This is a genomic window from Nocardioides nitrophenolicus (assembly GCF_016907515.1).
Classification (GTDB): domain Bacteria; phylum Actinomycetota; class Actinomycetes; order Propionibacteriales; family Nocardioidaceae; genus Nocardioides; species Nocardioides nitrophenolicus.
This window is the reverse complement of record NZ_JAFBBY010000001.1, coordinates 225,366-283,036: the sequence shown is the minus strand read 5'-3', so window position 1 is coordinate 283,036 and position 57,671 is coordinate 225,366. Positions and strand designations below refer to the sequence as shown.

The 57,671-nt window shown below is 71.6% G+C and carries 50 protein-coding genes and 1 tRNA gene (2 of these 51 cut by a window edge); 38 read left to right on the top strand and 13 right to left on the bottom strand.

Annotation, left to right across the window (positions count from 1 at the left end; all coding sequences use genetic code 11):
• Window positions 1–409, bottom strand: the 5' end (the start) of a protein-coding gene (locus JOD66_RS01345; RefSeq protein WP_204835162.1) for a DUF6801 domain-containing protein. Its footprint begins 449 nt before the window's first position; only the first 409 of its 858 coding nucleotides appear in the window; it begins with the start codon at window positions 407–409; the stop codon falls past the left edge of the window.
• 176 nt (window positions 410–585) lie between these two features.
• Here JOD66_RS01345 and priA point away from each other — a divergent pair, with 176 nt between their 5' ends.
• From priA to JOD66_RS01290, 11 genes are all read left to right on the top strand, one after another.
• Window positions 586–1,323, top strand: coding sequence for a bifunctional 1-(5-phosphoribosyl)-5-((5-phosphoribosylamino)methylideneamino)imidazole-4-carboxamide isomerase/phosphoribosylanthranilate isomerase PriA (priA, locus tag JOD66_RS01340; protein WP_204835161.1), 738 nt, complete (start codon window positions 586–588; stop codon window positions 1,321–1,323).
• Complete coding sequence (gene hisF, locus JOD66_RS01335) at window positions 1,320–2,090, top strand: imidazole glycerol phosphate synthase subunit HisF (protein WP_204835160.1); 771 nt, start codon at window positions 1,320–1,322, stop codon at window positions 2,088–2,090. Before priA ends, hisF begins: the two co-directional genes overlap by 4 nt.
• Before the next feature lie 17 nt (window positions 2,091–2,107).
• Window positions 2,108–2,467 (top strand): hypothetical protein, encoded by a 360-nt coding sequence (locus JOD66_RS01330; protein WP_204835159.1) that lies wholly within the window; start codon window positions 2,108–2,110, stop codon window positions 2,465–2,467.
• A gap of 64 nt (window positions 2,468–2,531) precedes the next feature.
• Window positions 2,532–3,044 carry a hypothetical protein gene (locus JOD66_RS01325; RefSeq protein WP_204835158.1) on the top strand — a complete coding sequence of 171 codons (513 nt, stop codon included), beginning with the start codon at window positions 2,532–2,534 and terminating at the stop codon, window positions 3,042–3,044.
• A gap of 59 nt (window positions 3,045–3,103) precedes the next feature.
• Entirely contained in the window at window positions 3,104–3,382 is a 279-nt protein-coding gene (locus tag JOD66_RS28885; protein WP_204835157.1) for a helix-turn-helix transcriptional regulator, read from the top strand.
• Between the two features lie 159 nt (window positions 3,383–3,541).
• Window positions 3,542–5,311 (top strand): ABC transporter ATP-binding protein, encoded by a 1,770-nt coding sequence (locus JOD66_RS01315; protein ID WP_307823225.1) that lies wholly within the window; start codon window positions 3,542–3,544, stop codon window positions 5,309–5,311.
• A complete protein-coding gene (locus JOD66_RS01310) occupies window positions 5,308–7,143 on the top strand; it encodes an ABC transporter ATP-binding protein (protein WP_204835155.1) in 1,836 nt (611 codons plus the stop codon). The genes JOD66_RS01315 and JOD66_RS01310 overlap by 4 nt, the downstream gene beginning before the upstream one ends.
• Complete coding sequence (gene hisI / locus JOD66_RS01305; protein WP_204835154.1) at window positions 7,143–7,493, top strand: phosphoribosyl-AMP cyclohydrolase; 351 nt, start codon at window positions 7,143–7,145, stop codon at window positions 7,491–7,493. The genes JOD66_RS01310 and hisI overlap by 1 nt, the downstream gene beginning before the upstream one ends.
• The gene (locus JOD66_RS01300; protein WP_204835153.1) at window positions 7,486–8,094 is read left to right on the top strand and encodes a Trp biosynthesis-associated membrane protein; all 609 of its coding nucleotides are present in this window, start codon (window positions 7,486–7,488) and stop codon (window positions 8,092–8,094) included. Before hisI ends, JOD66_RS01300 begins: the two co-directional genes overlap by 8 nt.
• A 68-nt stretch (window positions 8,095–8,162) precedes the next feature.
• Window positions 8,163–8,363, top strand: a complete 201-nt coding sequence (locus JOD66_RS01295; RefSeq protein WP_204835152.1) for an HGxxPAAW family protein — start codon at window positions 8,163–8,165, stop codon at window positions 8,361–8,363.
• Between the two features lie 23 nt (window positions 8,364–8,386).
• Window positions 8,387–8,770, top strand: a complete 384-nt coding sequence (locus tag JOD66_RS01290) for a DUF2752 domain-containing protein (protein ID WP_204835151.1) — start codon at window positions 8,387–8,389, stop codon at window positions 8,768–8,770.
• Window position 8,771: 1 nt separating this feature from the next.
• On the opposite strand, the gene JOD66_RS01285 is transcribed toward JOD66_RS01290, so the two are convergent.
• Entirely contained in the window at window positions 8,772–9,182 is a 411-nt protein-coding gene (locus tag JOD66_RS01285) for a DUF4190 domain-containing protein (protein WP_204835150.1), read from the bottom strand.
• Between the two features lie 78 nt (window positions 9,183–9,260).
• Entirely contained in the window at window positions 9,261–9,593 is a 333-nt protein-coding gene (locus JOD66_RS29330) for a DUF4190 domain-containing protein (protein ID WP_204835149.1), read from the bottom strand.
• 186 nt (window positions 9,594–9,779) lie between these two features.
• On the opposite strand from JOD66_RS29330, the gene trpC reads away from it, so the two are divergent.
• The 9 genes from trpC to JOD66_RS01235 all read left to right on the top strand — a co-directional run bounded on the left by trpC (window position 9,780) and on the right by JOD66_RS01235 (window position 23,692).
• Entirely contained in the window at window positions 9,780–10,586 is an 807-nt protein-coding gene (gene trpC / locus JOD66_RS01275) for an indole-3-glycerol phosphate synthase TrpC (protein ID WP_204835148.1), read from the top strand.
• Window positions 10,583–11,815: a tryptophan synthase subunit beta gene (gene trpB, locus JOD66_RS01270; RefSeq protein WP_204835147.1), complete on the top strand. Its 1,233-nt coding sequence runs from the start codon at window positions 10,583–10,585 to the stop codon at window positions 11,813–11,815. Before trpC ends, trpB begins: the two co-directional genes overlap by 4 nt.
• Window positions 11,812–12,606, top strand: a complete 795-nt coding sequence (gene trpA, locus JOD66_RS01265) for a tryptophan synthase subunit alpha (RefSeq protein ID WP_204835146.1) — start codon at window positions 11,812–11,814, stop codon at window positions 12,604–12,606. Before trpB ends, trpA begins: the two co-directional genes overlap by 4 nt.
• Window positions 12,599–13,207, top strand: coding sequence for an SCO family protein (locus JOD66_RS01260; RefSeq protein WP_204835145.1), 609 nt, complete (start codon window positions 12,599–12,601; stop codon window positions 13,205–13,207). Before trpA ends, JOD66_RS01260 begins: the two co-directional genes overlap by 8 nt.
• 15 nt (window positions 13,208–13,222) lie before the next feature.
• The gene (gene lgt, locus JOD66_RS01255; protein WP_204835144.1) at window positions 13,223–14,245 is read left to right on the top strand and encodes a prolipoprotein diacylglyceryl transferase; all 1,023 of its coding nucleotides are present in this window, start codon (window positions 13,223–13,225) and stop codon (window positions 14,243–14,245) included.
• A 532-nt stretch (window positions 14,246–14,777) separates the two neighbouring features.
• Window positions 14,778–19,346 (top strand): glutamate synthase large subunit, encoded by a 4,569-nt coding sequence (gene gltB / locus JOD66_RS01250; protein ID WP_204835143.1) that lies wholly within the window; start codon window positions 14,778–14,780, stop codon window positions 19,344–19,346.
• Window positions 19,339–20,808, top strand: a complete 1,470-nt coding sequence (locus JOD66_RS01245; RefSeq protein WP_204835142.1) for a glutamate synthase subunit beta — start codon at window positions 19,339–19,341, stop codon at window positions 20,806–20,808. Before gltB ends, JOD66_RS01245 begins: the two co-directional genes overlap by 8 nt.
• A 90-nt stretch (window positions 20,809–20,898) precedes the next feature.
• Window positions 20,899–22,362 (top strand): pyruvate kinase, encoded by a 1,464-nt coding sequence (gene pyk, locus JOD66_RS01240; RefSeq protein WP_204835141.1) that lies wholly within the window; start codon window positions 20,899–20,901, stop codon window positions 22,360–22,362.
• 85 nt (window positions 22,363–22,447) lie between these two features.
• Window positions 22,448–23,692: an IS30 family transposase gene (locus tag JOD66_RS01235; protein WP_204835140.1), complete on the top strand. Its 1,245-nt coding sequence runs from the start codon at window positions 22,448–22,450 to the stop codon at window positions 23,690–23,692.
• A 69-nt stretch (window positions 23,693–23,761) separates the two neighbouring features.
• On the opposite strand, the gene JOD66_RS01230 is transcribed toward JOD66_RS01235, so the two are convergent.
• Window positions 23,762–23,834, bottom strand: a tRNA-Leu gene (locus JOD66_RS01230).
• Window positions 23,835–23,903: 69 nt separating this feature from the next.
• Between JOD66_RS01230 and JOD66_RS01225 the strand changes: the two genes are divergently transcribed.
• The 6 genes from JOD66_RS01225 to JOD66_RS01200 all read left to right on the top strand — a co-directional run bounded on the left by JOD66_RS01225 (window position 23,904) and on the right by JOD66_RS01200 (window position 29,507).
• Complete coding sequence (locus JOD66_RS01225; RefSeq protein WP_204835139.1) at window positions 23,904–24,521, top strand: ANTAR domain-containing response regulator; 618 nt, start codon at window positions 23,904–23,906, stop codon at window positions 24,519–24,521.
• A 165-nt stretch (window positions 24,522–24,686) separates the two neighbouring features.
• Window positions 24,687–25,826 carry a branched-chain amino acid ABC transporter substrate-binding protein gene (locus tag JOD66_RS01220; protein ID WP_204835138.1) on the top strand — a complete coding sequence of 380 codons (1,140 nt, stop codon included), beginning with the start codon at window positions 24,687–24,689 and terminating at the stop codon, window positions 25,824–25,826.
• A gap of 89 nt (window positions 25,827–25,915) precedes the next feature.
• Window positions 25,916–26,905, top strand: coding sequence for a branched-chain amino acid ABC transporter permease (locus JOD66_RS01215; RefSeq protein WP_239545018.1), 990 nt, complete (start codon window positions 25,916–25,918; stop codon window positions 26,903–26,905).
• Window positions 26,902–28,026 carry a branched-chain amino acid ABC transporter permease gene (locus JOD66_RS01210; RefSeq protein ID WP_204835137.1) on the top strand — a complete coding sequence of 375 codons (1,125 nt, stop codon included), beginning with the start codon at window positions 26,902–26,904 and terminating at the stop codon, window positions 28,024–28,026. The genes JOD66_RS01215 and JOD66_RS01210 overlap by 4 nt, the downstream gene beginning before the upstream one ends.
• Window positions 28,019–28,798 (top strand): ABC transporter ATP-binding protein, encoded by a 780-nt coding sequence (locus JOD66_RS01205; protein WP_204835136.1) that lies wholly within the window; start codon window positions 28,019–28,021, stop codon window positions 28,796–28,798. Before JOD66_RS01210 ends, JOD66_RS01205 begins: the two co-directional genes overlap by 8 nt.
• Window positions 28,788–29,507 carry an ABC transporter ATP-binding protein gene (locus tag JOD66_RS01200; RefSeq protein WP_204835135.1) on the top strand — a complete coding sequence of 240 codons (720 nt, stop codon included), beginning with the start codon at window positions 28,788–28,790 and terminating at the stop codon, window positions 29,505–29,507. The genes JOD66_RS01205 and JOD66_RS01200 overlap by 11 nt, the downstream gene beginning before the upstream one ends.
• A 79-nt stretch (window positions 29,508–29,586) precedes the next feature.
• Here JOD66_RS01200 and JOD66_RS01195 read toward each other — a convergent pair whose 3' ends face one another.
• From JOD66_RS01195 to JOD66_RS01185, 3 genes are read right to left on the bottom strand one after another with little or no spacing between them, the layout of a single operon-like run.
• Window positions 29,587–30,348: an amino acid ABC transporter ATP-binding protein gene (locus JOD66_RS01195; protein ID WP_204835134.1), complete on the bottom strand. Its 762-nt coding sequence runs from the start codon at window positions 30,346–30,348 to the stop codon at window positions 29,587–29,589.
• The gene (locus JOD66_RS01190; RefSeq protein WP_204835133.1) at window positions 30,345–31,151 is read right to left on the bottom strand and encodes an amino acid ABC transporter permease; all 807 of its coding nucleotides are present in this window, start codon (window positions 31,149–31,151) and stop codon (window positions 30,345–30,347) included. Before JOD66_RS01190 ends, JOD66_RS01195 begins: the two co-directional genes overlap by 4 nt.
• 9 nt (window positions 31,152–31,160) lie before the next feature.
• Complete coding sequence (locus JOD66_RS01185; RefSeq protein WP_204835132.1) at window positions 31,161–31,952, bottom strand: ABC transporter substrate-binding protein; 792 nt, start codon at window positions 31,950–31,952, stop codon at window positions 31,161–31,163.
• A gap of 194 nt (window positions 31,953–32,146) precedes the next feature.
• On the opposite strand from JOD66_RS01185, the gene JOD66_RS01180 reads away from it, so the two are divergent.
• Window positions 32,147–32,725: a GNAT family N-acetyltransferase gene (locus JOD66_RS01180; RefSeq protein WP_204835131.1), complete on the top strand. Its 579-nt coding sequence runs from the start codon at window positions 32,147–32,149 to the stop codon at window positions 32,723–32,725.
• Between the two features lie 3 nt (window positions 32,726–32,728).
• Here JOD66_RS01180 and JOD66_RS01175 read toward each other — a convergent pair whose 3' ends face one another.
• Window positions 32,729–33,154, bottom strand: a complete 426-nt coding sequence (locus JOD66_RS01175) for a hotdog fold thioesterase (RefSeq protein WP_204835130.1) — start codon at window positions 33,152–33,154, stop codon at window positions 32,729–32,731.
• A 53-nt stretch (window positions 33,155–33,207) separates the two neighbouring features.
• Between JOD66_RS01175 and polA the strand changes: the two genes are divergently transcribed.
• The gene (polA, locus tag JOD66_RS01170; protein WP_204835129.1) at window positions 33,208–35,892 is read left to right on the top strand and encodes a DNA polymerase I; all 2,685 of its coding nucleotides are present in this window, start codon (window positions 33,208–33,210) and stop codon (window positions 35,890–35,892) included.
• A 126-nt stretch (window positions 35,893–36,018) separates the two neighbouring features.
• Window positions 36,019–37,029, top strand: coding sequence for an IS481 family transposase (locus JOD66_RS01165; RefSeq protein ID WP_204835128.1), 1,011 nt, complete (start codon window positions 36,019–36,021; stop codon window positions 37,027–37,029).
• Between the two features lie 9 nt (window positions 37,030–37,038).
• Here the strand turns inward: JOD66_RS01165 and JOD66_RS01160 are convergent, their stop codons facing one another.
• A complete protein-coding gene (locus JOD66_RS01160; protein WP_204835127.1) occupies window positions 37,039–38,271 on the bottom strand; it encodes an oligosaccharide flippase family protein in 1,233 nt (410 codons plus the stop codon).
• Window positions 38,272–38,346: 75 nt separating this feature from the next.
• Between JOD66_RS01160 and JOD66_RS01155 the strand changes: the two genes are divergently transcribed.
• Together JOD66_RS01155 and JOD66_RS01150 are read left to right on the top strand one after the other, a co-directional pair.
• Window positions 38,347–40,047, top strand: coding sequence for an MmpA family trehalose lipid delivery protein (locus tag JOD66_RS01155; RefSeq protein WP_204835126.1), 1,701 nt, complete (start codon window positions 38,347–38,349; stop codon window positions 40,045–40,047).
• Window positions 40,048–40,079: 32 nt separating this feature from the next.
• Window positions 40,080–40,223, top strand: coding sequence for a hypothetical protein (locus JOD66_RS01150; RefSeq protein WP_204835125.1), 144 nt, complete (start codon window positions 40,080–40,082; stop codon window positions 40,221–40,223).
• 86 nt (window positions 40,224–40,309) lie between these two features.
• Here JOD66_RS01150 and JOD66_RS01145 read toward each other — a convergent pair whose 3' ends face one another.
• A complete protein-coding gene (locus tag JOD66_RS01145; RefSeq protein ID WP_204835124.1) occupies window positions 40,310–41,497 on the bottom strand; it encodes a glycosyltransferase family 4 protein in 1,188 nt (395 codons plus the stop codon).
• 92 nt (window positions 41,498–41,589) lie between these two features.
• Between JOD66_RS01145 and JOD66_RS01140 the strand changes: the two genes are divergently transcribed.
• A complete protein-coding gene (locus tag JOD66_RS01140) occupies window positions 41,590–45,696 on the top strand; it encodes an alpha-(1->3)-arabinofuranosyltransferase domain-containing protein (protein ID WP_204835123.1) in 4,107 nt (1,368 codons plus the stop codon).
• On the opposite strand, the gene JOD66_RS01135 is transcribed toward JOD66_RS01140, so the two are convergent.
• Window positions 45,591–46,796 (bottom strand): acyltransferase family protein, encoded by a 1,206-nt coding sequence (locus tag JOD66_RS01135; protein ID WP_204835122.1) that lies wholly within the window; start codon window positions 46,794–46,796, stop codon window positions 45,591–45,593. The genes JOD66_RS01140 and JOD66_RS01135 overlap by 106 nt on opposite strands.
• On the bottom strand, window positions 46,793–48,601 hold the full coding sequence (locus JOD66_RS01130) for a glycosyltransferase family protein (RefSeq protein ID WP_204835121.1): 1,809 nt from the start codon (window positions 48,599–48,601) through the stop codon (window positions 46,793–46,795). The genes JOD66_RS01135 and JOD66_RS01130 overlap by 4 nt, the downstream gene beginning before the upstream one ends.
• A 156-nt stretch (window positions 48,602–48,757) precedes the next feature.
• On the opposite strand from JOD66_RS01130, the gene pgfA reads away from it, so the two are divergent.
• Window positions 48,758–49,708 carry a cell envelope lipid trafficking protein PgfA gene (gene pgfA / locus JOD66_RS01125; RefSeq protein WP_204835120.1) on the top strand — a complete coding sequence of 317 codons (951 nt, stop codon included), beginning with the start codon at window positions 48,758–48,760 and terminating at the stop codon, window positions 49,706–49,708.
• Window positions 49,709–49,729: 21 nt separating this feature from the next.
• Here pgfA and JOD66_RS01120 read toward each other — a convergent pair whose 3' ends face one another.
• A complete protein-coding gene (locus JOD66_RS01120; RefSeq protein WP_204835119.1) occupies window positions 49,730–50,575 on the bottom strand; it encodes a class I SAM-dependent methyltransferase in 846 nt (281 codons plus the stop codon).
• Between the two features lie 148 nt (window positions 50,576–50,723).
• Here JOD66_RS01120 and rpsA point away from each other — a divergent pair, with 148 nt between their 5' ends.
• From rpsA to JOD66_RS01095, 5 genes are all read left to right on the top strand, one after another.
• Window positions 50,724–52,202 carry a 30S ribosomal protein S1 gene (gene rpsA / locus JOD66_RS01115; RefSeq protein WP_204835118.1) on the top strand — a complete coding sequence of 493 codons (1,479 nt, stop codon included), beginning with the start codon at window positions 50,724–50,726 and terminating at the stop codon, window positions 52,200–52,202.
• 414 nt (window positions 52,203–52,616) lie between these two features.
• Complete coding sequence (locus JOD66_RS01110) at window positions 52,617–53,558, top strand: helix-turn-helix domain-containing protein (RefSeq protein WP_204835117.1); 942 nt, start codon at window positions 52,617–52,619, stop codon at window positions 53,556–53,558.
• Between the two features lie 11 nt (window positions 53,559–53,569).
• Window positions 53,570–54,919, top strand: a complete 1,350-nt coding sequence (locus JOD66_RS01105; protein WP_204835116.1) for a PucR family transcriptional regulator — start codon at window positions 53,570–53,572, stop codon at window positions 54,917–54,919.
• Between the two features lie 126 nt (window positions 54,920–55,045).
• Complete coding sequence (locus JOD66_RS01100; RefSeq protein ID WP_204835115.1) at window positions 55,046–56,488, top strand: purine-cytosine permease family protein; 1,443 nt, start codon at window positions 55,046–55,048, stop codon at window positions 56,486–56,488.
• Window positions 56,485–57,671: the 5' portion of a flavin monoamine oxidase family protein gene (locus JOD66_RS01095; RefSeq protein ID WP_204835114.1), read on the top strand. Its footprint extends 121 nt past the window's final position; the window shows 1,187 of its 1,308 coding nt (coding positions 1–1,187); its start codon is at window positions 56,485–56,487; its stop codon lies beyond the right edge, outside the window. Before JOD66_RS01100 ends, JOD66_RS01095 begins: the two co-directional genes overlap by 4 nt.

Below are 57,671 nucleotides of genomic sequence, written 5' to 3'. Positions count from 1 at the left end.
CCATGGTCCCAGTGCCGCTGACGACGATCGGGCCGGAGGCCGGCACGGCCGTGGGCGGGACGGTGATCGTCGTGGTCCGGGCGACGCCGTCGACCAGCGTGGTGCCCTGGACGGTGCCGCCGACCTGGTCGGGCTGGAAGAGTCGCAGGAGGTCGGCGGTGCCTTCCGGCACGGTGAGCGCGACGTTCAGCATGGGGGTGATCGAGGTGCCGGCGGGGATCGTCGCCGGCGCGTTCGTGGTGATGTCGGCGGTGAAGGTGTCCGTGCCGCCGATGGGCAGGGCGCAGTCGAAGTCGATGGCTGCCGCCGACGCCGGGGTCGACGTACCGAGGACCACGGCGGTGGTGGCCGCGAGGCCGAGAACGGCTCCGGCGGAGACGGAGCGGAGAGTGCGCTGAGGCACGGTCATGTGGGTTTCCCTCCCGAAGGTGACATGAGGACGGCCGCCACCCCTCCCAAGGTGGCGGCCGTTATTGATACCCCATCACAAAAAGAGAACAAGTTCTAGGGCGCGCCCTGGGTGTGGGGTGATCTCGGCGAGATGCGACGCAGGGCGCGGCGATCGGCTCCTCTAGGATCGCGGCCATGACCGGCTACCTGGAGCTGCTGCCCGCCGTCGACATCAAGGGCGGCCAGGCCGTCCAGCTGGTGCAGGGCGTGGACGGCTCCGAGAAGCGCTTCGGCGACCCGATCGAGGCCGCGCTGCGCTGGCAGGAGGCCGGTGCCGAGTGGATCCACCTGGTCGACCTGGACGCCGCGTTCGGCCACGGCAACAACCGCGAGCTGCAGGCGGCGATCGTGGGTCGCCTCGACATCCAGGTCGAGATGAGCGGCGGGATCCGCGACGACGAGTCGCTGGAGGCCGCGATGGCCACCGGCTGCCGGCGCGTCAACATCGGCACCGCCGCCCTCGAGCAGCCGGAGTGGTGTGCCCGTGCCATCGCGACGTACGGAGACCGGGTGGCCGTCGGGCTCGACGTCCGCGGCCGCACCCTGGCCGCCCGTGGCTGGACCAAGGAGGGCGGCGACCTCTACGAGACCCTCGCCCGCCTCGACGCGGAGGGCTGCGCTCGCTACGTCGTCACCGACGTCAACAAGGACGGCATGCTGCAGGGCCCCAACCTGCAGCTGCTCGAGGACGTCTGCGCCGCCACCTCGCGCCCGGTCGTCGCCTCCGGTGGTGTCACCACGCTCGACGACATCCGCGCGCTGATGAAGCTGGTCCCCGTCGGGGTCGAGGGCGCCATCGCCGGGACCGCCCTCTACACCGGGCAGTTCACCCTCGAGGACGCGCTCGCGCTGACCAGGGGCGGGCTCGTATGAGCGTCGCGGTGCGGGTCATCCCGTGCCTCGACGTCGACGCCGGCCGGGTGGTCAAGGGCGTGAACTTCCAGGAGCTCCGCGACGCCGGCGACCCGGTCGAGCTGGCCCGGCTCTACGACGCCGAAGGAGCTGACGAGCTCACCTTCCTCGACATCTCCGCCTCCCACGAGGGCCGCGCGACGACGATGGACATCGTCTCGGCGACCGCCGAGCAGGTCTTCATCCCGCTCACCGTCGGCGGGGGCGTCTCCTCGGTCGACGACGTCGACCGGCTACTGCGTGCCGGCGCCGACAAGATCGCGGTCAACACCGCCGCGATCCGCCGCCCCGAGCTGATCTCCGAGATCGCCGACCGCTTCGGCAACCAGGTGCTGGTGCTCTCCGTCGACGCCCGCCGGGCCGGCGACCAGGCGCCCGGCGACTCGGGCTTCGAGGTCACCACCCACGGCGGACGCCGGTCGGCCGGCATCGACGCCGTCGAGTGGGCCGTGCGCGCCGCCGAGCTGGGCGCCGGCGAGATCCTGCTCAACGCCATGGACGCCGACGGCACCACCGACGGCTTCGACCTGGAGCTGATCCGCAAGGTCCGCGCCGAGGTCTCCATCCCCGTCATCGCCTCCGGTGGGGCGGGCGCGGTCGAGCACTTCCCGCCCGCCGTCGAGGCCGGCGCCGACGCGGTGCTGGCGGCCACCGTGTTCCACTTCGGCACCCTCCGCATCGCCGAGGTGAAGGCATCCCTGGCGGCGGCAGGTGTGCCGGTCCGCTGACGGGGGAGGGTGCGGCCATGAGCTATGACGTCTACCAGCCGGACGGACAGCCTGACGGGCAGCCGGAGCAGGCCGCGGCCGCCGGGACCTGGCGGGTCGCCATCGAGTACTCCAACCAGGGCCAGGCCAAGCCGCCCACGCTGGTCCAGATCGGCCGCACCGAGCACGCCGACCGGGCCACCGCGCTGCGGGCCGCCGAGCGCGCGTCGTACGAGTTCAGCCCGCCGGACCCGTGGTCCGAGCAGAGCCGGCAGGTGTTCCGCGACGGCCCCGACGGCTACCTGGTGATCCTCGAGGGCGCCACCTCCACCTTCCACATGAGCGTGCGGATCGTCAGCGCGCTCGCGCCGCCGGTCACCAGCACGGCCGTCCGCTAGGAGGCTGTCCACAGGCTGCCGGGAGCCGGTTGCGGGACGCCGGGCGCCGTCGTTTGCTGGGCCCATGTCCCGAGCCTTCCGCGACGACCTGGAGTTCCACGGCGCCCTGGTCGTCGAGCCGCCCCTCACTGCTGAGCACGCCGTGCTGCTGCGCCGGCTGACCGACGTCCAGCTCCGCCGGCTGCGCGCCGACCCGAGCGACGAGGAGCCGCCGCCCCTGCCGCCGTTGGCCGGTACGCCGCCCGACGGGGTGTGCGGCTGGACGTCGTGCGGCCACGGCTGCTGCCTGTGGGTCGACGACGCCGGCCAGGCGAGCGTGGCCTCGGTGACCCGGTGGCTGCGCTACCTGATGAGGCACTACCTCGCCGAGCGGCACACCCTCGACGGGGTGGTCGTCGTGCGCGACCGCCACACGTCGCAGACCACCGCGATCCGGGTCCGCGCCAACCAGGTGGGCCGGGTGCTGCTGTGCGGGCCCGATCCGCGCTACCGCGGCCACTGGGACGGCTGGGGCGGCGAGCCGTCCGAGCCGGGCTCCGTGGTCGTCGACCTCGCGAGCCGGCGCCCGGAGGGCTGATCCGCGATTGCCCACTCTGTTGGGCTGACTGCAGTGGGCCCCGCCGCGAGGCTCGCACTGTGCCCGGCCGCGACATCCTCGAGGACTGGGAGGAGATCGCGGCCGACTTCGGCCACCGGGTCCGGGCCCTGCGGCTGGCGCGGGGGATGACTCAGGAGCAGCTCGGCCACGCGGTCTCGTTGAGCCGCAACCAGGTGCAGAACATCGAGAGCTCGCGCAACAACAGCCGCGACGCCGACGGCCGTCGCGTCGGCGGTACGGCGAACCCGCGGCTCGAGACCGTCTACGCCCTTGCCCGGGTGCTCGGGGTCGAGGTCACCGAGCTGATGCGGCACTGAGCCGAGCCGGGCGGGTCCTGCGTTTCCGTCGTACCCGGCATTCGGGGTCGCCCAGAGCCGGAACCACGACAGGGATGCCGGGTGCGACGACACCACCCGGCGGCCACGCCCCGCGCGAGCCGAGGAATAGGCTCACCCGGTGTCGGGTTGCGGGGTGAAGTGAGCACAGGAAGCCGTACGACGTCCGCCGGCTTCGGCGTGCTCTGGGTGGCGATCAAGCGGGAGCCGTGGATCTTCGCGGTGTCGACGGTCGGCAGCGTCCTGTTCGGTGCGCTGACGGTGGCGGACGCCTGGGTGCTGGGCTGGTCGACGGACCACGTGGTGCTGCCCGCGTTCCGCGACGGCGAGATCGGCGCGGGCCTGCTGTGGGCGGTGCTCGGGCTGTTCGTCGGGGTCGCGATCCTGCGCGCGGTGGGCATCGTGGCGCGCCGGCTCGGGGCGGGCGTCATGCAGTACCGGATGCAGGCCCACAGCCGCCGCGCGGTCACCCGCCAGTACCTCCGCCTGCCCATGGAGTGGCACCAGCGCCATCCCACCGGTGAGCTGCTGTCCAACGCGAACGCCGACGTCGAGGCGGCCTGGGGACCGATCGCGCCACTGCCGATGGCGGTCGGAACCGTCGCGATGATGGTGATCGCGGTCGTGCAGATGCTGCTGACCGACCTGGTCCTCGCGGCCGTCGGGCTGCTGGTGTTCCCGCTCGTCATCGGCGTCAACGTCGTCTACCAACGCCTCGCGCAGGGCTGGGCAACCCGCGCCCAGGAGCTGCGCGCCGAGCTGTCCGAGATCGCCCACGAGTCCTTCGACGGCGCGCTCGTGGTCAAGACGCTCGGCCGTGAGCCCGAGGAGACCCAGCGGTTCCGGGCCAAGGCCGAGGAGCTGCGCGAGGCCAACATCAGGGTCGGCCGGATCAGGGCGGCCTTCGATCCCACCCTGGCCGCGCTGCCCAATCTCGCGGTCCTGGTCGTGCTGGTCATCGGCGTGCACCGCGTGGTGTCCGGCGCGACCGTGGCCGGCGACGTGGTGACCGTCGCCTACCTGCTCACCGTCGTCGCCTTCCCGATCCGCTCGATCGGCTGGCTGCTGGGCGACTTCCCGCGCAGCGTGGTCGGCTACCGCCGGGTCGCCGCGGTGATCGCCGCCACCGGCGCGATGGAGTACGGCGACCGCCCGGCCCCGGCGAGCCCCGGCGGCGCCCGCCTCGAGGTCGACGGCGCCGCCTTCGGCTACACCCCCGAACGGCCGCTGCTGCGCGAGCTCACCTTCGACGTCGAGCCGGGCCGCACGGTCGCCCTGGTCGGCGCGACCGCGTCCGGCAAGAGCACGCTGACCGGACTGCTGGCGCGGCTGGTCGACGTCGACGCCGGCGCGATCCGGGTCGACGGCACCGACCTGCGCGAGCTGCGCCGGGGCGGGCTCGCGGAGCTGCTGGCCGTCGTACCGCAGAGCGCCTTCCTGTTCGACGACACGGTGCGCGGCAATGTCACCCTCGGCCTCGACGTCCCCGACGAGGACGTGTGGGCCGCGCTGCGCACCGCCCAGGCCGACGGCTTCGTGGCTGCCCTGCCCGAGGGACTCGACACCCGGCTGGGGGAGCGCGGCACCTCCCTGTCGGGCGGCCAGCGACAGCGGCTCTCGCTCGCGCGGGCACTGGTGCGGCGTCCGCGCCTGCTGGTCCTCGACGACGCCACCTCGGCGGTCGACCCGGAGGTGGAGGCGCGGATCCTGGCCGGCCTCGGCGACACCGACACCACCCTGGTCGTCGTCGCCTACCGCAAGGCCACCATCGGCCTGGCCGACGAGGTGCTCTACCTCGTCGACGGCCGGATCGCCGACCGCGGCCCCCACGAGGAGCTGGTCGCGCGCAACGCCGACTACGCCCGCCTGGTCAACGCCTACGAGACCGAGCACGAGGAGGTGACGGCGTGAGCAGCACCCTGTCCCCGGAGCGGGGCGCCGCGCACACCCGGCTCGCCACGGGCGAGGAGATCGGCGCCTGGGAGACCATCCGCCGCGGCATCCGCCACTCGCCCGAGCTGACCGAGGGCATCGGCTGGACCCTGACCCTCGCCGTGATCGCGTCCGTCGGCCAGGTCGTCGTCCCGATCGCGGTCCAGCAGACCATCGACAAGGGCCTGCACGGCGCCGGCGGTCCCGACGTCTCGTTCACGACCTGGCTCGCACTGGCGGCCGGGCTCGCGATCGTGGTGACCAGCTGGGCGTCGTACGCCATGACGGCGCGGCTGTTCTCCACCGCCGAGCGCGGCCTGGCGACGCTGCGGGTCAAGGCGTTCCGCCACGTCCACGACCTGCCGCTGCTCACCCAGAACACCGAGCGCCGGGGCGCCCTCGTCTCGCGGGTCACCAGCGATGTCGACCAGGTCAGCCAGTTCCTGGTGTTCGGCGGCCTGATCTTCGTGGTGAGCGTCGGGCAGATGCTCATCGCGACCGTGGTGATGGTGTTCTACAGCTGGCAGCTCGCGATCGTGGTGTGGGTCTGCTTCGCCCCGCTGTTCTTGAGCCTGCGCTACTTCCAGCGCAAGCTGGCCGCCGCCTACGGCACCGTACGACGCCAGGTCGGCGTGCTGCTGTCCGCCGTCTCCGAGCCGGTGGTCGGGGCGGCGGTCGTCAAGTCCTACGCGATCGAGGCTCGCACCCAGGAGCGGATCGACACCGCGATCGAGGCCCACAAGTCCGCCAGCACCCGCGCCCAGGGCTTCACGGCCTTCTCCTTCAGCCTCGGCGGGATCTCGGCCGGGATCGCCAACGCCGGCGTGCTGATCGTCGGGATCTGGCTGGGCCAGGGCTTCGCCTGGGGTGAGGGGATCACGGCGGGCGAGGTGCTCGCGTTCGCGTTCCTGGTGACGCTGTTCGTCGGCCCGGTGCAGATGGGCACCCAGATCCTCACCGACGCCCAGAACGCGATCGCCGGCTGGCGGCGCGTGATCGGCATCCTGGACACCCCGGCCGACCTCGTCGACCCGGGTGCCGACGGCCGGAGCCTGCCGAAGGGAGCGATCGACGTCCGCTTCGAGGAGGTGTCCTTCGCCTATCCCGGCGGCGTCGAGGTGCTCTCCGGCATCGACCTGGTGATCCCCGCGGGTCAGCGGGTCGCGGTGGTCGGCGAGACCGGCTCCGGCAAGTCCACCATCGCCAAGCTGCTCACCCGGCTGATGGACCCCAGCCGGGGCCGGGTCCTGCTCGACGGCGTCGACCTGCGCGAGGTGGCCGAGAGCGCGCTGCGCCGCAGCGTCGTCCTCGTCCCGCAGGAGGGCTTCCTCTTCGACGACACCTTGGCCGCGAACGTCCGCTACGGCCGGCTCGGCGCCACCGAGGCCGAGATCCGCGAGGCGGCCGACACCATCGGCCTCGGCGACTGGCTCGCCGGCCTGCCCGACGGCGTCGACACCCGGGTCGGGCAGCGCGGGGAGTCGCTGTCGGCGGGCGAGCGCCAGCTCGTCGCGCTGCTCCGCGCCCAGCTCGCCGACCCCGACCTGCTCGTCCTCGACGAGGCCACCAGCGCGGTCGACCCCGAGCTGGAGACCCGGATCGGCCGGGCCCTGGAGCGGCTGATGAGCGGGCGGACCTCGGTCACCATCGCCCACCGGCTCTCGACGGCCGAGGCCGCCGACGTCGTCGTTGTCGTCGACCGGGGCCGGGTCGTGCAGCACGGCCCGCATGCCGAGCTGGTGCGGCAGCCCGACACCCCCTACGCGAGGCTGCACGCCTCGTGGGTGGCGCAGCACGGCCGACCGGGATAATGGAGCTCGTGACCTCTCTCGACCCCGCGATCGCCGACCGCCTCAAGCGCACCCCCGACGGGCTGGTGCCGGCGGTGGTGCAGCAGCACGACACCGGTGAGGTGCTGATGCTGGCGTGGATGGACGACGAGGCCCTGCACCGCACCCTGACGACGGGACGGGCCACCTACTGGAGCCGCTCGCGTGGGGAGTACTGGGTCAAGGGCGAGACCTCCGGCAACCCGCAGGCCGTCAAGGAGGTCCGGCTCGACTGCGACGGCGACACGCTGCTGGTCAAGGTCGACCAGGTCGGCGTGGCCTGCCACACCGGCGCCCGCACCTGCTTCGACGACGGGCTGCTCGGTGGCTGAGCCCCGCAGCACCTTCGGCCCGGTCGTCCTGCTCGGCCTCGCCGGCAGCGGCTTCGCGGCGCTCGCCGGTCACAAGGCGATGCTGGCGATCCCGGAGGCGACGCTCACCGCGGCCGGCGGCATCGCCCCGACCGTCGGCGACCGGTCGGTCGAGTTCCCGCTCGCCGGAGCCCTCGCGCTGGTGGCGCTGGCCGCCTGGGGCGTGCTGCTGGTCACCCGCGGCATCGTGCGCCGCGGCGCCGCGGTCCTGGCGCTGCTCGGCGCGGCCGGCGTCCTGGTCGTCGTGGTGGTCGGCGGCTTCGTGCAGGACGACGACGCCGCGGCCGACCTCGCCACCCGGCTCGGCCTCAACCTGGCCGCGGTCGACGTCGAGCGCAGTGGCTGGCTGTGGGTCGCCATCGGCTGCTCCCTCGTCGCCCTGGTCGCCGCGGCCGCGGCCGTGCGCCTGGTGCCGTCGTGGCCCGAGATGGGCAGCCGGTACGACGCCCCGACGGGCGCCGCGTCCAGCAGCGCCCCGGTCGCCGGCCAGGACCCGGCCGAGCAGTCGAACCTCGACCTGTGGAAGTCCCTCGACGAGGGGCACGACCCCACGGACGAGTGAGTCGCACCAACCCCTAGAATCACCCTCGATCCACCCGAAGCGCCCGAACGAGCGAGGAGTTCCCTCTCATGGCCGACAACCACGGCAACACCCCCGCGGCCTGGTCCGCCGTTCTCGTCGCGCTCCTGGGCTTCGTCGTGGGCGCGATCGGCATGTCCCTGCACCCGCTCAACTGGACCCTGTTCTGGGTCGGCACCGCCGTGGTGATCGCCGGCGGCGTGGTGTTCCTGGTGATGGCCAAGATGGGCTTCCACGAGGCCGGCCACTGACCGTGGAGAGCCGGCGGCGCCGCATGGTGCCGCCCGTCCTCGTCGTCGGCGGCCTGGCCGCGGCGACCCTCGCCCTGCACCTGCGCGACCCGCACGAGCAGGGCAGCTGGGGTGCGTGCCCCTTCGCGCTGAGCGGGTTCTACTGCCCCGGCTGCGGCGGCCTGCGGGCCGTGAACGACCTCGGCAACCTCCAGCTCGGCGCGGCCGCGTCGAGCAACCTGCTCTTCGTGCTGGCGCTGCCGTTCGTGGTCTACGCGCTGGCGCGCTGGACGGCCGGTCGCTGGACCGGGACCGCCTGGGTGGTCTCGGAGCGGCGGATGCTGACCCTCACCGGTGTGCTGCTCGCCGCGATGCTGGTGTTCGCGGTACTGCGCAACCTCCCGGTCGGGGCCTGGCTGGCGCCCTGACTCAGTAGTCGCCGTTCAGCTCGCTGAACACGCCGATCCCGCCGTACACGAAGAGCAGCGCGATGCTGAGCAGGCCGAAGGCGACGGCCACGGCACCCGTGATGATGCCGGCGAGCGCGAGACCGTCGCCGGTCTTGGCGCCGTGGGACTCGCGGATGTCCTTGCGCGCCATCACACCGCAGACGATCCCCGCGATGCCGACCAGCCCGAACAGGCCGCAGCAGCAGCCGAGCACGATGCCGGAGATGCCGGTGACCAGTGCGGCGATCGCCATGCCGGACTGCGCCGGCGGCTGGTGGCCGTAGCCGGGCTGCGGGTAGCCGTAGCCGCCGTAGCCACCACCCTGGCCGCCGTAGGGGGTGTAGCCCTCCGGCGGCGGGGTGCCGTACGGCGGGGGCTCGTTGCTGCTCATGGAACTCTCCGTCCGGACGCGCCGACGGGGCCGGGCCGCTGCCCGGCCCCGTCGGCCGTGTCGCTGGGGCGGGCCCGCTCAGTAGAGCGAGGCGCCGGCCGCGATCAGGATGATGTTGAGGATGATGCCGAGGGCCGACAGCGCGGTGCCGATGATGCCGCAGATCCAGCCGGCCTTGATGACGCCCGCGTTGTTGTAGTTGGCGGTCTTGCTCTCGTCGAGGGCCTTCTTGCCCATGATGATCGCCGGGATGCCGGTGAACAGGCCACAGCAGATCAGGCTCAGGATGCCGAGGATGAGGATGGTCGTGCCCTGCGGGTGGTCGCCACCACCGACGGGGCCGCCGTAGCCGTAGCCACCGGCGGGCGGAGGGGGCGGGGTGCCGTAGTTCGGCGGCTCGTTGTAGCTCACGATGAGGGTCCCTTCTCAGGTGTGCGGTGTCGGTGCGGGCCCGACCGAGTTCCGGGCGGTGTGTGGAACCCTAACGGCCGCGTGCCACACTCGACACCACGCGTCGGTGTGTCGGTGCCGTCGGACCTTCCCCCTCGTCGCGCAGCTCGAACCATGCCCACCACAGAAACGTCACGGAGGCGTCAGATGTCGGCCCCCCAGGCCTCTCAGCCCACGGTGCTGGACGGGATCGTCGCCGGAGTTCTCGAGGACCTCGCCGCGCGTCAGGCGGTCACCTCGGAGGCGGACCTGCGGGCCGCGCTCACCGACGTCGACCCGCCGCGCGACCCGATGCCCCACTTCCGCGCCCCGGGGTCGAGCGTGATCGCCGAGGTCAAGCGCCGTAGCCCGAGCAAGGGCGCGCTGGCCGACATCCCCGACCCCGCCTCACTCGCGCGCGAGTACGCCGCCGGCGGCGCGGGCGCGATCAGCGTGCTCACCGAGCAGCGCCGCTTCGGCGGCAGTCTCGACGATCTGCGCACGGTTCGGGCCAGCGTCGACGTGCCGGTGCTGCGCAAGGACTTCATCGTCACCGAGTACCAGCTCCTCGAGGCCCGGGCGGCCGGCGCCGACCTGGCGCTGCTGATGGTCGTCTCGCTCCCGGGCGAGCGGCTGCGCCGGCTCCACGACTTCGCGCGCGAGCTCGGGCTGAGCGTGCTGATGGAGGTCCACGACGAGGAGGAGACGGCGCGCGCGGTCGAGGTCGGCGCCGAGCTGATCGGCGTCAACGCGCGCGACCTCAAGACGCTCGAGATCGACCTCGACGTCTTCGGGCGGCTCGCGCCGCTCATCCCCGAGGACCGGGTCAAGGTCGCCGAGTCCGGCATCTTCGGCCCGCGCGACGTCGAGCGGTTCGTCGGCGAGGGCGCCCGGGCGGTGCTCGTCGGCGAGGCGCTGGTGAAGGATGGCGCACCACGCCAGGCAGTTGCGGCAATGACGGGAATCACCAGATGAGCAGCACGTACGACGCCGACACGTTCGGCTGGTTCGGGGGGACGGGCGCGTTCGGCGGCCGCTTCATGCCGGAGGCGCTGATGGCGGCGCTCGACGAGCTCGACGTGGCCTGGCGCGGCGCGATGGCCGACCCGGCGTTCACGGCCGAGTTCGAGCGGCTGCTCACCGACTACGCCGGCGTCCCCAGCATGCTCTACGACGCCACCCGGCTCGCCGACAGTCCAGGGGTCGCCGGCACCGGGACCAGATTCCTGCTCAAGCGCGAGGACCTCAACCACACCGGCGCCCACAAGATCCGCAACGTGCTCGGCCAGGCGCTGCTCACCCAGCGGATGGGCAAGACCCGGGTCATCGCCGAGACCGGCGCCGGCCAGCACGGCGTCGCGTCGGCCACCGCCGCGGCGTACCTCGGGCTCGACTGCACCGTCTACATGGGCGAGGTAGACACCGAGCGGCAGGCCCTCAACGTGGCTCGGATGCAGCTGCTCGGCGCCGAGGTGATCCCGGTCAAGAGCGGCTCCCGCACCCTCAAGGACGCCATCAACGAGGCGCTGCGCGACTGGGTGGCGACGGTCGACGAGACGGCCTACCTGTTCGGCACCGCCGCCGGACCCCACCCCTTCCCGAGCCTGGTGCTCAGCTTCGTGCGCGGCATCGGCGACGAGGCCCGGCGCCAGTGTCTCGAGCTCACCGGTGCGCTGCCCGACGCGGTCGCCGCCTGCGTGGGCGGCGGGTCCAACGCGATCGGGCTCTTCGCCGGCTTCCTCGACGACCCCGAGGTCGCGATCTACGGCTTCGAGCCGGGCGGCGACGGGGTCGAGACCGGCCGGCACGCCGCGACCATCTTCGCCGGCTCGATCGGCGTGCTCCACGGTGCCCGCACCTACGTGCTCCAGGACGAGGACGGCCAGACCGTCGAGTCGCACTCCATCTCGGCCGGCCTCGACTATCCCGGGGTCGGCCCGCAGCACTCCGCGCTCGCCGCTGCCGGGCGGGCGACCTACCTGCCCGTCACCGACGCCGAGGCGATGGAGGCGATGGCGCTGCTCGCCCGCACCGAGGGCATCATCGCGGCCATCGAGTCCGCGCACGCCGTCGCCGGCGCGCTGCGGCTGGCGAAGGAGCGTCCGGGCCAGACCATCGTGGTCAACCTCTCCGGGCGTGGCGACAAGGACATGGGCACCGCTATGGACTGGTTCCACCTGGGCGAGGCGGGGGAGGGCGCGTGAGCACGAGCACGGCCTTCGAGAAGGCGCGCGCGGAGGGCCGGGCCACCCTGGTCGGCTACCTCCCAGCCGGATTCCCCGACGTCGCGGGCAGCATCGCCGCGCTGCGGGTGATGGTCGAGGCGGGTTGCGACGTGATCGAGATCGGCCTGCCCTACAGCGACCCGGTCATGGACGGCCCGATCATCCAGGCCGCCGCCCAGCAGGCCCTCGACGCCGGCGTCCGCACCACCGACGTGCTGCGGGTCGTCGAGGCGGTCGCCGCGACCGGTGTCCCCACCCTGGTGATGACCTACTGGAACCCGATCGAGCGCTACGGCGTCGAGCGGTTCGCCCAGGACCTGGCCGACGCCGGGGGAGCGGGCCTGATCACGCCCGACCTCACGCCCGACTTCGCCCCCGACTGGATCGCCGCGGCCGACGCGCGCGACCTCGACAAGGTCTTCCTGGTCGCGCCGTCCTCGACCGACGAGCGGATCGCGCTGACCACCGCCGCCTCGCGCGGCTTCGTCTACGCGACCGGGATCATGGGCGTCACCGGCACCAAGCAGGCCACCGCCGCGGGGGTCGCCCCGCTGATCGCCCGCACCAAGGCGACCACGGACCTCCCGGTCGGGGTGGGGGTCGGCGTCAGCACCGGCGCCCAGGCCGCCGACCTGGCGTCGTACGCCGACGGGGTGATCGTCGGCTCCGCCTTCGTGCGCACCCTCCTGGGGCATCCCGACGACCGCCCGGCGGGTCTGGCCGCCCTGGCGGCGCTCACCGAGGAGCTCGCGGGAGGCGTCCGTGCGTAGGCTGCACTGCGGGCTGACCGCCCTCGTCGCTCTGCTCGGGCTGGCCCTGTCGGCGTGCACCAGCGAGCCCGACACGTTCACCGGCACCCGGCTGACCAGCCCGTTCAAGGCGGCGGACGTCACGCTGAGCGACACCGACGGGACGCCGTACTCGCTGGCGACCGACACGACCAAGCCGCTCACCCTGGTGTTCTTCGGCTACACCAGCTGCCCGGACTACTGCCCGATGGTCATGAACAACCTGGCCGCGGCGGTGAACCGGCTCGACGCCGCCGACAAGAAGAAGGTCGACGTGGTCTTCGTGACGACCGACCCGGCCACCGACACCGCGCAACGGCTGCGCTCGTACCTCGACGGCTACAACAAGTCGTTCATCGGCCTCACCGGCGACATCGAGCAGGTCATCGAGGCCGGGGACTCGCTCAAGGTCTACGTCAGCGACGGGAAGAAGCTGCCGAGCGGCGGCTACGACCTCGGTGGCCACACCACGAGCACGCTCGCCATCGACCCCAGCCACCACGCCGTCGCGCTGTGGAACCAGGAGACCTCCAGCGCGGAGTTCGCCTCCGACATCCACACCCTGCTCACCGACGACGAGTAAGACCCAGGAGTCGCCGTGCTTCCCGCCCTCATCGCCGCCACCATCCCCAGTCCGTCGCAGGGCGTGTGGCACCTCGGGCCGTTCCCGCTGCGCGGCTACGCCCTGTGCATCATCCTCGGCATCGTCGTGGCCATCTGGATCGGCGAGAAGCGCTGGCAGGCCCGCGGCGGGACCCTCGGCGAGGTCCAGGACGTCGCGATCTGGGCGGTGCCGTTCGGCCTGGTCGGCGCCCGGCTCTACCACGTCGCCACCGACTGGGAGAAGTACTTCGGCTCCGGCGGCGACCCGGTCAAGGCGCTCTACGTCTGGGAGGGCGGGCTCGGCATCTGGGGCGGCGTCGCCCTCGGCGCGGTGGGCGCCTGGATCGGCGCCCGCCGGCGCGGCATCAAGATCCTGCCGCTGCTCGACGCGCTCGCGCCGGGCGTGCTGGTCGCGCAGGCGATCGGCCGTTGGGGCAACTGGTTCAACCAGGAGCTCTACGGCCGGCCCACCGACCTGCCGTGGGGCCTGGAGATCCAGCAGAAGCACTGGCAGTGCCTCGTCGACGGGGAGCAGACCAGCGGCGCCGCGTGCGGGACCGCGCTCGGCGGCCCGTACGCCGACGGGGTCGTGTTCCACCCGACCTTCCTCTACGAGTGCCTGTGGAACCTGGCCGCGTTCGCGGTCATCCTGTGGCTCGAGCGCCGCTTCCGCCTCGGGTACGGCCGGGTGATGGCGGTCTACGTGATGGCCTACACCCTGGGCCGCGGCTGGATCGAGTACCTCCGCGTCGACAACGTCCAGCTCGAGAACGTCCTCGGCCTGCGGTTCAACGTGTGGACCTCGATCGTGCTGTTCGTCGCGGCCGCCGCCTACTTCGTCTGGTCCAGCCGGAACCGCCCCGGCCGCGAGGAGCAGGTGTACGTCGACGGCCGCGGCCCGGCCGCCGACCAGTCCGACCGGCCCGACCAGTCCGACCGGGACGAGTCCGCCGAGGCCGCCGACGAGCCCGCGGAGCCCGCCGCCGAGCCCGCCGACGGGGACTCGTCCACGATCTGACCCGAGTTCGACAACCAATTGCCGTCGATCCACTCGACTCATTGCGCATCGGGTCGGCCGTCGGGGCGATGAGCGGGTAGCTGTGCCCCTTTTTCATGTCGCCTGTCGCCTCCGGAGCCCCAGGCGTCGCCTCCGGAGCCCCAGGCGTCGCCTCCGGAACCCCAGGCGTCGCCTCCGGAACCCCAGGCGTCGCCTCCGGAGCCGCCAAGGTCCGATCCGCTGGAGGACGTGCCCCGGGTTGCTCCTGGCCGCCCACGGCACGCCGGGAGTCATCGTCGAGCAGGGTCCCACGGATGTGATCTTCGACAATCCGCAGGACCCGCGCACGGCTGACTACGTGAACGGTCGCTTCGGCTGAGGGCCGCCGGGGTGTCCGGCGATGAAAACGGTGGGACACAGCGCGTTGACATGCTGCTAACCTGAAGCCTCCGCCGCGTGGGCCAATGCCGTCCCTTGCGCCCCACCTTCTGTTCGTCCCTCACCGGCCCCGCGGGGTCGTCGGGACGCAGACGTAGTCGACGGGAGAACCCTGGTGCCCTCTTCGCACAACGCGTTCCCGCCGCCCGAGGGTCTCTATGACCCGCGTCACGAGCACGACGCCTGTGGTGTCGCCTTCGTCGCGACGCTGACCGGTGTGGCCAGTCACGACATCGTGACGAAGGCCCTGACGGCCCTGCGCAACCTCGACCACCGCGGTGCCGCGGGCGCCGAGGCCAACTCCGGCGACGGCGCCGGGATCCTGCTGCAGGTGCCCGACGCATTCCTGCGCGCGGTCGCCGCCGACGCGGGGATCACGCTGCCGGTCGCCGGCACGTACGCCGTCGGCACAGCCTTCCTGCCCGGCGACGAGGGCGAGGTCGCCAAGACCCGCACCCGGATCGAGGAGATCGCCGTCGAGGAGGGCCTCGTCGTCCTCGGCTGGCGCGAGGTCCCGGTCGAGCCGAGCATCCTCGGCACCATGGCGCTCAGCGTCATGCCGACGTTCACCCAGCTGTTCGTGCAGGCGCCCGGCGGCGCGCTCAACGGCATGGACCTCGAGCGCCTCGCCTTCTGCCTGCGCAAGCGGGCCGAGCGCGAGACCGACGTCTACTTCCCGTCGCTGTCGTCGCGCACCCTCGCCTACAAGGGCATGCTGACGACCGACCAGCTCGACAACTTCTTCCCCGACCTGCGCGACGAGCGGATGGCCTCGGCGATCGGCGTCGTGCACTCGCGGTTCTCGACCAACACCTTCCCGAGCTGGCCGCTCTCGCACCCGTTCCGGTTCATCGCCCACAACGGCGAGATCAACACCGTGATGGGCAACCGCAACTGGATGCGCGCCCGCGAGGCGCTGCTGGCCTCCGACGCCATCCCGGGCGACCTCGAGCGACTGTTCCCGATCTGCACCCCGGGCGCGTCCGACTCGGCGTCCTTCGACGAGGTGCTGGAGCTGCTCCACATGGGTGGGCGCAGCCTGCCCCACGCCGTGCTGATGATGATCCCCGAGGCGTGGGAGAACCACACCGAGATGGACGCGAAGCGGCGCGACTTCTACCGCTTCCACTCCGCCACCATGGAGCCGTGGGACGGCCCGGCGTGCGTCGTGTTCACCGACGGCACCCAGATCGGCGCGGTCCTCGACCGCAACGGCCTGCGTCCCTCCCGCTTCTGGGTCACCGACGACGGCCTGGTCGTCCTCGCCTCCGAGGTCGGCGTGCTCGACCTCGACCCGGCCACCGTGGTTCGCAAGGGCCGCCTCCAGCCGGGCCGGATGTTCCTCGTCGACACCGAGGAGCACCGGATCATCGAGGACGAGGAGATCAAGGACCAGCTCGCCACCGAGCACCCCTACGGCGAGTGGCTGCACGGCGGGATCATCCACCTCGACGACATCCCCGAGCGTGAGCACATCGTCCACACCCATGCCTCGGTGACGCGGCGCCAGCAGATCTTCGGCTACACCGAGGAGGAGCTGCGGGTCATCCTCACCCCGATGGCCAACACCGGCGGCGAGCCGCTCGGCTCGATGGGCACCGACACGCCCATCGCCGCGCTCAGCGACAAGCCGCGGCTGCTGTTCGACTACTTCAGCCAGCTGTTCGCGCAGGTCACCAACCCGCCGCTGGACGCCATCCGCGAGGAGCTCGTCACCTCGCTCAACGGCACCATCGGCCCCGAGGCAAACCTGCTGCAGCCCGGCCCGGCGTCCTGTCGCCAGATCGTGGTGCCCTTCCCGGTCATCTCCAACGACGACCTGGTCAAGATCCGCCACATCAACCGCGACGGCGACCACCCCGGGTTCTCCACCCACGTCGCCCGTGGTCTCTACGACGTCAACGGCGGCGGCGCCGCGATGGCGGCCCGGCTCGACGAGATCTGCCAGGAGGTGTCGGCCGCGATCGAGGCCGGCGCCCGGATCATCGTGCTGTCCGACCGGCACGCCACCGCCGACCTGGCGCCGATCCCGTCGCTGCTGCTGACCGGCGCGGTCCACCACCACCTGGTCCGCGAGAAGACCCGCACCCAGGTCGGCCTGCTGGTCGAGGCCGGCGACGTCCGCGAGGTGCACCACGTGGCGCTCCTCGTCGGCTACGGCGCCGCCGCGGTCAACCCGTACCTCGCCATGGAGAGCGTCGAGGACCTGGCGCGCGAGGGCTACTACGTCAAGGCCGACCCCGAGCAGGCGGTCAAGAACCTGGTCAAGGCGCTCGGCAAGGGCGTCGTGAAGGTGATGTCCAAGATCGGCGTCAGCACCGTCGCGTCGTACACCGGCGCGCAGATCTTCGAGTGCATCGGCCTCTCGCAGAGCGTGGTCGACAGGTACTTCACCGGCACCACCTCCAAGCTGGGCGGCGTCGAGCTCGACGTCGTGGCCCAGGAGGTCGCCGCCCGGCACGCCAAGGCGTACCCGCCGGCCGGCATCGCGCCCGCGCACCGCGAGCTCGAGATCGGTGGCGAGTACCAGTGGCGCCGCGAGGGCGAGCCGCACCTGTTCAACCCCGAGACGGTCTTCCGCCTCCAGCACTCCACCCGGACCGGTCGCTACGACATCTTCAAGCAGTACACGAAGGCCGTCGACGACCAGTCCGAGAAGCTGATGACGCTGCGCGGGCTGTTCCGGTTCAAGGACGCCGCCGCGTCCGGTCGCGCCCCGATCCCGATCGACGAGGTCGAGCCGGTGGCCGACATCGTCAAGCGGTTCTCGACCGGGGCGATGTCCTACGGCTCGATCTCGCGCGAGGCGCACGAGACCCTGGCCATCGCCATGAACCGGCTGGGCGCCAAGTCCAACACCGGTGAGGGCGGCGAGGACTCCGAGCGGCTCCACGACCCGGAGCGGCGCAGCGCGATCAAGCAGGTCGCCTCGGGGCGCTTCGGCGTCACCTCGGAGTACCTCACCAACGCCGACGACATCCAGATCAAGATGGCGCAGGGCGCGAAGCCCGGTGAGGGTGGCCAGCTGCCCGGCAACAAGGTCTACCCGTGGGTGGCCAAGACCCGGCACTCCACGCCGGGCGTCGGCCTGATCAGCCCGCCGCCGCACCACGACATCTACTCGATCGAGGACCTGGCGCAGCTGATCCACGACCTCAAGAACGCCAACCCGTCGGCCCGCGTGCACGTCAAGCTGGTCTCCGAGGTCGGCGTCGGCACGGTCGCGGCCGGTGTGTCCAAGGCGCACGCCGACGTCGTCCTGGTCTCCGGCCACGACGGCGGCACGGGCGCCTCCCCGCTGACCTCGCTCAAGCACGCCGGTGGTCCCTGGGAGCTCGGCCTCGCCGAGACCCAGCAGACCCTGCTGCTCAACGGCCTGCGCGACCGCATCGTCGTGCAGACCGACGGTCAGCTCAAGACCGGACGCGACGTCGTCGTCGCCGCGCTGCTCGGGGCCGAGGAGTTCGGCTTCGCGACCGCCCCGCTGGTGGTCTCGGGCTGCATCCTGATGCGGGTCTGCCACCTCGACACCTGCCCGGTGGGCGTGGCCACGCAGAACCCGACCCTGCGCTCGCGGTTCAGCGGCAAGGCCGAGTACGTCGTCAACTTCTTCGAGTTCATCGCCGAGGAGGTCCGCGAGCTGCTCGCCGAGCTGGGCTTCCGGTCGATCGAGGAGGCGGTGGGCCAGGTCGACGTCCTCGACACCGTGGACGCCGAGCGGCACTGGAAGGCCAAGGGGCTCGACCTGGCGCCGATCCTGCACAAGGTCGACATCGCCGAGACCCACTTCCCCGACCAGGACCTGCGCAACACCGGCGGTCAGGAGCACGGCCTGGAGAAGTCGCTCGACGTCACCGAGCTGCTGCCGCTCGCGGCGCCGGCGCTGGAGTCGGGCGAGCCGGTCCGCGCCCAGCTGGCGATCCGCAACGTCAACCGCACCGTCGGCACCATCCTCGGCCACGAGGTCACCAAGCGGTACGCCGGCGCGGGCCTGCCCGACGGCACGATCGACCTGACCTTCCTCGGGTCGGCCGGCCAGTCCTTCGGCGCGTTCGTGCCCCGCGGCATCACGCTGCGGCTCGAGGGCGACGCCAACGACTACGTCGGCAAGGGCCTCTCGGGCGGCCGGATCGCGATCCGGCCCGACCGGAGCGCGACGTTCCGGGCCGAGGAGCACATCATCGCCGGCAACACCATCGCCTACGGCGCGACCTCGGGTGAGATCTTCATCCGCGGCGGCGTGGGGGAGCGGTGCTGCGTGCGCAACTCCGGCGCGACCGTCGTCACCGAGGGCGTGGGCGACCACGGCTGCGAGTACATGACCGGCGGCCGCGTGGTCGTCCTCGGCAAGACCGGGCGCAACTTCGCGGCCGGCATGTCGGGCGGCATCGCCTGGGTCCTCGACCTCAAGGACTTCCGGGTCAACGCCGAGCTGGTCGACCTGCGCCCGGTCTCCGAGGCGTACGCCGCGGAGCTCGAGCAGCTCGTCCGCGCTCACTTCGAGGAGACCGGCTCCACGGTCGCCGAGGCGCTGCTGGCCGACTGGGAGGCCGCACTGCCGCGGTTCACCGAGGTCATGCCGCGCGACTACGCCAAGGTCCTGGCGGTCCAGGCCGACGCCGAGGCCGAGGGCCTCGACGCCGATGCTGCCGCCGCACGAGTGATGGAGGTCCTCCATGGCTGATCCCAAGGGGTTCTTGAAGAACACCCGTGAGGTGGCCGGGCGTCGTCCGGTCGAGGAGCGGGTCCAGGACTGGGACGAGGTCTACCCGGGCGGGATCGGCCGCGCGCTGCTGCCGATCATCAACGTCCAGGCCAGCCGCTGCATGGACTGCGGGATCCCGTTCTGCCACTCCGGCTGCCCGCTGGGCAACATCATCCCGGAGTGGAACGACCTGGTCTGGCGCGACGACTGGGACGGCGCGATCGAACGGCTGCACGCCACCAACAACTTCCCGGAGTTCACCGGCCGCCTGTGCCCGGCTCCGTGTGAGACGGCGTGCGTGCTCGGCATCAACCAGCCGGCGGTCACCATCAAGAACATCGAGGTCTCGATCATCGACCGGGCCTACGAGTCGGGCTTCGTGCGGCCGCAGCCGCCCGAGTGGCTGACCGGCAAGACCGTCGCCGTGATCGGCTCCGGTCCCGCGGGCCTGGCCGCCGCCCAGCAGCTCACCCGGGCCGGCCACACCGTGGCCGTCTACGAGCGGGCCGACCAGCCCGGTGGCCTGCTGCGCTACGGCATCCCCGAGTTCAAGATGGAGAAGAAGCACCTCGAGCGCCGGCTCGACCAGATGCGCCGCGAGGGCACGGTCTTCCGCTCCGGCGTCGAGGTCGGCACCGGCAAGCTCACCGGCGACGCGCTCAAGGACCGCTTCGACGCCGTCGTCCTGGCCATCGGCTCCACCGTCCCGCGCGACCTGCCGGTCCCGGGCCGGGAGCTCAAGGGCATCCACCAGGCGATGGAGTTCCTGCCGCAGGCCAACCGGGTCGCGCTCGGCGAGGAGGTCGAGGACCAGATCCGCGCCGACGGCAAGCACGTCGTCATCATCGGCGGCGGTGACACCGGCGCCGACTGCCTCGGCACCTCGATCCGCCAGGGCGCGGCCTCGATCACCCAGCTCGAGATCATGCCCCAGCCGACGGAGGAGCGCCCGAGCGGACAGCCGTGGCCGACCTACCCGATGATCTACCGGGTGTCCTCGGCCCACGAGGAGGGCGGCGAGCGGGTGTACGCCGTGTCGACCAAGGAGTTCCTCGGCGACGACGACGGCAACGTCCGCGCGCTGCGCCTGGTCGAGGTCTCCTTCGAGGCCGGCAAGCTGGTCGAGCACGAGGGCACCGAGCGGGAGATCCCGGCCGACCTGGTGCTGTTCGCGATGGGCTTCCTCGGTCCCGAGCAGCCCGGCCTGGTCGAGCAGCTCGGCCTGGAGCTCGACGAGCGCGGCAACATCAGGCGCGACGACAGCTATGCGACCAATGTCGACGGCGTCTTCGTCGCCGGTGACGCCGGCCGCGGCCAGTCGCTCATCGTGTGGGCGATCGCCGAGGGCCGGGCCGCCGCCGCCGGGGTCGACACCTTCCTCACCGGCAGCACCCAGCTGCCGGCGCCGATCCCGCCGACCGCGCGCCCGCTGGTGGTCTGAGCCACCTCGTCGTACGGCCCCGCCGACCCGTCCCGCGCCCGCGGGGCGGGTCGGCTTTTTCACGTTCCAATTGCCCGATAGGCTGGCGCCGTGCGAAGAGCCAAGATCGTGTGCACCCTGGGACCGGCCACCAGTTCGGAGCGGAGGATCCGCGAGCTGGTGTACGCCGGCATGGACGTGGCCCGGCTGAACATGAGCCACGGCAGTCACGAGCAGCACGCGGAGGCCTACCGGCTGGTCCGCGAGGCCTCGGACGCGTCCGGCCACGGCGTCGGCATCCTCGCCGACCTCCAGGGGCCCAAGATCCGGCTGGAGACCTTCCCCGACGGACCGGTCGCGCTGGTGCGCGGCCAGCAGTGGACGATCACCACGCGCGACGTCGCCGGCGACGCGACGGTCTGCGGCACGACGTACAAGGGGCTGCCGGGCGACGTCTCTCCCGGTGACCCGATCCTGATCGACGACGGCAAGATCCGGCTGCGCGTCATCGACGTCACCGCCACCGACGTGGTCACCGAGGTGCTGGTCGGCGGCAAGGTCAGCAACCACAAGGGCATCAACCTCCCCGGCGTCGCGGTGTCCGTGCCCGCGCTGTCCGACAAGGACACCGAGGACCTGCGCTTCGCGCTGCGCCTGGGCGTCGACTTCATCGCGCTCAGCTTCGTGCGCAACGCCGCCGACGCCGAGGACGTGCGCACGATCATGCGCGAGGAGGGGGTGATCGTCCCCGTCATCGCCAAGATCGAGAAGCCGCAGGCGATCGAGAACCTCGACGAGGTGGTCGACGCCTTCGACGCCTTCATGGTCGCCCGCGGCGACCTCGGCGTGGAGTGCCCCCTGGAGGAGGTCCCCTTCCTGCAGAAGAAGATCATCGTCGCCGCCCGCCGCAACGCCAAGCCGGTCATCGTCGCCACCCAGATGCTGGAGTCGATGGTCACCAACCCCGCGCCGACCCGGGCGGAGGCCAGCGACGTCGCGAACGCCGTCCTCGACGGCGCGGACGCGGTGATGCTCTCCGGCGAGACCAGCGTGGGGGAGCACCCCGTCCACACGGTCGAGACCATGGCCCGGATCATCACCGCCACCGAGGAGCACGCCCTCGTCGACGAGAGCTTCAGCCGCTTCGGCCGCATCGAGTGGGACCCCCACACCCCGTCGGGCGTGATCACCAAGGCCGCCGAGGAGGTCGCCCAGCGCGTCGGCGCCAAGTACGTCGTGGCCTTCACCCAGTCCGGCGACTCCGCCCGCCGCCTCGCCCGCCTGCGCAGCTCCATCCCGGTCCTCGCCTTCACCCCCGAGTCCCGCTCCCGCTCCCAGCTCGCCGTCAGCTGGGGCGTCGAGGCCTTCCAGACCTCTACCGTCGAGCACACCGACGAGATGGTCCGCCAGGTCGACGAGGAGCTGCTCCGCATCGGCCGGGTCAAGGAGGGCGACCGCGTCGTCATCGTCGCCGGCAGCCCCCCGGGCATCCCCGGCTCGACGAACGCGCTGCGCGTGCACCGGATGGGCGACGCGATCAACGAGGTCGCGCCGGCGTACCGACGCAGCCGCTGAGTTTTCCCGTCGTACCGGACGAAATGGTCGTCAGAACGCCGGCAGGCTCAAGTGGTCGTAGCAACACCATTCCCGTGGAGGTGTTGTGGTCCGTCAGCGTGTGCCGTACGAGGTCCGTGCTCGGTTCTTTGACTTGGTGTGCACAGGCTGGTCGCTGGCGAAGGCCTCGAGCGAGGTCGGCGTGGCGAAGCAGTCGGCGTGGGAGTGGTGGCGCAAGTCTGCTCCGGTGACCTTGGAGCTTCTGCCAGGCCGAGTCGGGGGCATCGACAGCGCCCGCACCAGACTTAGCCCCGGGGCGGCCGGGGAGGCCGGGGTGGGTCAGCGGCGCATGCTGACCAGTGAGGACCGGGCTGTGATCGCTGCCTGCCTGCAGTGTCGGGCACGGGGCGAGAAGATCACGCTTGCTCAGATCGGTGAGCTGATCGAGCGGCACAAGTCGGTGATCGGTCGCGAGATCGCTCGCAACAGTGGCCCGGACGGCTCCTACTATGGCGCGCTGGCGCACCAGCAGGCCGTGGTGAAGCGCAAACGGCCCAAGGAGTTCCGGCTGGTCGCCGAGCCGGGCCTGTGCCGGCGGATCGAGGCCTGGATGGACGACGGTTGGTCCCCGCAGTTGATCGCGCGGGTGCTGCGTGAGGAGTCGCCCCACACGATCATGGGCCGTGTGTCGCACGAGACGATTTACCAGGCGCTCTACGTCCAGACCCGCGGAGGGTTGCGCAAGGACCTCTACCGGCAGCTGTCGACCAAGCGGGCTGCACGTAAGCCGCAGGGCGGGGTCAAGCGCGCGAACAGCCCGTACAAGGAGGCGTTCAAGATCAGCCAACGCCCGCCCGAGGTCGCGGACCGGGCGGTGCCCGGTCACTGGGAGGGCGACCTCATCATGGGCAGCCCGGGGAGTCCCGCGGTCGGGACGCTGGTCGAGCGGGCCACGCGGTTCACGATCTTGTTGCACCTGCCCGGCAGCCATGACGCCGAGTCCGTGGCTGAGGCGATGATCCGGGAGATGTCGCAACTGCCTGAGCATCTGCGGCGGTCGTTGACCTGGGACCGCGGGACCGAGCTCGCGGCCTACGCCAAGATCCAGACCGACCTGTCGATGCCGGTCTACTTCTGTGACCCGCACTCGCCGTGGCAACGCGGCACGAACGAGAACACCAACCGGCTGCTACGCCACTGGCTCACCAAGGGCAGCGACCTGTCCCGCTTCACCGCAGCCGACCTACGCCGGATCGCGGCCAGCCTCAACGCCCGCCCACGTCCTACCCTGGACATGAAGACACCAGCCCAAGCGCTGGACGCGCTGTTGTCGAACCCGGCAGCAGCCTAGAAGTTGCTTCGACCGCTTGACCTAGCCGCCTGATTCACGACCATCTCGTCCGGTACGACGCGGTTGCGGTGCCCCGGGTGGGATTCGAACCCACACTGGATGTGGTTTGAGCACATTGTCTCTGCCGTTGGACTACCGGGGCGATGTCGTGCAGAACCGTAGCCGAGACACTCCCGAGCCCCCGCACCGCCCGGCCCGATAACCTGACCCCGTGACCGAGACCGCCCCGCCCGAGCAGCCGCAGCCCCGCACCGTGGTCATCGCGGAGGACGAGACCCTGATCCGGATGGACCTCGCCGAGATGCTGGTCGAGGAGGGCTACGACGTCGTGGGCCAGGCCGGTGACGGCCAGAAGGCGATCGAGCTGGCCGAGGAGCTGCGACCCGACCTGGTGATCCTCGACGTGAAGATGCCGGTGCTCGACGGGATCGCGGCGGCGGAGGCGATCGCGGGCCAGCGGATCGCGCCGGTGGTGATGCTGACCGCGTTCTCGCAGCGCGACCTGGTGGAGCGGGCCCGGGAGGCGGGGGCGATGTCGTACCTCGTCAAGCCGTTCTCGCAGTCCGACCTGGTGCCGGCGATCGAGATGGCGGTGAGCCGGTTCGCTGAGATCCGCCAGCTCGAGAACGAGGTCAGCGACCTGACCGAGCGGCTGGAGACGCGCAAGGCGGTCGACCGGGCGAAGGGGATCCTGCAGGAGCAGCTCTCGCTCTCGGAGTCCGAGGCGTTCCGGTGGATCCAGAAGACGGCCATGGACCTGCGCATGTCGATGCGCGAGGTGGCCGACGGTGTCGTCGCGCACGGCGTGCCAGGGACGCCGAGCCCGTAAATCGTCCGACGTTCGGGTCGTCCAGGTAACAGATTCGTCATGATTTGTGACCTGGACCACCGAGTTGCTTCCACCGGCCCTGCTGCCGGTGTAGGTTCCCGCGGCAGGACATCCCGGTGGGTGGCGACCGCTGCCTGCCGGCTCGAACAAGGAAGCGGGACTGTCTTGAGGCCTAACAAGGTATTCGCGGCCAGCGTTGCGACGCTGGCACTCGGTCTGAGCCTGGCGGCATGCGGCACGACGGAGGACAAGGACGGCGGCTCCGGCGGCGACGCGGCCTGCGACCTGAGCCTGGCGTTCTTCGGCCCGGAGACCGGCGACGCGGCCGGCCTCGGAAAGCCGATCATTCAGGGTGCGCAGCTGGCGATCGACCAGCACAACGAGGACGCGGACTGCAAGGTCAAGTACGTCAAGTACGACTCGCAGGGCAGCCCCGACGAGGCGCCGGCCCTGGCGACCGAGGCGGCCGGTGACGAGAGCGTCATCGGCATCGTGGGCCCGGCGTTCTCCGGTGAGTCCGCCGCTGCCGGCGACACCTTCGCCGAGGCGGGTCTGCCGACGATCACCCCGTCGGCGACCAACCCGACCCTCGCCGACAACGGCTGGGACACCTTCCACCGTGCGCTCGGCAACGACGCGACCCAGGGTCCCGCCGCCGCGCGCTACATCAAGGACACCCTGAAGGCGTCCACCGTCTTCGTCATCGACGACGCCTCCGAGTACGGCGCCGGACTGGCCGGCATCGTCGAGAAGGACCTCGGCTCCGCCGTCAAGGGCACCGACACCATCCAGCAGAAGCAGACCGACTTCTCCGCGACCGTCACCAAGGTGACCGACGCCAAGCCGGACGCCGTCTTCTTCGGTGGCTACTACGCCGAGGCGACCATCCTCATCGGCCAGCTCCGCGATGGTGGCTTCGACGGCACCTTCGTCGTGGCCGACGGCGTGAAGGACCCGGCCTTCCTCGACGCGGGCAAGGCCGCCGAGGGCACCATCATCACCTGCCCCTGCATCCCCGACACCGACCCGGCCGTGGCCGACTTCGCGAAGCAGTACCAGGACAAGTTCGGTGAGGCCCCCGGCACCTACGCCGCCGAGGCGTACGACGCCGCGAGCATCTTCCTCGCCGGCATCGAGGACGGCGTGGACAACCGCGCCGACATGCTGAAGTTCGTCAACGACTACGACGAGAAGGGCATCACCAAGCAGCTGAAGTTCGACGACAAGGGCGAGCCGGCCGACGTCCACGTCTACGCCTACACCGTCAAGGACGGCGCCATCGTCCCCGAGGGCGAGATCAAGTGATCAACGGCTAGTCCGTCCGACATGACAGCCGACACGGCCGGGGACCGAGTCCCCGGCCGTGTCCCTGTCCAGAACTGGGGGCTGACGCCTTGAACTTCGAATTCCTCTTCAACAACCTTCCCGAGCTCACCATCACGGGGCTCGCGTTCGGTGCGATCTATGCACTCGTCGCGCTCGGCTACACCATGGTCTACGGCGTGCTGCAGCTCATCAACTTCGCCCACTCCGAGGTGTTCATGTACGGCACCTTCGCGATGCTGTGGACGGTCATGGCGCTCAACGGCGCTGAGGCCGACGGAGTGAAGCTGATCGCCATCCTCATCGCCGCGCTGTTCGCGTCGATGCTGATGTCGGCGGTGATCGCGCTGATCCTGGAGCGGGTGGCCTACCGGCCCCTGATCAAGAGGGACGCACCCCGACTGATCGCGCTGATCTCGGCCATCGGCGCGTCGTTCGTCCTGGCCGAGCTGATGGGCCTGCGCGACAAGGTCGCCGAGTGGCTGGGTCTCGACGACAACTTCAGCGAGTACGTGTCCGGGGCCCGCATCAACAACAGCATGGCCGGAGTCCTGGAGAAGCCTCGCTTCGAGGTCGCCGGCGTGTCCATCTCGAGCATCGACGTCATCGTCATCGTCGCGGCCGTCGGGATGATGATCCTGCTCGACCAGTTCGTCCGCCGGTCCCGTCTCGGCAAGGGCATCCGGGCGACGGCCCAGGACCCCGAGACGGCGTCCCTGATGGGGGTGAACCCGACCCGGACCATCCAGGTCACCTTCCTCATCGGCGGCATCATGGCCGGCATCGCGGCCTTCCTCTACATGCTCAAGATCGAGACGACCCGCTTCGACGTCGGCTTCCTGCTCGGCGTCAAGGCGTTCACGGCGGCGGTCCTCGGGGGCATCGGCAACCTGCGCGGTGCGCTGCTGGGCGGCCTGGTCCTCGGGGTCGCGGAGAACTGGGGCTCCGCGCTCTTCGGCACCGAGTGGCGCGACGTCATCGCGTTCGTCCTGCTGGTGCTGATCCTGCTCGTCCGGCCCACCGGCCTCCTCGGCGAGTCGCTCGGAAAGGCACGCGCATGAAGAACAAGCTCACTGGCCTGCCGAAGCCGGTCAAGATCCTCCTCTGGGTGCTGCTCGCGCTCTTCGCGTACGCGCTCCCGCTGCTCGAGCCGCCGATCATCTCGACGCCGGGCGTCGACTTCGGCGGCGTCCTGTTCACCGTCAGCATCTACTGCCTGGTGGCGCTCGGTCTCAACATCGTGGTCGGGTACGCCGGTCTGCTCGACCTCGGGTACGTCGGCTTCTATGCGATCGGGGCCTACACCGTCGCGATCCTCACCTCGTTCCACGCGAACTGGCCGCTGCTCCTGGCCATCCCCGTCGGCGTCGTGGCCGCCATGGTCTCGGGCGTCCTGCTGGGAGCTCCGACCCTGCGGGTGCGCGGCGACTACCTCGCGATCGTCACCCTCGGGTTCGGAGAGATCATCCGACTGGTCGCGGTCAACACCGAGTGGCTGGGCGACACCCGCGGCATCAAGAACATCGCGAAGCCCCCGAGTCTCGGCGGCGAGGAGGGCTGGTTCCAGCTGCCCCACCTGTTCTGGGGTGACGGCACGGTCCTGCTCGACACCGAGGACAAGACGAAGTTCCTGTTCTTCGGCGTGCTCGACCAGATCCCGTACTACTGGATGGGCCTGACGGCGGTCATCATCGTGCTGCTCGCCGACATCCTGATCAAGAACAGCCGGGTGGGCCGCGCCTGGGAGGCGACCCGCGAGGACGAGGACGCCGCCGAGCTGATGGGCGTCCCGACGTTCAAGTTCAAGCTGCTCGCCTTCGCGACCGGCGCCTTCGTCGGCGGTCTGGCCGGTGGTCTCTACGCCAGTCGCCAGGGCTTCATCAACCCGCAGTCCTTCCTCCTGCTGTTCTCGATCCTGTATCTCGCGGCAGTCGTGGTCGGCGGTCAGGGCAACCGCTGGGGCGTCCTCGTCGGCGCCACGCTGGTCGCCTACCTGCCGCAGCGGTTCCGGGAGTTCGACGACTTCCGGGTTCTGGTGTTCGGCCTCGCGCTGGTGGTGCTCGCCACCGTCCGGCCGCAGGGGCTGCTGCCTCCGCGCCGCACGGTGCGGGCGAAGAAGCTCGAGCACGAGCTCGAAGAGCTGGAGGAAGGCACCGGGGAAGAGGAGAACGCCCATGCCTGAGGCAATTCTCGACGTACGGAACGTGACCTTGAAGTTCGGCGGCCTCACCGCGCTCGACGACGTCTCGTTCCACATCAACGAGGGGGAGATCCTCGGCCTGATCGGGCCCAACGGCGCCGGGAAGACGACCTGCTTCAACGCGGTCACCGGCGTCTACCGTCCGACCAGCGGCGACATCGCCTTCGAGGGCGGCTCGATCGTCGGGCTGAAGAAGCACAAGATCACCCAGCGGGGGATCGCGCGCACCTTCCAGAACATCCGTCTGTTCCCGACCATGACCGCGCTGGAGAACGTGCTGGTCGGCGCCGACGCCCAACACAGCACGGGCATGCTGTCGGCCCTGTTCCGGCTGCCCAAGCACCGGCGTGAGGAACGGGAGGGCCACGAGCGGGCGATGGAGGTGCTCCGCTTCATGGGCATCCACCGCAAGGCCGACGAGCTCGCCGCCAACCTCTCGTACGGCGACCAGCGACGCCTGGAGATCGCGCGAGCGATGGCGACCAACCCGAAGCTCATCTGCCTCGACGAGCCGGCCGCGGGCTTCAACCCCGCGGAGAAGGTCGAGCTGATGAACCTCATCCGCCGGGTCCGAGACCAGGGCTTCACCGTGCTCCTCATCGAGCACGACATGAAGCTGGTCATGGGCGTGACCGACCGGATCGTCGTCCTGGAGTTCGGGCGCAAGATCGCCGAGGGCAGCCCCGCCGACATCCGTGACAACCCGGCGGTGATCGCCGCCTATCTGGGAGTGGACGAAGAAGATGCTTCTTGAGGTCGAGGGCCTCTGTGTCAACTACGGGCACATCGAGGCGATCCGTGACATCAGCTTCAGCGTCCCCGAGGGGACGGTGACGACGCTGATCGGCGCCAACGGCGCCGGCAAGACGACGACGCTGAAGACCATCTCGGGTCTGCGCAAGGTCCGTGCCGGCTCGGTCCGGTTCGAGGGGAAGGACATCAACGAGATCCCGCCGTACGACCGGGTCAAGCTGGGGATCGGTCAGTCTCCCGAGGGGAGGCGCTGCTTCATCGGCATGACGGTGCGTGAGAACCTCGAGATGGGCGCGTTCACCCGCAAGGACCGGAAGTCAGCCGCCTATCGGGAGGACATGGACCGCGTCCTGGGGCTCTTCCCGCGCTTGGCGGAGCGGATCGACCAGGTCTCCGGCACGATGTCCGGCGGCGAGCAGCAGATGCTCGCCATCGGCCGGGCGCTGATGTCGCGGCCGCGGCTGCTGCTCCTCGACGAGCCGTCGATGGGCCTGGCTCCGAAGCTGATCCAGCAGATCTTCACGATCATCACCGAGATCAACGAGCAGGGCACCACCGTCCTGCTCGTGGAGCAGAACGCCGCCCAGGCGCTGAAGCGCTCCCACGACGCCCACATCCTCGAGACCGGCGAGATCGTCCGGTCCGGCACGGGCGCCGAGCTCGCCGTCGACCCCGCCGTCAAGGCGGCCTACCTCGGCGGCGACGTCTAGGACACGCCCTGGTCCCACGACGCAGCGAAGGCCCGGGCGGATGCACTCCGCCCGGGCCTTCGTGTCGTTCTCCGCCGGCTCAGAGCACCTTCGAGAGGAAGGACTGGGTCCGCTCGTGCTGCGGGTTGCTCAGCACCTCGACCGGCAGCCCCTCCTCGACGACGACCCCGCCGTCCATGAAGACCAGCTTGTCGCCGACCTCGCGCGCGAAACCCATCTCGTGGGTGACGACCATCATCGTCATGCCCTCCTGGGCGAGCTCCTTCATCACGCCGAGCACGTCGCCGACCAGCTCCGGGTCGAGGGCGCTGGTGGGCTCGTCGAAGAGCATCATGTCGGGGTTCATCGACAGCGCGCGGGCGATCGCGACCCGCTGCTGCTGGCCGCCGGACAGGTGTGCGGGATAGGCCGACTCCTTCTCGGAGAGGCCGACCTTCGCCAGGTTCTGCCGGGCGATCTGGACCGCCTCGTCCTTGCCGCGCCCGCGCACGTTGCGCTGGGCCAGGGTGAGGTTCTTCAGGACCGACAGGTGCGGGAACAGGTTGAACTGCTGGAACACCATGCCGATGCGCGAACGCACCTCGTCGAGGTCGACCTTGCGGTCGCAGATGTCGACGCCCTCGATCAGGATCTCGCCGGCCGACGGCTCCTCGAGCCGGTTGACGCAGCGCAGCAGGGTGGACTTGCCGGACCCGGAGGGACCGATCACGCAGACCACCTGGCCGGCCTCGACGTGGAAGTCGATGCCCTTGAGGACCTCGTGGCGGCCGTAGTGCTTGTGCAGCCCGCGCACCTCGATGGCGGGCACGGACCCGGGCTCTGGCTTCGGGGACGCGCTCATCGGACGGCCTTCCTCTGGCGGCGCTCGAGCCAGGCGACGAGCTGGGTGAGCGGCAGCGTGATGATCAGGTAGAGCAGCGCGGCCTGGATCAGGCTGGTGGCGGTGCCGGTGGACGGGCCGCTGGACAGGAAGTCGCGGGCCACCGAGGTCAGCTCCCGCTGGTCGGCGGCGGCGCCGAGGAGGAACAGCAGCGCGGTGTCCTTGATCAGCAGCACGAACTCGTTGGTCAGCGGCGGGATGACGATCCGGAACGCCTGGGGGAGGACCACCTTGACGGTCGTCGCGCCCGGGCGCATGCCGAGCGAACGGGCGGCCTCGCTCTGCCCCTTCGGCACGGCCTGGATGCCGGCGCGCAGGGTCTCGGCCATGTAGGCGCCGGCCACCATGATCAGGCCGATCAGGCCCGCGCCGATGGTGCCGCCGGGCGGCGACCAGCCGAACGCGATCGGCAGGCCGGTCGACATGAAGATCATGACCACCAGGGCCGGGAGGCCCCGGAAGAACTCGATGTACGCCGTCGCCAGCCATCGGTAGGGCGCGACCGGCGAGAGCCGCATCAGTGCCAGGAGCAGGCCGAGGGCCAGGCCGCCGGCGAAGGCGATCGCGGTGTACTTGACGGTGTTGACCAGGCCGATGGTGATCAGGTCGCCCCAGTTGCCGTCGGCCCAGGAGACGCCGTCCTTGTTCCAGAAGTTCTCCCGGATCGTGGGCCAGTCGGCCACGAGGACCAACGCGACCGCGGCGACGACCAGGATGACGTAGAGCGAGACCTGGACGAGGAGCGCTCGCTGCCTGCGGGTCACGGCGTGCTATCAGTTCTCGGTCGAGAAGTACTGGTCGTAGATCTTGTCGTAGGTGCCGTCGGAGTGCATCTCCTCCAGGGCGCCGTCGACGTCCTCGACCAGCTGGCTGTTGCCCTTCTTGATGGCCAGGCCGTACTGCTCGTCGGTGTCGTAGGTCTCGACGACCTTGAACTGCCCGTCGGTGGTGTGGTCGAGGTTCACCGGGAGGTCCTGGAGCAGCGCCTCGACCTGGCCGGCCTTGAGCGCCTGGAACATCTCGGCGTCGCTCGGGAAGGTCACCACCTCGGCACCCTTGGCGTTCTCCTCGGTGTAGGTCTTGCCGGTGGTGCCCTGCTGGACGCCCACCTTGACGCCCTTCAGGTCGGCGATCGAGGCGATCTTGCTGTCGACCGGCACGAGCAAGGACTGCTTGGAGTCGTAGTAGCCGTCGGAGAAGTCGAGGTTCTTCTTGCGGTCGTCGGTGATGGTCATGGCCGAGGCGACCAGGTCGCACTGCTTGGCGTTCAGGGCCTGCCCGCTCTGCAGGGCGTCGAAGGACGAGTCCTTGATCGTGAGCTTCAGGTCCAGTCGCTTGGCGACCTCGGAGACGATGTCGACGTCGAAGCCCTTGAACCCGGTGTCACTGGACTTGTCGAAGTCCTCGAACGGCGGGTAGGGGACGTCCGAGCAGACGGTGAGGGTGTCCTTCTTGACGAGGTCCGCGCCGGTGGCGGACTTGGCGCTGTCCTCCGAGCCGCAGGCGCCGAGCGCGAGGGAGGCGAGGACGGTCAGGGCCAGGACGGTGCTGCGCGACTTCTGCATGAGCGGCACTCTAGGCCGCTTCCCGGGGTCGCTGAAGGCGTGGCCTGGAGCACATTTCTCGGATCCGAGATTGATCCTTTACTGAAAACGGACTTGCGGGATCCCCCTGTCGGGCAGGTCCGGGTGAGCGTAAGGTTGCCGCCTGACCGTTCGGGACCGAGCGGTCTCGTCGGGGGGCGTGAACGGAGGGTCGGATGAGTCGCTACTCGCTGACGACGCGCATCGCCACGCGAGAGGACGCGCCCGTGCTGGCCGACCTCTGGAGCGATGCCGTGCGCCGTGCCGACCCCGCCGACCAGGTCGCCGATGTCGAGCTGGTGATCAAGGCCGCCGCGGCCTCGCCGGAGCAGCGCCTCGTCGTCGTCGACTACGACGGCCAGGTGGCCGGGGCCGTCTACCTGCGGATCACGACCCTCTCGCCGCTCAACCTCGAGCCCTGCGTGCAGTCGATCCACCCGCGCGTCTTCGACGCCTGCCGGCGTCACGGCGTCGGCCACGCCCTGATGGAGGCCGCCACCGCGTTCGCGGAGGAGAACGGCATCCTCCACGTCGTCACCGCCGTCCCGCACTCCTCGCGCGAGTCCAACCGGTTCATGGCCCGGCTCGGTCTGGCCCCGGTCGTGATGTACCGGATCGCGCCGACCACCCTGCTGCGCAGCCGGGTGTCGCCCCAGCGCCAGCAGGCCGGGGTCGACGGCAGCCGCAGCCGGGTGCTGGCCGCCCGGCGCTCGCTGCGCCGGGCGCGCGCCGAGCGCCTCGTCCTGCCGGAGTGACGCTCAGCCCTTCGGGTTGGGGTCGCGCTCGAGCAGCGCGCAGGTGATCCGCGAGGTGCACACCCGCCGGCCGGCGTCGTCGCTGACGACGATCTCGAAGCTGGCCATGGTCCGGCCGCGGTGCAGCGGCGTCGCGACGCCGGTCACCATGCCGGAGGTCGCCGAGCGGTGGTGGGTGGCGTTGATGTCGGTGCCGACGGCGTACCGGTCCGCCCCGGCGTGGATCGCGGCCGCCACCGAGCCGAGCGTCTCGGCGAGCACCACCGACGCGCCGCCGTGGAGCAGGCCGTAGGGCTGGGTGTTGCCCTCGACCGGCATCGTGGCGACCACCCGGTCGGCCGTGACCTCCACGAGCTCGATGCCCATCCGCTCGTTGAGCGCGCCCATGTGGGCGCGCATGAAGTCCGCGATCTCGTCGATGGTCGTCATGGGTCTGAAGGTTAGTCGGCGGTCCTCGGTAGAGTCGCCGGGTGCCTCAGCCAATGACGGAGACGACTCGCCCGCGACTGCTTCTCCTGGACGGCCACTCCCTGGCCTACCGCGCCTTCTTCGCCCTGCCCGTCGAGAACTTCTCGACGGCGACCGGCCAGAACACCAACGCGGTCTACGGGTTCACCTCGATGCTGGTCAACGTGCTGCGCGACGAGCAGCCCACCCACGTCGCGGTCGCCTTCGACGTCTCGCGGCAGACCTTCCGCACCGAGGAGTACGCCGACTACAAGGCCAAGCGCAACAAGACCCCCGGCGAGTTCAGCAGCCAGCTCCCGCTCATCGAGCGGATGCTCGACAGCTTCTCGATCACCTACATCAAGCACCCCGGCTACGAGGCCGACGACATCATCGCCACCCTCGTCACCGAGGCGCTCAAGGACGAGACCAGCGGGCTCGAGGTGCTGATCCTCACCGGCGACCGCGACTCGATCCAGCTCGTGACCGACCGCTCCACGGTGCTCTACCCGATGCGGGGGGTCTCCGACCTGTCCCGGATGACGCCGGCCTTCGTCGAGGACAAGTACGGCGTCCCGCCGCACCGCTATCCCGAGCTCGCGGCGATCGTCGGGGAGCAGTCCGACAACCTGCCGGGCGTGCCGGGCGTGGGTGCCGGCTTCGCCGCGAAGTGGATCAACACCTACGACGGCCTCGACAACGTGATCGCCCAGGCCGACAAGATCACCGGCAAGAAGGGCGAGGCGTTCCGCGAGCACCTCGGCGACGTGATCCGCAACCGCCGGCTCAACGCGCTGGTGCGCGACCTCGACCTCGGGGTGGTGATCGACGACCTGGTGCTGCGCGAATGGGACCGGGCCGCGGCGCTGGAGCTGCTCGACGAGCTGGAGTTCCGCGGCGAGCTGCGCACCCGCATCCTCGACGTGGTGGCGCCCGGCCAGGACGTGCCGGTCGAGACCGGTGTCGAGCTCGACGGCGCCACGCTGGCGCCCGACGCCGTGGCCGGCTGGCTCGCCGAGGCCGGCGCCGCGACGATCGGCCTGGCGGTGCGTGGCACCTGGGGCAGTGGCACCGGCCGTGTCGACGGGCTCGGCCTGGCGCTGGCCGACGGCCGCGCGGCGTACGTCGACCTGGCGACGCTGTCCCCGGCCGACGAGGCCGCGGTCGCCGATTGGCTGGCCGACGCCGCGCGGCCCAAGGTGCTGCACGCCGCGAAGGGGCCGGTGCACGCCCTGGCGGCCCAGGGCTGGGCGCTGGCCGGGGTCGTCGAGGACACCGCCCTGGCGGCCTACCTGGTGGCCCCCGACCAGCGCTCCTACGACCTCGCCGACCTCAGCCTGCGCTACCTGCACCGCGAGCTCGCGGTGGCCGAGGACGACGACCAGGGGATGCTCTTCGACGAGGACGCCAACCTGGCGAAGGCGTCGATGGTGCAGGCCCGGGCCGCGCTGGACCTGTCCGCCGAGCTGGCCGACGAGGTCGAGAAGGCCGGCGGCCGTGGTCTGCTGACCGACGTCGAGATGCCGCTGGTCGGCGTCCTGGCCCGCATGGAGCAGACCGGCATCGCCATCGACGTCGAGCACCTCGAGGGACTGGAGGCCCACTTCGGCGAGGAGGTCCGCGCCGAGGCCGAGGCGGCGTACGCCGTGATCGGCAAGGAGATCAACCTCGGCTCGCCCAAGCAGCTCCAGGTCGTGCTCTTCGACGAGCTCAACATGCCCAAGACCAAGCGCACCAAGACCGGCTACACCACCGACGCCGACGCGCTGCAGGCGCTGTTCAAGCAGACCGAGCACCCGTTCCTCCTCCACCTGCTGCGCCATCGCGAGGTGATCCGGCTGCGGCAGACCATCGAGGGACTGCTCAAGACGGTCCAGCCCGACGGCCGCATCCACACCACCTTCCACCAGACCATCGCGGCGACCGGCCGGCTCTCCAGCACCGACCCCAACCTGCAGAACATCCCGGTCCGCACCGAGGAGGGCCGCCGGATCCGCGAGAGCTTCGTGGTCGGCGGCGGCTACGCCTCGCTCATGACGGCCGACTACAGCCAGATCGAGATGCGGATCATGGCCCATCTCTCCGAGGACGAGCTGCTCATCGAGGCCTTCCGCTCCGGGCGCGACTTCCACGCCGAGACCGCCTCCCGGGTCTTCGACGTCGCCCCCGACGCCGTCACGCCCGAGATGCGGGCCAAGATCAAGGCGATGAACTACGGCCTCGCCTACGGCCTGTCCGCCTTCGGGCTCTCCCAGCAGCTCGGCATCGAGCCGCGCGAGGCCAGCGCGCTGATGGACGACTACTTCGAGACCTTCGGCGGGATCCGCGACTACCTCGCCGGCGTCGTCGACGAGGCCCGGCGCACCGGGTTCACCGAGACCATCATGGGCCGGCGCCGCTACCTGCCCGACCTGACCAGCGACAACCGGATGCGCCGGGAGGCAGCCGAGCGGATGGCTCTCAACGCCCCCATCCAGGGCTCGGCGGCCGACCTGATCAAGGTCGCCATGCTGCGCACCGACGCCGCGCTGAAGGACGCTGGCCTGGGCTCACGGATGCTGCTCCAGGTCCACGATGAGCTCGTGTTCGAGGTCGCCGACGGCGAGCAGGACGCGCTCGACGCGCTGGTCCGCGAGCAGATGGCCGGCGCCGCCGACCTCACCGTCCCGCTCGACGTGTCCGTCGGCACCGGCCGCAGCTGGCACGAGGCGGCGCACTAGGTGTGATGTCCCGGCACGTTGGTCGAGATCCTGCGACGACACGATCTGATCGGTAGAAGGGCGAAGGCCTCCCGGGTGTGGAGTGGAGCTGTCTAAGGAACCGCTCCGCCACCAAAGGAGGCCTTCGTGTCCCACGCTACCCATGCCAACGCGGCCCTGACCCCTCGCGCCCGTCTTCGACTCGCGCGTCTGATCGTTGACCAGGGCTGGTCACCTGCGCGCGCTGCGGAGCGCTACGACGTCTCGTGGCGCACCGCGAAGAAGTGGGCCGACCGGTACCGCGACGAGGGCGCCGCGGGCATGCTCGACCGGTCCTCAGCCCCACACCGTCAGCCGAACCGGACGCCGGCACCGGTGGTGCGCAAGATCGTGCACCTTCGGTGGAAACAGCGACTCGGGCCGGTCCAGATCGGTGACCGGCTCGGGATGCAGGCATCGACAGTCCACGCGGTCCTGGTCCGCTGTCGCCTCAACCGGCTCTCCCATGTCGACCGAGCAACCGGGGAACCGATCCGCCGCTACGAGCACGACAAGCCGGGCGACCTGATCCACGTCGATGTCAAGAAGCTCGGCAAGATCCCCGACGGCGGTGGCTGGCGCTACGTCGGGCGCCAGCAGGGCTACCGAAATCGGTCCACGACGGTCGAACGGACCGGTCAACCCCGCAACAAGTGGCACAACCCGCTCGTCGGCACCTGCTACCTGCACACCGTCATCGACGACCACTCCCGCGTCGCCTACGTCGAGGCCCGCGAAGACGAGACCAAAGAGACCGCGACCGACGTCCTCAAGAATGCGGTCGCCTGGTTCGCCGACCGCGGTGTCACCGTCCAGCGGGTCCTGTCCGACAACGGCAGCTGCTACAAGTCGCACCTGTGGCGCGACACCTGCAAAGAGCTGGGCATCAAGCCGAAGAAGACCCGGCCCTACCGGCCACAGACCAACGGGAAGATCGAGCGCTTCCACCGCACCCTGGCCGAAGGCTGGGCGTTCAAGAAGTTCTACAACTCCGAGTCAGCCCGCCTGGCCGCTCTGCCAGCATGGATCCACGAGTACAACCACCACCGGCCCCACTCAGCAATCGGGAAGCACGCACCCATCACCAGGTTGAACAACCTGGCTGGACATCACAACTAGGGAGGCGGTCTAGCGGCGGTGCCGCACGACCTGCAGCGCGATCAGCAGGAGCAGCACCGCGAGGTCCACGCAGCCGACGGTGATGGCCAGGCCGGTGATGCTCGACGAGGTCGCGCCGAGCCCGACGAGCGCGAGCGCGCCGATGCCCACGACGTACTTCGTCGCGACGCCGCGGGTCGCCAGTCCGGCGTAGACGAGGAGCTGGAGCAGCGAGAGCAGCGCGCCGAGCGCCGCGAAGATCCACAGCCGGTCCTGGACGCCGGAATACTCCGCGCCGCCGACGAAGACCAGCGCGAGGCCGGACAGCAGGTACGTCGCGGCGACGCCGGCCGCGCCGAGGGTGCCGAGGAACACCAGCCCCTTGGCGATCGCGCTCCGGCTCTCGCCGTCGGTCGACATCGACGGGAACAGCACCACCACCGCGAACTGGGGCAGGAACAGCACCGCCTTGGTGACGATGAGACCGCCGGCGTAGAGGCCCGCGTCGTGCTCGTCGAGGATGCTGCGGGCGACCACGATGTCGAGATTCGCCATCGCGAAGAAGGCCAGCAGCGCGACCGAGCTGCCGAGCGTCTCGCGCAGCACGTCGCGGCGGATCTCGACCTCGGACACGCTCGACGACCGCCGGGGGTGACGTCCGAGCGCCCAGGAGCCGACCAGCACGGGCACCCAGGTCGATACCAGGATGGCGAGCATCGCGCTGCTCTCGGAACGCCACACCAGCAGGAAGGCGAGGCCGAGGGCCACCCGGGGCACACCCACCGAGAGGTAGACCAGGCTCAGCGGGAACCAGCGGCGCTCGCCCTGGAGCACGCCCGCCTGGGCGCCCATCACGGTCGTCGGCACGACCGCCAGTCCCAGCAGGACGGCCGGCAGCAGCCCGTCGAGGCGCAGCAGCTTGGTCACCAGAGGAGCGGCGAGCACGGTCACGGTGCCGAGGACCAGCGCGGTGCGCCACCCGGTGCGCAGCACCGCCGCCTCTACGGCCGCGACGTGTGCGGGGTCGGCGGCGATCCGCCGCGCCGAGGTGGCCTGAAGCCCGAGCTGGAGCACGGACAGCACCATCATCAGCGCCATGACGCCGGCGAGCGCTCCGTATTGTCCCGGGCCGAGGAGGCGCGCGGAGATCATCTGGAAGCCGTAGGTGCCGACGTTCATCACCGCCATCGCGATCGCGATGCCCGCGCTGCTGCGCAGCAGCCGGGTCAGGCGTGAGCCTGTGGGGTGAGAGGTGGTCGTCACCAGAGCAGATTAGGGCGTGGGCCGTGAACCCGGTGAACCCACGGTAGATTCGCGGCGAGGAGGGCAGGGCGAGGGATGCTGAGCGATCGAGCGGCCGGGCGCTGGTGTCTCGCCTGGTCCGTGGCGCTGGCCGTGCTCCTGCTCGGGCCCGCGCTCGGAGCGGGGGCGGTACTGAGCTACGACATGGTGTGGGTGCCGGATCTCGCGGTGACCCGCGACGTGCTCGGTCTCGGCTCCGGCCTGCCGCGCGCCGTCCCGTCGGACGCGGTAGTGGCGGTGCTCGACGAGGTGGTCCCCGGCCTGGTGCTCCAGCGGATCGTGCTGCTCGGCGCGCTCGTGGCGGGCGGACTCGGTGCGGCGAGACTGGTGTCGGGACGGCTGCTCGTTCGACTCGCCGCGATCGGGCTCTACCAGTGGAACGCGTACGTCGTGGAGCGGCTGCTGATCGGTCACTGGCCGGTCCTGGTGGGCTACGCGCTGCTGCCCTGGGTGCTGGTCGCGGCCCGCCGCTGGCGCGATGAGGGTCGGCTCCCGCCGGTCCTGCTGGTGCTGCTGCCGCTGGGCAGCCTGTCCGCCTCGGCCGGCCTGGCGACGGCGGTGGTCGCGCTCGCCGCGGCGGCCGGGCGCGGTCGCACGCGGGTGCTAGTCGTGGTGCTCGCGGCCGCCAACGCGCCCTGGCTGATGGCCGGCGCGCTCCATGCGTCGAGCGCGACCACCGACCCGGTCGGTGCGGAGCTCTTCGCGCTGCACGGTGAGGGGGGCGTGCCCGGGCCACTGGCGGCGCTGACCCTCGGCGGGATCTGGAACGCCGAGGTGGTGCCGGACTCACGTGCCGGCGTCGCGGGCTGGGTCAGCCTGCTCGTGCTGGGCGGGCTGGCAGCGCTGGGCGCGCGGCGCTGGTGGCACGACAGTGCGGCGCGGGAGCGCACCGCCCTGCTGGCCTGCTGGGGCGTGGGCTGGGGGATCGCGACCGCGAGCTGGCTGCTGCCGGGCGCGCTCGGCTGGCTCGGCGCGCACCTGCCAGGTGGGGGCGTCCTCCGCGACGGGGCGCGGATGCTGGCCCTGTGCGCGCCGCTGCTGGTCGTCCTGGTCGCCTCGGGGATCGGCGTCCTCGTGGACCGTCTCGCGCGCACCCGCGCGGCGCTCGCGGCCACCGGTCTGACCGCGCTGCTCCTGCCGGTCGTGCTGCTCCCGGACGCGGCCTGGGGGAGCGCGGACCGGCTCGCACCGGCGACCTACCCGACGGCCTGGGGCCAGGCCCGGACGGCACTCCACGCCGCCGATCCCGACGGACTGCTCCTCGTGTTGCCGCTCTCGGCCTTCCGCCGCCCCTCCTGGAACGGGCAGCGCACCACCTTCGACCCGCTCGGGCGCTATCTCGGCCGCCCCTATGTCGCCAGCGACGTGCTCCCCGTGTCCGGTACGGCGATCCCGGGGGAGGACCCCTTGGTCCCGGCCGCCGCACAGGCGCTCGCGGCCGACGGTCCCGAGGCCCGCGCCCGGCGGCTGCTGGACCTCGGCATCGGAGCCGTCGTCGTCGACCACTCGGCGCCGGGCGCCGCCGACGTCCCGGCGGTCGCCGGCGACGCCGTCATCGACGGACCCGAGCTGAGCGTCACGGTGCTGCCCGGCCGCCCCGATCCTCGCCCCGTCGCCACGACGGACCGGCTCGCGATGGCGGTCGCCTGGACGGCGTACGCCGGGCTGCTGTCGGTCGCCGCGGCCGGTCTGCTAAGGAGACGCGCGCGCGAGCGGGCGCCGGCCCCGCCGCCCTGATACGCTGGCGCGAACCTTGAGGGAGGGAACACATGGGAACGCTTGCCAGCATCGTCGTGGGCGGTGTGGTCGCACTCGCGACCATCTGGGGTGTCGTCGACGCGCAGACGTCGACGCCCGACCAGTCGCCGGCCAACGTCAGCAAGGTCGGCATCGACTACGGCTCGACCCAGTAGTCGGTCTCGTCGACCACGACGAGCCAACGGAGAAGCGCCCTGGAGCCTCGGCTCCAGGGCGCTTCCTCGTTCTCGTGGCCGGGCGCTCAGCGCCGGCCGACCGGCACCCGCTCCCGCTGTCGGGCCGAACGGAGCGAGCGGAGCGGACGGCGGCGGTGGATGACGTCGCAGAGCACCTGCGCGAAGCCGTCCTGGGCGCGCTCCCACGAATAGGCATGGCTCATCGACAGCGCCTCCTTGCCGAGCTCCCGGCGTCGCCGGTCGTCGCCGAGCAGCTCCATCAGCGCCGCGGTGAAGGCGACCTTGTCGTCGACCAGGACGCCGGAGACGCCGTCGGCGATCGACTCCCGGGTGCCCCCGGCGGAGTGGTAGGCGATCGCGGGCGTGTGGTGCATGCCCGCCTCTCCGATCACCAGGCCCCAGCCCTCCTTGAGCGAGGGCAGCAGCAGCAGCCAGGCGCGCTCGTAGGCGTCGTGCTTGGTCTCCTCGTCGACATGGCCGAGGAAGCGCACCGCGTCGCCGGCCTCGCGTGCGGCGGCGTAGGCGTGCAGCTCGTCGCGCCACCAGCCGTCGCCGACGATGTCGAGGGTCAGGTCGGGGTAGACGACCCGCGCCGCGAGCACCGCGTCGATGGCGTGCTCCACCTGCTTGTGGGGGACCAGCCGGCCGACCACGGCGACATGGGGCGTCGGCGACTTGCCGGGCGCGGTCAGCGGCGCGGGCTCGGTGCCGTTGTGGACGACGGTCACCCGCGCGGGGTCGACGCCGAGCTCACCCAGCTCCTCGCGGGTCGCCTCCGACACCGACACGTAGCGGCTGCGCCGGTAGAGCCAGGGCGCGAACCGGCTCTCGAGCCACCAGCCCACACGACCGGTGAGACCGGGGTAGACCACCGGCCACTGCTCGCGGTGCACGTGGTGGACGAGGACGACGACGGGCTTGCGGGTGACCAGCCGGGTGAAGAACGGCAGGCCGTTCTGCACGTCGACGACGACATCCGGATCGCCCAGGTCGCCGCGCCGCAGCGCGCGCATGCCTTCGAGGTAGACCGTGAGCTTGGTGCCCCGGCGCACGTAGCGGATGCCGTCGACGACCTCGTCGACCGGCGCTCCGTCGTACGCAGCGGTGAACACCGTGACCCGGCAACCGCGCGCGATCAGACCCTGTGTGACCTTCTCCAGGTAAAGCTCCGCACCGCCGCCCTCAGGATTGCGCGTATCGCGCCAGCTGAGAACGACGACGTCCCTCCCCCGGAGGTCCTCCCAAACCTCCATGGCAGCGGAGTCTAGCCCGGATCCGCCGTTTTGCCGCCGCTCCGCGCGTCGCGCTCGGCCGGCGGGCGCCTCGGTGCCTGTAATCTCGCCGCGTGCCGGTCAATCGCACGCCGATCCGGCGGACCCGTCTGCTCGCCGCGTGCGTCGTGCTGATCGGCCTGGCCTTCGTCCAGACGCCGGGGTTCATCGTCCCCGACACCAAGCTCGACCTGGTCACCGCGCCCGCCGACTGGCTCGCACGGGCCCTGCACGTGTGGGACGGCGAGGGCGGTTTCGGTCAGGTGCAGAACCAGGCGCACGGCTACCTGTGGCCGATGGGCCCGTTCTTCCTGCTGCTCGGCCTGCTCGACCTGCCGGGCTGGGTGGTCCAGCGGCTGTGGCAGGCCCTGGTGCTCTGCGTCGCGATGGCCGGCTCGGCCCGGCTGGCGCGGCTGCTCGGCGTACGCACCGACCTGGCCTGCCTGGTCGCGGGCTTCGCCTATGCCCTCTCGCCGCGGATGCTCACCTCCTTGGGCCCGATCTCCGTCGAGGTCTGGCCGAGCGCGGTCGCGCCGTGGGTGCTGCTGCCGTTGGTGCGCGGCAGTGAGGCGGGCTCGCCACGCCGCGCCGCGGCCTGGTCGGCCGTCGCGGTGGCGATGGTCGGCGGCGTCAACGCGGCCGCGTCGTTCGCGGTCATTCCCCTGGCCCTGCTGTGGATCCTCACCCGCACGGGTGGTCCGCGCCGTCGGGCCCTGCTGTGCTGGTGGCTGCCGCTGTGCGGCCTCGCCACGGCGTGGTGGATCGTGCCGCTGCTGGTGATGGGCGCCTACAGCCCGCCCTTCCTCGACTTCACCGAGACCGCTGCCGTCACGACCTTCCCGACCACGCTCTTCGACACCCTGCGCGGCACCTCCGACTGGGTGCCCTACGCCGACCTGACGTCCGTGGCCGGCAACGAGCTGATCCGCACGTCCTGGCTGGCGATCTACAGCGGAGTGGTGGTGCTGGTCGGCCTGGTCGGCCTGCTCGACCGGCGTACGCCGCACCGGACGTTCCTGGTGCTGGGCCTGCTGTCCGGGGTGCTGATGGTCACCGCGGGTCACCACGGCGCGGTGCAGGGCTGGTTCGCGCCGGATGTCGCGGCGGCCCTGGACGGCGTCCTCGCCCCCTTGCGCAATGTGCACAAGTTCGACCTGGTGCTGCGACTGCCGCTGGTCCTGGGGCTGGCCTTCGTCGTCGACCGCTGCGTCGCGGCCTGGCGCTCGCGGACGGTGCCGCGTCGCGACCGCGTCAACGCGGGCATCCTGGTGGCCGCGGTGACGCTCAGCGTGGTCGGTGCGGCGACGCCGGCCGTGGCGGGCCGGGTGGAGCCGAGCGGTCCGATCGAGAGCATCCCGGAGTACTGGCAGGAGGCGGCGGCCTGGGTCGACCGCAACGCCGCCTCCGACAGCACCCTCCTCGTGCCCGGCTCGCCCTTCGGCCGTTACCTGTGGGGCGATCCGCGCGACGAGCCGTTCCAGTGGCTCGCCCACTCCCGCTGGGCGGTGCGCAGCGTCGGGAACCTCGCCGAGCCGGGCTTCCTGCGGCTCCTCGACGGCATCGAGCGGCGGTTCGCGGAGGGTCATGGGTCGGCCGGGCTCACCGCCGCGCTGCGGCGCGCCGGCATCAGGCACCTCGTCGTGCGCAACGACCTGCGCGCGGCCGACGACATCCCCAGTCCCGCGCTCGTGCACCAGGCCCTCGCCCAGTCGCCGGGCCTGGCGCGGGTCGCGTCCTTCGGGCCCGACGTCGGCGGCCCCGCGGAGGACGACGTCGACGGGCAGCGCCGGGTCTTCGACGGCGGTCGGCAGGCGGCCTACCCGGCCGTCGAGGTCTACGCCGTGGGCGGCCAGGTCCGTCCCGCGAGCACGGTCACCGAGCCCACCGTCCTCGCCGGCGGTCCCGACGACCTCGCCGACCTGCTCGACGAGGGCACCGTGGGGGAGGCGCCGGTCCGTTTCGCCACCGACGTCGACGCGGCCGAGACGAGGACCCGGCCGCGCCGGGTGGCGCTGACCGACGGGCTGCGGATGCGGGAGCGCCAGTACGCCCGGATCCACGACGGTCTCTCGGCGACCATCGCGCCCGGCGACGTACGCCGGACCTCGGGACGGGTGCGCGAGTTCCAGCCGGGCAGCAACGGCGACGACCGGTGGTCGACCACGGCGCGGCTGGTCGGGGCGCGGTCGGTCTCGGCGTCGTCCTCGGCGTCCGACGCCACCGCGATCGGCGGGAGCGAGCGCGGGCGGCTGCCCTACGCCGCGGTGGACGCCGCACCCGACACCGCCTGGTCCACCGCCCTCGGCGACGAGGATCCGTGGTGGCGGGTCGACCTGGACCAGCCGCGGTCGGTCTCGGTCGTGACGGTGCGGACGCCGGAGGGCGTGGGCCGGCAGCGGCTGCGGGTGGTGACCACCACCGGTGCCTCCGAGCCGGTCGTCGTCAGTGCCGGCGGAGCCCGCCGGCTCAGCGTGCCGGGTGCGGGCCGGACCCCGTGGGTGCGGGTCGAGGCCGTCGGCGACCCGACCGGACTGGCCCTCGCGGAGGTCGAGGTGCCGGGGCTCGTGGTCGACCGGGTGCTCGACCTGCCCCGGCTGCCCGCGGCCTGGGGGAGCCCGGACCTGGTGTCGCTGCGCGCGGACCGCGACGGCCGCACCGGCTGCGCGGTGGTCTCCGACGCCGTGCGCTGTGCCGCCGGCACCGCGCGGACCGGCGAGGACGGCCCGGTGCTGCGGCGCTCGGTCCCGCTGGCCGCGGCGCGCTCCTACGACGTCCGGGCGGGCGCCGTGCCGCGGGCCGGCGCGGCGCTCGACGGGCTGATCCTGCGCGACCAGCCGGTGACCGTGCGGGTGTCGTCGACCGCCGTACCGGATCCCCGGGCGGGTGCCGTCGCGATGGTCGACGGCGCCGTCGACACCGCCTGGCTGGCCGCGCCGGACGACGAGAGCCCCACCATCGAGCTGGCCTGGCTCGGCGTGCGCCCGGTCAGCGGGATCACGCTGAGCGTCGCGCGGTCGACGGCCGCGAGCCGGCCGCTGCGGGTCCAGGTCCGGCTCTGGAACGGGACGCGCAGCACCGTCGAGCAGGTCGAGCTCGACAGCCGCGGCCACGCCTCGCTCCCGACGACCCGTGCCGACCGGGTGACGATCGAGGTGCTGGAGAGCGAGACCGTCGTCGACGCCGGGCGCACCGGGTCGCTCGACGGCGCGCCGGTCGGGGTCGGCGAGGTCCGGCTGACCGGGGTGCCGTACCTACCCCTGGCCCTGCCCGACCGGCCGGTGGAGCTGCCCTGCGGCACCGGCCCGACGCTGCGCATCGGGGAGCGTCTCCTGCCGACGTCCGTGACGGCCTCGCCGACCGGGCTGCTGTCCGGGGCCCCCGTCGAGACGCGGGTCTGCGACGTGGCGGGCGCGCTCGACCTGCCGGCCGGCGACCTCGACGTCGCCTTCGCACGCTCCGACGCGTTCGCCCCCGACACGGTGACCCTGACCGCCACCGACGACCCGGGCGAGCCGGTGGGCTTCGGGGGACGGGAGCTGGGTGGCAGCTCGGCCGTCGAGCGCACGGTCGACGCCGACGCCGCGGGCCAGGTCGTCGTCCTGCGCGAGAACGCGAACCGTGGCTGGTCCGCCCGGCAGGGCGAGCACCGGCTGCGGGCCGTGGTCGTCGACGGCTGGCAGCAGGGCTTCCGTGCCGAGGAGGCGGGCGTCGTGCGGGTGCGGTTCGCGCCCGACACCGCCTACCGCGTGGGCCTGCTCGCGGGGCTGGCCTGCCTGCTGGGGCTCGCGGCCGCCGTGCTGGTGCGTGGCCGCGGCGACCCGCCGGCGCTCGACGAGTGGCGGCTGGGCCTGGTCCCCGGAGTCGCGCTGTCGCTGCTCGTCGCCGGCCTGCTCGCCGGAACCGTCGGCCTCCTGGTCGGGATCGCCACGACCACGGCGGCGCTGCTTCTGCGCCGCCGGCAGCCCGAGGCGGTGCCGTGGCTGCTCGCGGTCCCGGTGCTGGTGACCGCGCTCGGCTATGTCACCGGGCCGATCGGGAGCGGTGCCGGCTGGGCCGGCGAGCGAGCCTGGCTCGGCTACCTGCCGCTGGTCCCGCTGGTCTCCTTGGCCGTCGTCGACGCCAGCCGGCGCAGCGGGAAGAGCCGCTTGAGCCGCATCGCCGGCCGCTCGACCAGCCGGTAGGCGAGCTCGGCCGCGACCAGCGAGACGGCCACGGTGAGCAGCCACAGCACCAGCCCGTGCCCCTGGAACAGGCCGAAGCCCAGCCGGGGCGCCAACGCGTCGAGCAGCACCAGGTGCAGGCAGAACAGGCTGTACGACGTCAGCCCGAGATGGCGCAGCGCCGGCGCGCTCAGCACCCGGGCGTACGCCGAGCCGGGCACCGCCGCGATCCCGGTCAGCACCACGAGCCCGCCGACGACGGTGTAGATCAGGCTGCGGACCAGCGACTCCACCGGGGTCTCCGGCAGCAGCAGGGTGGGCCCGGCCAACGGGGTCGTCGCGACGAGCATGAGCCCGAGGACGAGCGACCAGCACACGCCGGGCTGGGCGCCGAGGGCGTAGAGCCGGCGGCCGAGCCGGGACGGCACACCGGCCGCGCGCTGGACGTCGAGCAGGGCGAAGGCGATGCCGACCGCGAACCAGCCGAGGAAGGCAGGCAGCCACTGCAGCTTGGGGCCGTCGCCGAGGCCGCCGAAGCGGGTCGCGCCGTCGAGGTGCCACCACCCGCTGAGTACCGTCATCGCCGCGACGACCAGCCACACCCGACCGGCCCGCAGCTCGCGGCGCCCGGTGGCGAGGAGCATCAGGACGGGGAGCAGCAGGTAGAAGCTGACCTCGACGCCGAGGCTCCACATCTGGCTCAGCCCGGCCGGCAACGCGGGGTCGAGGAAGGTGTTGGTCATCGTCAGCGTGACGACCCAGTCACGCGGGCCGAGGTCGGCGTTGTCGGGAAGCGCCACCACCAGGGTGAGGACCACCGCGACGACGTAGACCGGATAGACCCGCAGGAACCGCTTCCACAGGTAGTGGGCGGTGGCGGGAGGCGCCTGCCGCTGAAGGGCGCGCGCGAGATAGGGCCGCGCGAGCAGGAAGCCCGACAGCACGAAGAAGATGGCCACGCCGACGTTGAGCCGCGAGAGCAGCGAGCCCCACCAGCCGTGGCCGGTGTAGGTCCCCGCGTAGAAGCCGACGTGGGTGGTCAGCACGGCCAGCGCGCCGATCGCGCGCAGCGTGTCGAGCACCGGGAACCGCTGCGGCGCCGGCTCGTCCGTCGTGCTCATGAGTCACCTCCCGCGGCCGTCGGCTCACCGACGGTGATCTTGTCGATGCACACGCTCACGCCCGGGTCGGTGCCGCTCACGACGATCTCGTCGTACGCGCCGTCGAGCCGGACGAACACGCGGTTCAGGCCGCGCTGCAGGTCCACGGTGCGCTCGGTGTCGCCGGCCCGGATGCTCAGCCCGGTGTCGGCACCGGCGAGGTAGTCGACCCGCGCCCACCAGCCGACGTCGATCGTCGGCGAGCCCAGCGGCAGCGCGACGCTCCTCCCCGGAGCGAGGGCCCAGCCACAGCCGGCCACGGGACCGGGCGTGGTCGCGGTGGCGGCGGTGACGTCCGCCGCGACGAGCTGCCCGTCGGGCTCGAGCAGCATCGGATCGGCCGTCGCGACCGGGAAGCGGGCGTGGCGGGAGAGCAGCGGCAGCAGCTCCTCGGTGCGGTTCTCCTCGGGGTTCAGGATGCCGATCCTGGCGAGGTTCTGGCCGAGCAGGTCGACGGGGCCCGCGGCGTCGAGGTCGGCGAGTGCGGTGACGAGGACCCGCTTGCCGGCGTAGCCGCCGTGCCACAGCTCGGCGTACCGGACCGTGCTCCAGACCCCGGACGCGACGACGACGCCCACCAGCACGGCCACGGCCGGCCGGGCGAGGGGCCGGGTGAGCAGGGGAGTCGCGCGGGGCCGGCTGCTCTCCGGGGCTCCGCGCAGCTCGGTGGTCGCGAGCCCGAGGGACAGCACCAGGGTGCAGACCGCGTCGGTGAGATAGCGGTACTCCGCGCCGTTGATCGCGCCGACCTGCTGGGTCCGGGTGGTGAGCAGCAGCACGAAGTCGGCGCCGAGGTAGCAGCCGAGCAGCAGCCAGGCACGCAGCGTCCGCTCTCGACGCAGGAGCAGGTAGCCGATGAGCAGCGCGGCCAGCACCCAGCTCAGGTGGACCAGGACCGCCGGCGGATCGGCCAGGCCGGCCGGGGCGATCACGGGATCCCAGTGCCAGGGACCGCCCGCCGCCCCGGTGGCGAAGGACGTGCCGAGCATGCTCTCGGCCAGCGCTCCGGCCTGGCCGGGCCTGCCGTCCGAGACCAGGGACGGGACGTGGGAGAGGTAGTAGGCCGCATAGCCGCCGCCGACGACCACGGCCGCGAGGACCGCGGGCCAGCGACGGCCGACCACGGTCCGCAGCCGCCGGATAGGGCCGCCGGTGGCGAAGTAGGCCAGGGCGAGGAAGGCGAGGACCGGCACCAGCAGCAGCGCCTTGACGTAGGCGGCCAGCCCGAGGACCAGCGCGGCGACGGTGCCGGCCAACCAGCGGTTCCCCTCGCCGCGCAGGTGGCGTACCCAGCACCCGATGGCGAGGAAGAACGCCGTCTGGAGCGGCAGCTGGTTCAGCGCGGCCGCCCACCAGGTCGTGGCGGGGACCGTCATCGCGGAGGACACGTAGAGCGCGAGCAGGACGAGGCTGGGGCCGCGCCGACCGAACAGGGTGACCAGCATCCAGGCGCAGGACACCGACGCGGCGAGGGTCATCACCAGGAGGGTGCTCGCCAGCAGCGGCCAGCTCGGCGTGGCCGGCAGCGAGCACAGCCAGGCGACCAGCCGGCCCAGCGGCATCAGCTGGGCGTCGTACGGCGTCATCAGCGAGCCGGCGCTGAGGCCGGTGTCCTTCGCCTCGCGCAGCAGCCGGAAGTCGTCGCCGTAGAAGTACGCCGGCAGCACGACCCACGCCCGGAACGCGAGCTGCGCCACGACCAGCGAGCCCGCCACGAGCACGAACCGGCGGCGGGTCGGCTCGGAGACGGCTGCGGGACGGGACACGGCAGTGACTATGACAGGACTGCGGTGGCTGGGTGAACCGGCAACGCTTTCGTCACGGTCGGTCCGAGAGGGCGGCGATGAGGAGTGACGCATGCCATACTGCCGGGAAGGTCGCCATGGGAGGGTCGACCACGTTCCTTGGGAGGGGAGCGCGTGATGCGCAAGTTCGTCGCGCCGGCATTGGTCGGCTTCGGTACTTTTCTGCTGGTCGTCGGGGTGTTGGCCCTGTCCTGGGTGCCGGGGGCGGTGAAGAAGACCCCGCTCGACGTGGACACCACGACGATGCTTTCCGGTGAGGCGGCCAAGATCGACCCCGCGACGGGCGACATGACGCCGCGCGCGATCCACGCGATCAGCCTGACCCGCACCGACTCGAAGGCCTCGACCGACGACGACGTGGTCTGGGCCCAGTGGTCGTGCGTGGCCTTCGGCGACAGCGGCGACTGCATCAAGCCGACCGACCCCAACACCGTGCTGCTGCCGGAGGACCAGCTGGTGACGGCGAGCTACAACATCTTCGCCACCGACCGGGTCAGCGCCGAGGGCATCGCCGAGGCGGATCTGCCCAAGGCGGCCAAGGAGGCCGGGGCGACCACGACCAAGGGCCTGGTCAACAAGTTCCCGTTCGACACCAAGAAGAAGACCTATCCCTACTGGGAGGGCACGCTCGGCCGCAGCGTCGACGCGACCTTCGAGCGCACCCAGCAGCTCGGCGGCGTCGAGGTCTACGTCTTCAGGACCGAGGTCTCCAAGGAGTCGATCGAGATCGCCGAGAACACGCCGGGCACCTACAGCTCGGTCAAGGAGATCTACGTGCACCCGGCCACCGGGTCGATCATCAACCAGACCGAGAAGCAGCAGCGCTGGCTCGAGGACGGCACCCCCGTGCTCGACCTCAGCATCGGCTTCACCAAGGCCCAGATCGCCAGCAACGGCAAGGACGCCAAGAGCAACGGCGCGATGCTGACGCTGATGACCACCGTCGTGCCGCTGATCGGCCTGATCGGCGGCGCGCTGATGGTGCTCGCCGGCGTCCTGCTCGGCCGCAAGCGCTCGCGCGACGACGCGCCGCGCCGCGAGCAGACCAAGGACCTCGCCGGGGTCTGACCCGTCGGCCGGCCTGCCGGGTCAGCCCGGCAGGTCGGCGCCGAAGATCGCCGTGCCCGGCGTGAGCCGGCCCCGGGTCCCGGACCACCCGCCCCAGAGCCGCTCGTGTCCCTCGGGCCACTCCGGCTCGAGGAGCGTGGTGAGCCGGAAGCCGTGGCCGGCCAACAGCGTCACCCAGTCGCCGAGGGTGCGGTGGTGCTCGACGTACGCCGTCGCACCGGTCTCGTCGTCGACCTCGACATAGGGGGTGCGGTCCCAGTAGGACTGGGTCGCGGTCAGGCCCTCCTCGCCGGGGTCGTCGGGGAACATCCACCGGGTGGGATGGGTGATCGAGAACGCGAACCGGCCTCCCGGGCGCAGCACCCTCGCCGTCTCGGCGACGGCGAGGTCGATGTCGGCCACGAACTGCAGCGCGCCGAACGAGGAGAACACCACGTCGAAGCTCGCGTCGGCGAAGGGCAGCGCGGTGGCGGTGCCGAGCACGCTGGGCACCACGACCTCGCTGGCCTCGTCGATCCGGCGGGAGTGCTGCAGCTGTCGGTAGGACAGGTCGAGGCCGATCGCGCGCCCGCCGCGGGCGCGCACCCAGCGCGAGCACTGACCGGCTCCCGAGCCGACCTCGAGCACGTCGCGCCCGCTGAGCTCGCCGAGGATCCCGGCCCGCTCCTCGGTCAGTCCCTCCGGTCCCCACACGAAGCCGATGTCGCCGAGGAAGCCGCCGTGGGTCGCCTGGTACTCGTCGGCGTACCGATCCCAGTCGGCGCCGTTGGCGCGCCGCGACTCCTGCTCGTCGGCCGCCCGCCGGTGAGCCGTGACGGGGGGATGCGGCCAGGCCTCGGCGCCCGTGGCGCCTTCGACGTCCTGCACGCTGACCGAGGATAGTGGTCGCCGGTTGGACTCGCGCGTCGGGCGGCGCGTACTCTGGAACGTCTGTGTTCTCGCCTGCCCTCTCGGCGGCGGGCCCCAGCCGCATCATCCCGACTACATCTGCCCACTTCAAGGACTGACCGACTACATGACGAGCACCCTCTCGACGCCCCTCGCGAGCTACGACGACAACGCGCCCCAGGTCGCGATCAACGACATCGGCTCCGAGGCTGACTTCCTGGCCGCCATCGACCAGACCATCAAGTACTTCAACGACGGCGACATCGTCGACGGCACCATCGTCAAGGTGGACCGTGACGAGGTACTGCTCGACATCGGCTACAAGACCGAGGGCGTCATCCCCTCGCGCGAGCTGTCGATCAAGCACGACGTCGACCCGTCCGAGGTCGTCCAGGTGGGCGACAAGGTCGAGGCCCTCGTCCTCCAGAAGGAGGACAAGGAGGGTCGCCTGATCCTGTCCAAGAAGCGCGCCCAGTACGAGCGCGCCTGGGGCACGATCGAGGAGATCAAGGAGGCCGACGGCGTCGTCGAGGGCACCGTCATCGAGGTCGTCAAGGGCGGCCTCATCATCGACATCGGCCTGCGCGGCTTCCTGCCCGCCTCGCTCGTCGAGATGCGCCGGGTCCGCGACCTGCAGCCGTACGTCGGTCAGACCCTCGAGGCCAAGATCATCGAGCTCGACAAGAACCGCAACAACGTGGTCCTGTCGCGCCGGGCCTGGCTCGAGCAGACCCAGTCCGAGGTCCGCCACGGCTTCCTCACCCAGCTCCAGAAGGGCCAGATCCGCAAGGGCGTCGTGTCCTCGATCGTCAACTTCGGTGCGTTCGTGGACCTCGGTGGCGTCGACGGTCTCGTCCACGTCTCGGAGCTGTCCTGGAAGCACATCGACCACCCGTCCGAGGTCGTCACCGTGGGCGACGAGGTCACCGTCGAGGTCCTCGACGTCGACATGGACCGCGAGCGCGTCTCCCTGTCGCTGAAGGCGACCCAGGAGGACCCGTGGCAGCACTTCGCCCGGACCCACCAGATCGGTCAGATCGTCCCGGGCAAGGTCACCAAGCTGGTTCCCTTCGGCTCGTTCGTGCGGGTCGAGGAGGGCATCGAGGGCCTGGTCCACATCTCCGAGCTGGCCGAGCGCCACGTCGAGATCCCGGAGCAGGTCGTCCAGGTCGGCGACGACGTCATGGTCAAGATCATCGACATCGACCTCGAGCGTCGCCGGATCTCCCTCTCGCTCAAGCAGGCCAACGAGACCGCTGCCGCGGCGGACGTCGAGGAGTTCGACCCGACGCTGTACGGCATGGAGGCCACGTACGACGACCAGGGCAACTACATCTACCCCGAGGGCTTCGACCCCGAGACGGGCGAGTGGCTCGAGGGCTTCGACGAGCAGCGTGCGAAGTGGGAGGAGCAGTACGCCAAGGCGCACGCTCGCTGGGAGGCCCACGTCAAGCAGCAGGCCGACGCCAAGCAGGCCGAGATCGAGGCCGGCGAGGCGAGCTCGTACTCCTCCGCTCCGGCCGAGGACGCCCCCAACGGCGGCGGCTCGCTCGCGTCCGACGAGGCGCTGCAGGCGCTTCGCGAGAAGCTGACCGGCGGCAACTGATCGCCTGAGGCTTCACCGCAGCAGAACCCGAAGGCCCCGACCGCTTGGTCGGGGCCTTCGGGCTCTTTCTTGGGCTGTCCTGGTTGCGGTTTGGTCCCAAACCGCAACGAGAGGCGCCGAATTCATGCGGTTTGGGACCAAACCGCAACGTCGCGGGCCCCCGGAACTGCGGTTTGGGACCAAACCGCACGTCCAGCGAGCCGGTATGACTCAGTCGAACCAGGCGGGCTGCTTGCGAACGAGCAGCCCGTCGTGGCGGACCCAGGCGAGGAGAACGCCGAGGCCCGCGAGCAACAGGAGGAGGATCAGTGCGATGGTCATGGCAGAAATCATGCTCTGATCAGATTCCTGCCACCAGTGGCAGAAAAGACGGCATGCGTTGATTTTCTGCCAGCCGGCTGCGACAGTGGTCGGGTGCTGACCAACGTGGCCGTGATCGCCTTCGACGGCGTCGCTCCGTTCGAGCTGGGGATCCTCTGCGAGGCGTTCGGGATCGACCGCACCGAGGACGGCGTGCCGGCCATCGACTTCGCGGTGTGCGCCGAGCACGACCGCCCGATGCACACCTCCATGGGCTTCACGCTGCAGGCGGCCCACGGCCTGGATCGCGTGGCGGAGGCCGACCTGGTCGCGATCCCGGCGATCAAGGGCGGGGTCGCGTCCGACGCGGTGGTCGAGGCGATCCGCGCGGCCCACGCCCGGGGCGCCCGACTGATGTCGGTGTGCAGCGGCTCCTTCGTGCTCGGGCAGGCCGGGCTGCTCGACGGCATCGAGTGCACGACGCACTGGATGCACACCGAGCGGCTGCAGCGGGAGTACCCACTCGCCAAGGTCGTCCCCGAGGTGCTGTACGTCGACGCTGGCCAGGTCGTCACCGGCGCCGGCAGTGCGGCCGGGCTCGACGCCGCGCTGCACATCTGGCGCCAGGAGTACGGCGCCGGGGTCGCCAACGTCGTGGCGCGGAGGGCGGTGGTGCCGCCGTACCGCGACGGGGGGCAGGCCCAGTACATCGCCCGCGCCGTGCCGGACTGCGAGGCCGACACGTTGCGCCCGTTGCTGACCTGGATCCTGGAGAACCTGGCCGAGGACCACTCCGTCGAGGCGCTGGCCAAGCGCGCGCTGATGTCGCCGCGCACCTTCGCTCGCCGGTTCCGCGACGAGACCGGTACGACGCCGCACCACTGGGTGACCCGGCAGCGGGTCAACGCCGCCGAGGAGCTGCTGGAGCGCACCGAGCAGCCGGTGGAGTGGATCGCGAGCGAGGTGGGCTTCGGCAATGCCGCGACGCTGCGCCACCACTTCGTCCGGGTCCGCGGCGTGAGCCCGCAGAGCTACCGCCGCCAGTTCGCCTGCTGAGCGGGGGAGAGGTGCTGCTCCATGAGCTGCTCGACGACCCCGCGCTCGGTCTCGAGGTGCTGGTCCCCGGTCGTACGGACCGGCCGGTGCGCTGGGTGCACAGCATCGAGGTCGCCGACCCCGGGGAGTTCCTGCGCGGCGGCGAGGTGGTGCTCACGACCGGTGCGTGGCAGCGGCTGGGCCAGACGCCCGCGGCCTGGGTGGCGGAGGTCGCGGGCGCCGGGGCGATCGCGATCGGGTTCGGCCGGCTGCTCCCGGCCGACGAGCCGCCGGCCGAGCTGGTCGCCGCGGCGACCGAGCGCGGGCTGACCTGCTTCGTGGTCCCCGTCGCCGTGCCCTTCGTCCAGCTCGCCGAGGCGTTCGTAGCGGCCAAGCGGGTCGAGTGGGAGGCGCCGCTGCGCAGCCAGCTCGAGCACCACGGCGCGATCGTGGCCGCGCTGTGCGCAGAGCGCGGGGTCGACTCGGTGCTGCGAGTGCTGCGCCGCCGGCTCCGCATCGAGGTCGCCGTCGTCGCCGGTACGACGACCCACGGCCCGGTCCCCGAGGCGGGCTGCCCGGTCGCGCTGATCGGCGAGGGGCTCGCCGACGCCTCGCTGGTGCTGCCGCGCCCGCTCGCGGAGCTCGACGTCGACGTCCAGGCCGCGGTCTCCAGCGCGATGCCCTTCCTCGCCCTCGAGCTGGAGCGGGAGCGGGCGGTGCGCGCCACCGAGCAGCGCTACGCCTGGGAGGTGGTCGAGTGGATCGCGACCGGCGCCCCGGCGGCGTCGGTGACCGCGCGCCTGGAGCTGCTCGGCGTACCGGTCGAGCGCCGGCTGCGCTGCCTGGTCGTGCGGGGCGCGGCCCCGGACGCGGTCGCGAGCGTGCTGGCGCCGTACCTGCTGGTCGAGCGGGCCGACGACGTCGTGTGCCTGGTGGGGGAGGACGTCTCCCGGGTAGCGGTGGCCGGCTACGTCGGCGTCGGCCAGGCGGCCGCGGCCGGCGAGCTGCGGGTGAGCCTGCTCCAGGCCCGGCACGCCGCCGACGCCCTGGCGGCGCGCGGGGTCGAGGGCTGGCTGACCCACGAGCAGCTCGCGAGCCCGGCGGTGCTGCTCGCCGCCCAGGACCCGGCCGTCCTGCGGGCCCTGGCCCACACCGTGCTGGGTGGGGTGCTCGACAGCGACCGGGACCGGGGCACCGAGCTGGTGGTCAGCCTGCGGGCCTTCCTCGACGGGGGCGGGCGCTGGCAGGAGACCGCCGACGCGCTGCACGTCCACATCAACACGCTGCGGCACCGGATGAAGCGCGTCGAGGAGCTGACCGGCCGCTCGCTGGCCTCCACGGCCGACCGGGTCGACCTGTTCCTGGCGCTGCGCGCACTGTGAGGCGGGCGTTGGAGGTTCCTCCAACGCGGCTCGGTGACATTGGAGGATCCGCCCCTGCCGTGGCGCGGTGACCTGGCTCACCCTGAACGGGTACTCAGTTTTTCGGACCACCCGTCAGGAGCAGCCATGGGCGAGCCCACCGCCGCCGGCATCGAGGTGCACGGCGTCGACACCATCCCCGAGGCCGAGCGCACCGCCCGGCCGCGGGACGTGGTGTCCATCCTGGTCGGCACCAACCTGTGCCTGGGCCTGGTCATCTTCGGCTGGCTGCCCGCCACCTTCGGCCTGTCCTTCTGGGCCTGCCTCACCGCCCAGGTCGCCGGCACCTTCCTGGCGATCGCGCTGGTCGCGCCGATGGCGCTGATCTCCATGCGCACCGGCACCAACCTGTCGACCAGCAGCGGCGCCAGCTTCGGCGTGCGCGGCCGGCTGGTCGGCTCGGTGATCGGGCTGCTGCTCTCGCTCGGGTACGCCTCGCTGACGATCTGGACCGGTGGCGCCGCCGTGGTCGAGCCGCTCGCGGAGCTGGTCGGGCTTCCCGACGGCAGTGCGTCGTACGTCGTCGTGTACGCCGCCCTCGCCGCCGGCGCGGTCCTGGTGGCCGTCTTCGGGTACCGGGTCCTCACCCGGCTCGGCAGCTGGCTGGCCGTCGCGATGTCGGTGCTCATGGTCGCGGGCATGCTCGCCCTCGCCGGCCGGTTCGACCCCGCCCCGGTCGTCGACGGGGGCTACCTGCTCGGCGACTTCTGGACCACCTGGTTCCTCGCGTTCGTCGCCACCGGCATCTCCGGTCCGATCGCCTTCATCACCCTGCTCGGCGACTACACCCGCTACCTCTCGCCCGAGCGCCACTCCTCGCGGAGAGTCCTGGCCGCCACGGCCGGCGGCCTGGCCCTGGGCCTGCTGCTGCCGCAGCTGTTCGGGATGTTCACCACCTTCGCGGCCCGCGCCGGCGACGACTACGTCGGCGCGCTCGTCGCCGCCACCCCGGTCTGGTTCCTGCCGCTGCTGCTCCTCAACGGGGTCTTCGGCACCGTCGGCAACGCGGGGGTGCTGCTCTACTCGATGGGCCTGGACCTCGACGCGATCGTGCCCGCGCTGAGCCGGGTCAAGGCGACCATGCTGGTCTCGGTCCTCTCGATAGCGCTGGTCGTCACCGGCTACTTCGTCTGGGACGCCGCCGACGCCGTGACCGCCTTCCTGCTGCTCATGACCGCCGCGGGCACGCCCTGGGCCGTCATCACCGTGATCGGCTTCCTGCGCTGTCGCGGCAGCTACGACCCCGACGCGCTCCAGGTCTACAACCGCCGCTCGCGTGGCGGCATCTACTGGTACACCGGCGGCTGGTCCGTCACGGCGACCGTCGCGTGGGCGGTCGGCACCGTGCTCGGCCTGCTCTCCGTCGACTCCACGATCTGGCGGGGCCCGATCCTCGAGCTGACCGGCGGGGTCGACGTCAGCCCGCTGCTGGCCGGGGCCGCGGCCGCCGTCACCTACCTGCTGCTGTCCCGCTTCTCGGTGCAGCCCATGCCCGAGATGTCCCCGTCCCTCGTGAGGAGCACCCGATGAACCCACCGCAGTACGACGTCGTCGTGATCGGAGCCGGGTTCGCCGGCCTGACCGCCGCCCGCGAGCTCGGCGCGGCCGGGCAGCGCGTGCTCGTCCTCGAGGCCCGCGACCGGATCGGCGGCTCCACCTGGTACCGCACCGACCTGCTCGGCGGCGTCGGCCTGGAGATGGGCGGCACCTGGATCGTCCCCCAGCAGACCCACGTCTGGGCCGAGGTGGAGCGCTACGGCGTGCCCATCCAGGACTCGGTGCTGCCGGACCGGATGACCTGGTCGGACCACGGCAAGGTGCTCGACACCCTGCTGCCGTGCACGCCCGCGGAGTACGGCGAGCTGGAGCACGCCGTACGCCAGCTGCTCGCCGCCGGCGACCGCCTCGACTACACCCGGCCGCTGTCCGAGCAGGACCTCGCCGACCTCGACGTGCCGATCGAGGAGTGGGCCGACAGCGTCGGGATGAAGGGCAACGCCCGCGAGCTGCTGATCTCGTGGTTCTGCGGGTGCGCGAACGCGCACGAGTCGATCGGCTCCGCGCTCGACATCATCCGCTGGTGCGCCTCGATGGACAACTCGCTGTGGGGCATGGTCCAGGCCTCCGTGCTCGGCTACACCTTCACCGAGGGCACCAGGTCGCTCGCCGACGCGATCCGCGCCGACCTCGCCGGTGAGCTGCTGCTCTCCTCGCCGGTGCGCTCGGTCGTGCAGGACGACGCCGGCGTCACGGTGACCTACGACGGGGGCGTCGCCACCGCCGGGCGGGTGCTGGTGACGGTGCCGATCGGCGTACTCAAGGACATCGCGTGGGAGCCCGCACTGCCCGCCGACAAGCTCGCCGCCTCGCAGGAGAACCACGCCGGGCAGGGCCAGAAGGTCTGGGCGCTGGCGACCGGCGTACCCGACGACATCAGCGGCTACGGCTGGGGCACCTCCTTCGACTATGTCGGCGCCATGCACGACTCGCCCCAGGGCACCGTGCTGGTCTGCTTCGCGCCCGAGCACGACCGGGTCGACGCGAGCGACCTGGCCGACGTGCAGCGCGCCGTCCGCGAGTACGCGCCGGACGCCGTCGTCGTCGACGCGGCCAGCCACGACTGGGTGCACGACGAGTTCTCCTACGGCACCTGGGCGACCTTCCGGGCCGGCCAGTTCGCGAAGTACGAGCAGGCGTTGGCCCGTCCCGAGGG

What these genes read in the sequence shown, in the direction of transcription:
- JOD66_RS01200 (WP_204835135.1), top strand. Translation starts at nt 28,788, where the DNA reads ATGCTTCTTGAGGTCGAGGGCCTCTGTGTCAACTACGGGCACATCGAG.
- rpsA (WP_204835118.1), top strand. Translation starts at nt 50,724, where the DNA reads ATGACGAGCACCCTCTCGACGCCCCTCGCGAGCTACGACGACAACGCG.
- priA (WP_204835161.1), top strand. Translation starts at nt 586, where the DNA reads ATGACCGGCTACCTGGAGCTGCTGCCCGCCGTCGACATCAAGGGCGGC.
- hisI (WP_204835154.1), top strand. Translation starts at nt 7,143, where the DNA reads ATGGAGCTCGTGACCTCTCTCGACCCCGCGATCGCCGACCGCCTCAAG.
- JOD66_RS01100 (WP_204835115.1), top strand. Translation starts at nt 55,046, where the DNA reads ATGGGCGAGCCCACCGCCGCCGGCATCGAGGTGCACGGCGTCGACACC.
- JOD66_RS01205 (WP_204835136.1), top strand. Translation starts at nt 28,019, where the DNA reads ATGCCTGAGGCAATTCTCGACGTACGGAACGTGACCTTGAAGTTCGGC.
- pgfA (WP_204835120.1), top strand. Translation starts at nt 48,758, where the DNA reads ATGCGCAAGTTCGTCGCGCCGGCATTGGTCGGCTTCGGTACTTTTCTG.
- JOD66_RS01210 (WP_204835137.1), top strand. Translation starts at nt 26,902, where the DNA reads ATGAAGAACAAGCTCACTGGCCTGCCGAAGCCGGTCAAGATCCTCCTC.
- JOD66_RS01185 (WP_204835132.1), bottom strand. Translation starts at nt 31,952, where the DNA reads ATGCAGAAGTCGCGCAGCACCGTCCTGGCCCTGACCGTCCTCGCCTCC.
- JOD66_RS01325 (WP_204835158.1), top strand. Translation starts at nt 2,532, where the DNA reads ATGTCCCGAGCCTTCCGCGACGACCTGGAGTTCCACGGCGCCCTGGTC.
- hisF (WP_204835160.1), top strand. Translation starts at nt 1,320, where the DNA reads ATGAGCGTCGCGGTGCGGGTCATCCCGTGCCTCGACGTCGACGCCGGC.
- trpC (WP_204835148.1), top strand. Translation starts at nt 9,780, where the DNA reads ATGTCGGCCCCCCAGGCCTCTCAGCCCACGGTGCTGGACGGGATCGTC.
- polA (WP_204835129.1), top strand. Translation starts at nt 33,208, where the DNA reads ATGACGGAGACGACTCGCCCGCGACTGCTTCTCCTGGACGGCCACTCC.
- JOD66_RS01145 (WP_204835124.1), bottom strand. Translation starts at nt 41,497, where the DNA reads ATGGAGGTTTGGGAGGACCTCCGGGGGAGGGACGTCGTCGTTCTCAGC.
- JOD66_RS01245 (WP_204835142.1), top strand. Translation starts at nt 19,339, where the DNA reads ATGGCTGATCCCAAGGGGTTCTTGAAGAACACCCGTGAGGTGGCCGGG.
- JOD66_RS01150 (WP_204835125.1), top strand. Translation starts at nt 40,080, where the DNA reads ATGGGAACGCTTGCCAGCATCGTCGTGGGCGGTGTGGTCGCACTCGCG.
- JOD66_RS01175 (WP_204835130.1), bottom strand. Translation starts at nt 33,154, where the DNA reads ATGACGACCATCGACGAGATCGCGGACTTCATGCGCGCCCACATGGGC.
- trpB (WP_204835147.1), top strand. Translation starts at nt 10,583, where the DNA reads ATGAGCAGCACGTACGACGCCGACACGTTCGGCTGGTTCGGGGGGACG.
- JOD66_RS01285 (WP_204835150.1), bottom strand. Translation starts at nt 9,182, where the DNA reads ATGAGCAGCAACGAGCCCCCGCCGTACGGCACCCCGCCGCCGGAGGGC.
- JOD66_RS01155 (WP_204835126.1), top strand. Translation starts at nt 38,347, where the DNA reads ATGCTGAGCGATCGAGCGGCCGGGCGCTGGTGTCTCGCCTGGTCCGTG.
- JOD66_RS01295 (WP_204835152.1), top strand. Translation starts at nt 8,163, where the DNA reads ATGGCCGACAACCACGGCAACACCCCCGCGGCCTGGTCCGCCGTTCTC.
- JOD66_RS01330 (WP_204835159.1), top strand. Translation starts at nt 2,108, where the DNA reads ATGAGCTATGACGTCTACCAGCCGGACGGACAGCCTGACGGGCAGCCG.
- JOD66_RS01180 (WP_204835131.1), top strand. Translation starts at nt 32,147, where the DNA reads ATGAGTCGCTACTCGCTGACGACGCGCATCGCCACGCGAGAGGACGCG.
- JOD66_RS01135 (WP_204835122.1), bottom strand. Translation starts at nt 46,796, where the DNA reads ATGAGCACGACGGACGAGCCGGCGCCGCAGCGGTTCCCGGTGCTCGAC.
- JOD66_RS01290 (WP_204835151.1), top strand. Translation starts at nt 8,387, where the DNA reads ATGGTGCCGCCCGTCCTCGTCGTCGGCGGCCTGGCCGCGGCGACCCTC.
- JOD66_RS01195 (WP_204835134.1), bottom strand. Translation starts at nt 30,348, where the DNA reads ATGAGCGCGTCCCCGAAGCCAGAGCCCGGGTCCGTGCCCGCCATCGAG.